Source organism: Microbacterium sp. Soil_C_42, assembly GCF_057656735.1.
In genome coordinates this window covers 1-42,308 of the sequence record NZ_JBDGJU010000033.1, presented here as the reverse complement: position 1 = coordinate 42,308, position 42,308 = coordinate 1, and the positions used below count along the sequence as shown (strand labels likewise).

Here is a 42,308-nt window from a genome sequence, read left to right as displayed (position 1 = left end):
CGCGGGCGCGGGAGGCGTGAGGCCCACACCCGGTGCCGCCGGGATCCCGGTCGGCGGCGTCCATCCGCCCGGTGCCGCCGGCGGCGGAGTCTGCCGCGCGTCACCGGCGACCGCCCCGGCGACGTCGCGGGCCATCGCGCGCCAATCCCGGCCTCCGGAGCGCGACTGCTGGGGCGAGCCGGAGGAGTCGAGGGCCTTGGCGGCGAGATCGAAGAGGCGGTTGAGCGAGCCCATGGGGTTCCTTCCCTGTCAGAGACGTGGCGAGACGAAGATCGCCAAGGTCTCCTCCGCCCTGATGGGGCCGGCAACCCGGGATCCGACGCTGGATCCGTAGTGACGAGGTGCCGCGGACGGGAGTACTCCCCTTGTGCCTCCAGCCTATGGGCGCGGGGTGGGTCGATCGCCCGCTCCGGCGGCCTCACCGCGTTCTCTCAGCGGATTGATCGGAACGGATGCCGCGGCCTCCGGCATCGCGTTCCCCCTCGGTCAGCGGCGCACCCGGTCGCCGCTCACGTCGTAGGCGCGCAGCCGGCCGCACATGCCGAATTCCCTCTCACCCACGAGCGCCGGCGCCTGGGAGAGCGCAGCCTCCGAGAGGTGCCCCGCCTCACCGGCAGCGAGCGCGCGGGTGATGTCGAGGCTGTGCGCGGCCTGCGCGGCGGGCCCTCGCTCCACGATCCCGGTCCAGTCCACGGCCCGTCCCCGCACCAGCCGGGCGGCGGCCGCGTGGAATTCCTGCAGGGGCCGGAGGTCGCCGGCCCGTGCGGCGTCGCGGAGGACGAGGAAGCCCTCCACCGCGAGATCGCGCCGTCGCGCCGCCGCCTCGGCTCGTGCCTCCACCGGCTCAGCCGGGAGCGCCGCGGCTGCGGCGTACCGCGCGGGGTCGGCGACGATGTCGGCCGGGAAGGTCATCACGGCGTCGCCCGCCTCCGGAAGCCCCGCGTTGCCCATGACCACGAGCACCTCGAGCCCGCCGTGGTTCACCGCGCGGTGGATCGTGCCGGGAGTGAACCACACGACCGAGCCCTTGCGCAGTTCGGTCTCGCGCAGTCCGCCGGCATCGAGCGTGTGCAGCTCGCCGTGCCCGCCGATCACCACGTAGCACTCGGTCGAGGCGAGATGCATGTGCGGGCTGCCGCCGCGCAGGCCGTCGGGGGCGAGGTCGTCGTAGACGTCGAGCAGGGTCACGGAGGTGGCGCCGGGGAACGTAGGCGTGGTGTCTGTCACGAGAAGCTCCTCTCCCTCCCGACTCACACTAGGACCGGCTGGAGGATGCCTCGCAGCACGTCTGCGAGAGGCTCCGCGGCATCCGCTCCCCCATCGGCGATGCCGACGGCGTACCGGAACCGCACGGTCTCGCCGGGAGCGACGACGACCTCTTCGCTGAAGAAGGGCGCCGGGTTCAGCGCCGCGAACTCCTCGGAGCGCGCGAACCACTGCGGCGGGTGGTGCGGGTTGGCCGCGTCGTCGAGCATGAGCACGAGAGAGGTGGCGTCGACGTCGTCGTGGCGTCCGACGAAGCCCATCCACTCGAAGCGCGCTCCCCGCACGTCGTCGCCCGCGCCGGAGGCTCCCGGCGCGACGAGCGTGCCATCGGTGAACGAGCGGGGTCCACGCCAGAACAGCCCACCGTAGCCGGCGTTCTCGCGCCCCTTGGTCGTCGGGGAGCCGATGGCGATCGGTGCGCCCGACACGTTGGTCAGCTGCGTGTCGAAGGTGAGGGCCCAGGCGTCGTCCGACACGATCTCGGCGGTCAGCGCGCGCTCCTCGGCGAACAGCACGTCTCCTGACTCGGTGATCCACCGCAGCCCGTGCGCGACCGTGGCACGCTCGCCCGCCTCGAGCTCGACTGCTCCGTCGTGCTGCTGCACGCCGTTGTTCGGCAGCTGCACGTAGAACTGCCCGTGGACGTACGTGGGGCCGCCCCAGAAGTTCTCGTCGTTCACGACCGGCAGCGCCCAGGCGATGCCCTTGTGCCACACGTGGTCGTGCGGCCGGAAGAGGCTGACGACGTCGCCGCGGCGCGTGCGGATGGGGTGCAGGTAGGGCTTGGGCGACTCCACAGGCACCGTCGCGGGCTGATACACGTAGGTGAACAGGTCGACGTCACCGTCGCGGACCGTGACCGCGGAGCCGATGTCGTGCGTGATGCGCAGCGCGCTCATGCGAGCACCTCCTTCACGGGGGCCCAGGGCACGATCCCGCCGCTCATGGAGCGGACGAAGGGATCCTCGCCTCGGAGCTCCCCCGCCTGGACCACAGCCCCGCGGAACGCGGAGGCGTAGGTGGCCGCGGCGAACTCGAGCGTGTGCCGCGCTTCGGCGAGGTCGACGCCGGGCGCCTCGCCCGCCTCGAAGGCGTCGAGGATCGCGCGGATCTGGTCGCGGTGGCCGCTGGTCGCTCCGCTGTCCAGGCCCTCGGCCCAGCGGGTCGCGAGATGCTCGTGGCCCGGCGCCGGGGTGAAGGTCCAGTCCTCGCTGGTGTATCCGTACAGGTGGCGCACCTCGACGGACGCGAATTCGAAGTCGAACCGCAGCCGCGAGGTCTCGTGCGGCGAGACGAGCGAGTTGACGACGGTCGCGAGGGCATCGTTCTCGAAACGCACCAGCACCATCGAGACGTCCTCGGTGTCGGTCGGGCGCAGCTGCCGCGCCGCGAAGGCGCTCACCTGAGACCAGCGGCCGAAGATCGCCAGCAGCAGATCGAACTGATGGATGCCGTGGCCCATCGTCGGACCGCCGCCCTCGACATCCCATCGCCCGCGCCACGGCACGTCGAAGTACTCGTCGGGCCGGTACCACAGGGTCTCGCAGGTGGCGACGAGGGGTCGGCCGAGCTCGCCCCCGGCGACAAGGGCGCCGAGGTGGCGGGCGGCGGCGCCGAACCGGTGCTGGAACACCGTGAGCACCGGCACGCCGGTCTCTGCCTGCACCGCCTCGAGCTCGTCGACCTCGCCGAGGGTGAGCGCGGTGGGCTTCTCGACGAGCGACGCGACGCCCGCCCGCATCGCCTGGATCGCGATCGGCGTGTGCGTCTGCGGCGGCGTGCACACGTGCACGAGATCGAGCTCCTCGCTCGCGAAGAGATCGGCCGCGTCCGCGTAGACCCGGTCGACGCCGAAGGTCTCGGCGAAGGCGACGGCACGCGCACGGTCGAGGTCTACCACGCCGGCGATCTCGACGCGGGGCGAGAGTGCGTTCAGGGCGTCGGCGTGGGCGTGGGCGATGCCGCCGGTGCCGATGATGCCGACGCGGAAGGGTGGGCGGGGTGAGGACATGACCTGTGGTTCCTTCTGGGGGGGAGGTGGGGTGAGGCGTGTCGGCGGGCGCGGCGCGGGACTTCTCGCACCGCGCCCGTCGACAGGCGCGCTACTGATTGACGATGACGTCGATTTCGGCGAAGAGCTGATCGACCGCCTCGTCCACCGTGATCGTGCCGAACCCGAGCTCCTGGCCGAGGGCCTTGAACTTCGCTTCGACCGAGCCGTAGCCCACGATCGGAACCGGCGGCGCGTCGCCGATGCGGTCGGCGATCGACTCCTCGTAGTCGATGATCTGCTGGGCGGTCTCGTCGAGCTCCACGCCCTCGAGCTGGGTCTCGGATGCCGGCATCCCACGGTTCGTCCCGAAGATGGCGCCGACCTCGGGACTGTTCACCAGGAAGTCGGTGAACAGGGCCGCGGCCTCGGGGTGCTCCGTACTGGCCGCAGCGGAGATCAGCATGCCGGCCTTCTTGTACAGGTCCTTGGCGCCTTCTTCGGTGACCGGAGGCGCCACGAGGTTCAGGTCGGGATACGCGTCGCCGAGGTTCGCCTTGTAGGGAGCGCCGAAGTTGTCCCACACGATCTCGGTGAGCGCCTGAGCGGAGTCGAAGGCGCCCTTGGGAGTGACCTCCTGGATCCGCTGCTGCGGGGTGACGACGCCGTCTTCGCGCAACTCGGCGCCACGGTTCCAGAAGTCGGCGAGGTCCTCCTCGGTGAAGCCGACCTCGCCCTCTTCGGTGAAGACCGACTTGCCCTCGGATCGAAGGACGAGCTCGAACGGCTGGATGAAGCCGGTGGGGTCCGCGCCGCCCCAGACCTCGAGCCCGGCGGCCTCGGCGGCATCCCGGGCCTCGTGCAGCCACTCGTCGTATGCCTCCCAGTCGCCGCCCTCGAACGGCTCGACGCCGACTTGCTCGGTCAGGACCACGTTCTCGAACATCCCGATCGCGTTCGTCGAGACCGGCATGCCCGCGATCGTGTCGTTGATCGTGGCGATGTCGAGCACGCTCTCGTCGAAGCCGTCGGTGGCGATCATGTCGCCGACGTAGGGCGTGAGATCCAGGAGCAGGCCGTTGTCGGAGTACTGGCGGACGTACGTCATGTCCATCTGGAACACGTCGGGGAGGTTCTTGCCGGCAGCCTCGGTCTGGCGCTTCTCCCAGTACTCGTCCCAGGAGAGGAACGTGGAGTTCACCGTGATGTTCGGGTACTCCTCGTTGAACGCGGCGATGGCCTCGTTGTACATCTCGGCTCGAACGTCGTTCCCCCAGAACGCGAAGTCGAGGCTCACCTTCTCGTCCGGATCATAGGTGGCCGCCGGGGAGTCGGCGGGAGCGGCGCCGGCGCAGCCTGCCAGGGCTGCAGCGAAGCCGACGACTGCCACGGCGCCGACGGCGCCCGTTCTTCTGCGTGTGAACATCTTTGTCCTTTCGGAACGCTGGTCGCGTGAGGGAAACCTGGGGTGAACCTTCACTTAGTGATCGATCACTCGGTTGAGAAGTGAGAATAGTGAAGGTTCACAATCTGTGTCAACATGGATGTCGAAGGAGGCGCTCGTGACCGACACCGCACCGCACCGCCGACCGACGATCATGGAGGTCGCCCGCCTCGCCGATGTCTCGCATCAGACCGTCTCACGCTTCTTCCGCGCTCCCGATGGGCTGAAGCCCACCACCAAGGCGCGCGTTCAGGCCGCGGTCGACCAGTTGAACTACCGGCCGAACCTCGTCGCCCGCTCGATGCGCACGCGCCGCACCGGCCGGCTCGCGGTGGTCGTGCCGACGCTCGCCTACAGTCCGGCGCGCATGCTCGCCGGAGCGGGCGCGGCCGCGCACGCGGCCGGCTACGCGGTCGAGGTGCTGGCCCTCGAGGGGGGCGCCGACGAGCGAACGCAGCGCGTGGCCGAGCTGGCCGATTCCGGTCAGGTCGACGGCATCGTCTCGTTCGCCCCCGTGCTCGCCTCGCTCGAGCTGCAGGCCTCCAGCGGGACGCCCATCGTCGCATCGGCCGACTTCGACGACGAGATGCGCGGCATCGGCGAGCTGGCGGATGCCTCAGCCCTCGTCGACCTGATCCGCGGCCTGGCCGAACGCGGCCACCGCCGGTTCCTCCACATCACCGGAGACCTCCAGTTCGCGTCGGCGCGCGCCCGGCGCGACACCTATCTCGAGACGGTCGCATCGCTCGGGCTGGAGTCGACCGGCGTGATCGAGGGCGATTGGTCGGCCGAATCGGGGATGGCCGCGGTGCGCGGACTTCCCGAACACGACAGGGCCACCGCCGTGCTGGCGGCGAATGACCTCGTGGCCGCCGGCGCGATCCGCGCGGCGATGGATCGCGGGTGGCGCGTGCCCGACGACCTCAGCGTCACCGGATGGGACGACCAGCAGCTCGGTCGCCTGATGAGCCCCGCGCTGACAAGCGTGGAGGTCGACCTCGAGGGTCTGGGCTCACGCGCGATGACCAGGCTCATCACGACGCTCCGCGGCGAGCGCGCGCCGACCGAGCCCCAGCAGATTCACCGTGTCATCTGGCGCGAGTCCACCGGACCGGCACCCGACTGAGCCGGACGGATGCCGCTGCCCGCGGCATCCCATCAGTCCGCGCTGCGGGAGTCGAGCTCGGCGCGCGCCGCGGCGATCGCGTCGTCGGTGGCGGAGTACCCGTGCTCGGGCCCGGGGAAGACGCCGCCGCGCACCTCGCGCGCGTACGCTGCGACGCCGGCGACCATGTCGGGCCCGATGGCGCCGTAGCGCTTGACGAAGGCCGCGGTCTTGCCCTCGGTGATGCCCAGCAGGTCGTGCAGCACGAGCACCTGGCCGTCGGCCGGCCCAGCGCCGATGCCGATGACGGGGATCTCGAGCGCCGGCAGCACGACCGCCGCGACGTCGGCGGGCACGGCCTCGATCACGAGCACGCTCGCGCCGGCGTCCTGCACGGCGAGGGCCTCCCGCACCAGGCGCGCGGCGGACTCGGCGGTGCGACCCTGGGCGCGCAGGCCTCCCAGCGCCACGGCGGTCTGCGGAGTGAGGCCCACATGCGCGACGACCGGGATGCCGGCGTCGGCGATCGCCCGGATGCGGCTGAGCCGCGCCTCGCCGCCGCCCTCGAGCTTGACGGCGTCGGCTGCGGCCTCCTTCACGAACCGCACGGCGGTGGTGACGGCCTGCTCGTCCGACACCTCGGTCGATCCGAACGGCAGGTCGCAGACCATGAATGCCGATCGGATCCCGCGACGGACCGCGCCCGCGAGCACGAGCATCTCCTCGACCGTGACCGCCACCGTGGAGTCGTGCCCGAGCACGACCTGCGCGCCGGAGTCGCCCACGAGCACCATGTCGACTTCGGCCTGCTCGGCCGTCCGCGCGCTCGGGTAGTCGTAGGCCGTGACCATGACGATCGGCTCGCGGCGGGCCTTCATCTCGGCGAGGCGCTGCAGTGTCACCTGTGCGCGCATCATGCACCTCCGGTGGTGGGGGGAACGGGCGGGATCACCGCGTTGTCGATCAGGCGCGTCGCGCCGACGCGCGCGGCGATCGCGACGAGCGTCGGGCGGTCCACGGACGAGACCGGGGCGAAGGTCTCGGGGTCGACGAACGCGACGTATTCGAGCGGGATGAGGGCCTCGGCGAGGGCGTCCAGCGCCCGCTCGCGCAGCGCATCGGATTCACGGATGCCGCCGGCCGCGGCATCCGTGACCGCGGTGAGCGCTCGCGGGATCGCCAGCGCCCGCGCGCGCTCTTCGGGCGACAGGCGGGTATTGCGACTGGAGCGGGCGAGGCCGTCGGCGTCGCGGGAGGTCGGGCACACGACGAGCGTGACGGGGATGCCGAGATCCGCGACGAGGCGACGGATGACGGCGACCTGCTGCGCGTCCTTCGCACCGAAGTAGGCGGTGTCGGGGAGCGCGGCGAGCAGCAGCTTCGTCACGACGGTGGCGACGCCGTCGAAGTGCGCGCGGCCGCGCTCGGCGCCCTCGAGGGTCTCGGCGATCGGCCCCGACACGCTCACGGTGGTCGCGAAGCCGTCCGGGTAGACCTCGGAGGCGTCGGGGGCGAAGACGATGTCGACCGCCTCGGCCTCGGCGAGAGCGAGGTCGGCCTCCTCGGTGCGGGGATAGGCGGCGAGGTCCGACTGCTCGTTGAACTGCGCGGGATTCACGAAGATCGTCATGACGACCGTGTCGTTGTCGGCACGGGCCGCGCGCAGCAGCGTCGCGTGGCCCTCGTGCAGCGCGCCCATGGTGGGGACGAGGCCGATGCTGCCGCCGCGGCGTTCGCGCAGCACCTCGCGCAGGTCGGCGACGGTGCGGACGACGATCACGAGGCGGCCTCCTGACGCGGTCGCAGATCGCGCGTCGCCGCGACCAGGGCGTCGAAGAGTCCGGCACGTTCGGGCAGCCGCTCGGCCACGGCGTCACGCTGGCGCGCGACGGTCGCCTCGTCGCCACGGGCGATCGGACCGGTGAGGGCCGCGGAGCCGTGCGCCTCCCAGTTCGCGACGGTCGCTCGCACGAGCGGGGCCAGCGCGTCTCGCGGAACCCCCGCGGTCGCGGCGAGATCCTCCGCGAAGGACTCGAGCGTCACGAGGAAGTTCGACGCGATCGACGCGGCCGCGTGATACGCGGGGCGATCTTCATCGGCGATGTCGAACGGCGCCATGCCGAGCGCCTCGGCGAGCGCGTGCGCGGTGGCGAGGGCCTGCGGCGTCGAGCCGGCGAGCGCCGCGGGGACGCCCGCGAACAAGGTGTCGCCGGTCACGGTCGTGAGGGGATGGATGCTGAGCGCCTCGTGCGGTGCGAGCGGCTCGAGCGTTGTCGCGCCCGAGAAGTGCCCCACCAGGCGCGCCGGCGCGACGAGCGCGGCGGCGCGCCCGATCTCGGCATCCGGCACCGCGAGCAGCACGAGGTCGGCGTCGTCGCCGGTCGCCCCGCGGCCGAGAGGTCCTTGCACATCGACACCCGCCTGCCGGAGGGCCGCGGCGATCGCACGACCGACGCGGCCGTCGCCGACGATCGCGACGCGGGCAAGCGCGTGCGCGGGGTGCGAGTCCGGCATCGTCGTCGTCTCCCGTCACGGCGCATGGATCCGGTCCAGGACGGCTGAACCAGGTTCAAAAATACCCGGCGCGACGCGGGGCGGCGACCGCGCGTCCCATGACGCCGCGCTCGCGCGGTCGAATCCGGTAAACGCTGCTGCTCCCGACGGGCGCGAACGCCGATTCGGACAGCGCGAACCAACCCGCCACGGTGGGACGGGCGCGAACGCCGATTCGGACAGCGCGGACCAGCCCGCCACGGTGGCTCCTGAGCCCTCCGCACTGCGACTTCAGGCCCCGTGGGCAGGCAGACTGGAAGCCGTGACCCGCGCCCAGTCCGTCGCCGACCGCATCGTGCGCGAGGCCGAAGCCTCGGGGTTCCGGGCCCATGGACTGCATGTCCTCGTCGGTGATGACCTCGCCGGGCACCGCTGGACCGCTGATGTGCGCGAAGACATCCACTCCGCCGCGAAAGGCGTCTGCGTGCTCGCCGCGGGCATCGCTGCAGACGAGGGACTGGTCTCGCTCGACGTGCCCGTGGCGACGTACCTGCCTGGCGTCGAGCTCGGCGAGGGCGTCGATGAGGTCACCTTCCGCCACCTGCTGTCGATGACGAGCGGCATCGACCTGCCCTGGTCCGAGACGATGATGACCGACTGGCCCGACCTGGCCACCGAGTTCCTCCGGCGCCCGTCACGCGGGAGGGTGTTCCAGTACTCGAACGCCAGCACCTACACCGCGATGCGCGTGCTCGCCGAGCGAGTGGGCGACGTCGCCGACTATCTCGGTCCGCGCCTGTTCGCGCCGCTCGGCATCGACGACGTCGAGTGGGAGCGCTGCCCGAACGGCCACATCGTCGCGGGCGGTGGCCTCCCCCTCCGCACCAGCGAACTGGCCCGCATCGGGCGGCTCATCCGAGATCGCGGCAGGTGGGAGGGACGGCAGCTCGTGTCACCGGAGTGGATCGACGCGATGCACTCCGGGTGGGTGGTCGCCGGCGAGAACCCTGGTTACGACGGCTACGCCCTCGCCGGCTGGCGGGGCCCCGGCGACGCCTGGCGCCTCCACGGCGCCTACGGCCAGCTGCTCATCTTCGCGGGCGGCGCGGTCGTGACGATCACCGCCGACGATCACTTCGGCGCGGACCGCATGGCGGCCTTCGTCGTCGAGACCCTTCGCGACTGACTCGCCGCGAGCAACCAGCGCCGGAGGCGTCGGCCGGCAGTTCAGCCGCGCTGCACGTAGTGGCGCACGGTGTCGTCCCTCTCGACGAGGAACCGGTCGTCCTCCGGGTAGAACACGGCCCTGTCGACGTCGTCGCCCGCGAATCCTCGGATGCTGTCCAGGCTGTCCCACCGCGAGACCGTCAGGATCTCGGTCAGACCGCCGGCGAGGTCGCGCGTCAGCGTCCAGGCGTCCTTGTTCCCAGGAAGTGCGCGGTACTCCTCGATCCCCGTCCGCTCGACATAGTCGACGTACTCGTCGCGGTCCTGCGTGCGGATCACTCCCCGCCACACCCGCACGATGCTTCGATGATGACTGTGGTCCGCGACGTCCGGCTCCGCCCGGGCGACATCGGCCACTTCTTCCTCCGGACGCGGCGGGATCGTCTCGTCGAATTCGAGCTCGGGGATGCTCGACTCACCCGGTTCCGGCACGTGGGCGTGAGGCGAGTGCTCGTCGTACGTCGACACGGCGACTCCTTCCTTCAGACAGTCACAGCGTAGATCCACGCAGGTGCGTCAGGCCGAGGCATCCCACCAATCCAGCACCCGCGTGCCGACCAGGGTGAGCCACTTCGACGGCTCGCCCTCGGCGACGTCGACGTCGAACCAGGCGCGGCCGGGAAGCGGGGTGGTCTGCAGCCACGTGCCGTCGGGCTGCCGGGCGGCGCGCACGACCTCGACGGCGTCGGCGAGACGAGGGTCGGGCGGCGTGCCTTCGAGCAGTCCGGCGTCGCGGAAATGGTCCAGGGCGACCAGCGCGCTGTAGCGGTGCCGGTCGGGGTACACGAACCGCGTCACGAACGGGCCCACGACCTCACCGGTCGTCGCGCGGTTCATCAGGTGGCGCGAGAGGAGGTACTCCTCGCCGCCGTGGCGGGCGTCGCGCATGCTCGTGTCGCCCGTGATGCGCTCGTAGGCGAGGATGCCGCGCGCCGCGTTGAGCGTCGAGTGGAAGGACGAGCGCACCGAGTCGCCCTCCTCGGCCTCGCAGTTCCAGCCGCCGTCGGCCAGGCGATGCTCGGGGAACCAGGCGACCAGCCGCGAGACGTCGGCCCCGAGCCACGCGCCGCTCGCCAGCGTGTACGAGTTGATGCAGACGTCGACCTCGCCGCCCCAGTAGGGCAGGTCGTCGTACTCCCACCGGCTGTTCGCGGCGATCTTCTCCGCGGTGCCGTCGAGCGCCGTCGCGTCGACGCCCCACTCGCGGAGGTCTTTCAGCACCCAGGTCGTCGCCACCCAGGGCTGACCGGGCTCGTCCTGCTCGGCACTGCCGAAGAAGCCCGCGGGGAAGAACGCCCCTCCGGCCCACTGGCCGTCGGCGTCCTGCTCGGCGAGCAGTCGCGCTCCGAAACCCTCGGTCGCCACACGCGCGCGCGTCGCCTGCCAGACCTCGGCCGGAGCCCCGGCGAGATCGCGCTCGACCTGCCAGCGCAGCGCCGGGTCGGAGTCGAGCAGCCAGTCGAGCAGATCCTGATCGATGGTCATGCGGGCAGGTTAGTCGCACCTGCCGACAGTCCGCGGCGTCCACCTGGCGCATAGCTTCGTCACCAGAACCGTCCAGGCCCGCTTCCTACGCTCGACCGCATGCCCGAATCCCGAAGACGGGCGAGCGGATTCCTCGGCGGTCTCGCCGGGCTGCTCGGCCTCAGCGCCCTGGCCGGAGTCCTCGTGGCCGCCACCGTCACCCCGGCGGTCGCCCTCACGGGCGCCGCCGCATCGCAGGCGATCACGCTCTTCGACAACCTGCCGAGCACGCTGCAGATCGACCAGCTCATGGTGCCGAGCAACTTCTACGCCACCGACCCCGAGACGGGCGAAGAGGTGCTGATGGCGCAGTTCCTCGAGCAGGACCGCACGCCGGTCACCTACGACCATGTCTCGTCGGCGATGTACGACGCGATCCTGTCGAGCGAGGACCCGCGCTACTACGACCACGGCGGCGTCGACATCGTCGGCACCACCCGGGCCGTGCTGTCGAACCTCGAAGGCGGCGGCGAGACACAGGGCGGGTCGACCATCAGCCAGCAGTACGTCAAGAACGTCCTCGTGCAGCAGTGCGAGGCGACCGCGAACACGCCGCAGGCCAAGTACGACTGCTGGTCCGAGGCCACCACGTCCTCCGGCACGGCCGGCGTCGAACGCAAGCTGCAGGAGATGCGCTACGCGATCGCGCTCGAGCAGGAGTACTCCAAGGACGAGATCCTGCTCGGCTATCTCAACATCGCCAACTTCGGGGGCACCACGTACGGCGTCGAGGCGGCCGCGCGCTACTACTTCGGCACGACCGCCGCGAACCTGACCGTCGCGCAGGCGGCGACCCTCGCCGGCATGGTGCAGAACCCCAACAGCTACCGGATCGATCGCCCCGCCGGCTCGATCACGACATCGGACGGCACGACCCTCAACAAGGCGCCGGACGGCGTCATCGAGGACGGCGCGAAGCTCGGGGCGCTCGACGCGCTGGTGACGTCGGGCGAGATCACCGAAGAGCAGAAGCTCGCCGCGGCCGATGGGTACACCTCGACGAAGGTGCGCCAGCTCTACGTGCTGAACCGCATGCTCGACGACGGCAAGATCACGCGCGACGGGTATGTCGCCGCCGCGATCGAGCCGATCACCCCGGCCATCACGCCGACGGTCACGGGGTGCGCCGCGGCGGGCGGGGCGGCCTACTTCTGCGAGTACGTGAAAGACGTGATTCTGAGCGACCCCACGTTCGGCGAGACCGCGACCGACCGGCTGCAGACCCTCCAGCGCGGCGGCCTGAACGTCTACACGACCCTCGACGCGCGTGTGCAGACCGCCGCCGAGGCCGCGATGACGCAGTACGCGCCCGCCTCGGCCACCATGCCGACGTCCCCTGGTGCGTCGACAGGACGCTTCGGCTCCACGACCGTGAGCATCGAGGCATCCACCGGTCGCATCCTGGCGATCGCGCAGAACACCAAGTACGGCGAGGACGCCGCGGCCGACGACGATCCCGATTACTCCTCGCTCGTCTTCGCCGGGGATCCCGCGGTGGGCGGATCCACGGGCTTCAGCGCCGGCTCGACCTTCAAGCTGTTCACCCTCCTCGACTGGCTCGAGCAGGGGCACTCGGTCAATGAGACCCTCGACGGGCGGCTGCGGGTCTTCACGCACCTCACCAACTCGTGCGGCGGCGATTGGGACAACACGTCGAACACCCTCGTCAACAACTTCGGCAAGGCTGCGGGCCGCATCGGCACGCCCCTGCAGTTCACCGCGTCCTCTCTGAACACCGGCTACTTCGCGATGGCCGAGAAGCTCGACCTCTGCGACATCCAGAACGTGGCGGCGAAGCTCGGCGTCACGCAGAGCGACGGCACGCCGATCTCGATGGACAGCCTCAACTCCATCATCGGCACGGCCCAGGTCTCGCCGATCGCGATGGCCGCCGCCTACGCCACCGTCGCCAACGGCGGCACCTACTGCCAGCCGCAGGCCATCGATCGGGTGACGGATGCTGCGGGCACCGAGATCGCGAAGCCCGCACGCTCGTGCGTCCAGGCCCTGGACCCGAGCATCGCGGCGACCGCGGCCTACGCACTGCAGGGCGTGATGGCATCCGGAGGAACAGGAGCCGTCGGCAACCCCGGCGACGGCACCCCGCTCCTCGGCAAGACCGGCACCCACGAGGCATGGCAGACCTGGATGATCGAGTCGAGCACCACGGTGACGACGGCGACGTGGGCGGGCAACGTGGAGGGCGGCGGAGACGTCTTCAACACCTGGCACGACGGCACGCGGCTGTCGGACATCCGCTATCGCATCGGCCGGGCGGTGCAGGCCGCCGCGAACGACGCCTACGGCGGGGACGCCTTCCCGAGCCCCGCCCCGCAGCTGACCAAGACCTCGCAGGCCACGGTCCCCGACGTCACGGGGCTGAGCATCGGAGATGCCCGGAGCCGGCTCGAGGCGGCGGGGTTCGTCGTGCAGGTCGGCGACACCGTCGAGTCGGAGGTCACGGCCGGGCTCGTCGCGAGCCAGGACCCCGGCGCGGGCCGGGCCACCGCCGGCGCGACCGTCACGATCCATCCGAGCGCCGGCCCGGCCGCCTCCGACCCGGGCGACGGCGAGAGCAACGGCGACGGCGGGACAGGCAACAGCGGGACGGGCAACGGCGGGACCGGCGACGGCGGGACGGGAAACGGGAACGGGAACAGCGGAGGTGGCAACGGCGACGGCGGCTGACGCCCGTCTCCTGACAACGGACGACGGATGCCGGGGCGCAGCATCCACTCGTCACGGAATCGTGAGGATCGTTGCCCACCGGGCCACGTGCCGAGGAGAATCGTCTGATGCCCATCGTCGACAACGGCGTGTACGTCGCCGGTAAGCGGATCGAGAATCCGTCGAGCCTTGCCGAGACCTTCGAGTACACCCGCTCCCAGCACGGGATGGCGTGGATCGGGCTGTTCCGCCCGACCCCGGAGGAGATCGCGCAGGTCGCCGACGAGTTCGCCCTGCACCCCCTCGCGGTCGAGGACGCGCTCACCGGCCATCAGCGCGCGAAGCTGGAGCGCTACGGCGACATCCTGTTCGTGGTGCTGCGGCCCGCACGCTAGATCGACGAGACCGAGACGGTCGACTTCGGCGAGCTGCACGTGTTCGTCGGCCCCGACTTCATCGTGACGATCCGGCATGCGGAGTCCCCCGATCACAGCCGCGTCCGCCGGCGGATGGAGCAGGAGCCCGAGCTGCTCGCGCTGGGGCCGGAGGCCGTGCTCTACGCGATCCTCGACGAGGTGGTCGACGAGTACACGCCGGTCATCGAGGGCGTCGAGAACGACATCGACGAGATCGAGGACGCGCTGTTCGAGCACGGGGGCGTGTCGCTCTCCAAGCGCATCTACGACCTGTCCCGCGAGGTGATCATGCTCCAGCGTGCGGTCACTCCGCTCGCCGACATGCTCGAGTCGCTGCAGCGCGGTGCACCGAAGTACGAGGTCGACCTCGAGCTTCAGCGGTCGCTCCGCGATGTGCACGACCACGCGCTGCGCATCATCGACAAGGCCTCGGCGTTCCGCTCGATCCTCGACAACGCCCTCACGGTCAACGCGACGATCGTGACGCAGCGGCAGACCGATACGGCGCTCGCCCAGAACGAGCAGGTCAAGAAGATCTCCGGCTGGGCCGCGATCCTGTTCGGCCCGACCCTGGTCGGCACGATCTACGGCATGAACTTCGAATACATGCCCGAACTGGCATGGCCGCTCGGCTACCCCATGGCGCTCGGCTTGATGGCCGCGACGAGCCTCACCCTCTACGGGGTGTTCCGCAAGCGCCACTGGCTCTGACGCAGAGCTCGGCGGCCGGAGATCGGCACGACGCCGCTCGGCGGGGTGATCCGGTCGGCCTGCGACGGGCGCACCACCAGTCACGCTTCCTGCGCACCGGGTCAAGACACCGGTGCCCGCGAGCGGAAGAGTGGGGGCGGATATGAAGGAGGCCCCATGCCTGCGCACACGCACGACGCGCCCACCCAGCCCCACGACAACCCGGACCTCATTCCGGTGACTGCCGTGAGGAAGGCCGAGCCGCGGCATCCGCTCGATCCGCTCACCGCCGACGAGATCGAGGCGGCCCGCGGGATCCTCGTGTCGGCGGGCCTCCTCGGCGACACGGTGCGGGTGCCGATGCTGCTGCCCGACGAGCCGACCAAGGACGAGCTCGCCGCCTGGTCGCCCGGCGAGCCCTTCGACCGTCGCGTGGACGTGACGCTGATGGATGCTGCGACAGGCGCGCTCGTCGAGGCGATCGTGTCCATCTCGCGCGAGGCGGTGGTCGCGAAACGCGAGCTCGACCCGTCGCGGGCACCGTACGGCCAGCCGCAGTACCTGTTCGAGGAGTACGACCGCGCGGCGGAGATCGTGAAGGCCTCGCCGGAGTGGTGCGCCGCGATGACGCGCCGCGGCCTCGCGGACCGCATCGACCTCGCGTTCTGCTCGCCGCTGGCGCCCGGGTTCGTGGGGCGTGAGAACGAGGTCGGGCGCCGCGTCATCCGCTCGCTCACATTCCTGCGCGACAGTGAGGACGACATCCCCTGGGCGCACCCGGTCGAGGGCCTCATCGTCCACGTCGACCTCGTGTCGAACGCGGTCATCGGCATCGAGGACGAAGGGGACGTGCCCGTCCCCTCGGGAAGCGGGAAGTACACCCCGGATGCCGTGGGTCCTGCCCGCACCAGCCTCAAGCCGATCGAGATCACTCAGCCCGAGGGGCCGAGCTTCGCCGTGACCGGGTCCCGCGTGGAGTGGGAGAACTGGTCGATGCGCGTCGACTTCAACGCCCGCGAGGGACTCGTGCTGCACGACGTGCGGTTCGACGACCGTCCGGTGCTGACGCGCGCGAGCGTGCCCGAGATGGTCGTGCCCTACGGCGACACGTCGAACACGCGCTTCTGGATCAGCTACTTCGACGCCGGTGAGTACCTGCTCGGCAAGAACGCCAACCACCTGGAGCTCGGCTGCGACTGCCTCGGCGTCATCCGGTACTTCGACGGCCACGTCGCCGACGACCACGGACATGCCGTGCGGATCCCGAACGTGGTGTGCATGCACGAGGAGGATTACGGCATCCTCTGGAAGCACACCGAACAGGGTCCCGTCGGCTCACACGTGCGCCGGTCACGGCGCCTGGTCGTGTCGTACTTCTCGACGATCGGCAACTACGACTACGGCTTCTACTGGTACTTCTACCTCGACGGCTCGATCCAGCTCGAGGCGAAGGCGACGGGCATCGTGTTCGTGGGCGGCGGTGTGCCGGGATCGACGAACCCGCATGCCCCCGAGATCGCGCCCGGCGTGTTCGCGCCGGTGCACCAGCACCTGTTCTCGGCGCGGCTCGACGTCGCGATCGACGGCGAGGACAACCGGCTCGTCGAGATCGACGCCGCCCGCATCCCGATGGGCGACGCGAACCCGTTCGGCAACGCGTTCACCTGGACCGAGACCCCGCTGCGCACCGAGGCCGAGGCCCAGCGCATCGCCGACACGTCGGTCGCCCGGGTGTGGGAGGTGCGCAGCGCCTCGAAGACGAACCACCTGGGCAAGCCGACGGCGTACCACCTGCTCCCCCAGCCGACCGCGCTGCTCATGGCGGACCCTGCCTCGTCGGTGGCGGCGCGCGCCGCGTTCGCGACGAAGCACCTGTGGGGCACCGCGTACGACCACGACGAGCGCTGGCCCGCCGGCCGCTACCCGAACGCCCACCAGGGCGGTGCGGGGCTTCCGGCCTACACGGCCGACGACCGCTCGATCGACGGCGAGGACCTCGTGCTGTGGCACACGTTCGGCCTCACCCACATCCCGCGTCCCGAGGACTGGCCCATCATGCCGGTCGACTACGCCGGCTTCTGGTTCAAGCCGTACGGCTTCCTCGATGTGAACCCCGCGATGGATGTCCCCGAGTCGAGCCAGGCGCACGGGGTCGGTCATGGGGCTGCGGGCGCGGCGGGTCCCCGGGCCGCCAGAGCCGCGGTCGACGGCGGCTGCGGCATGGGTGAGGGGTGCACCTGCGGCCACTGACCCGACGCCAGGCGGACGTGACGCCGGGGCGGGGGGACGGATGGATGCTGCGGGACCCGTCCCCGCTCGCTCGCGTGGGGGCCGGTATGCCGATGTCGTCGAGGGCATGCTGGTGTCGCGTCGCGTGGGGGTCACGGTGCCGCCGCAGTTCATTTCTCTTGCGAGATTCGAATATTTGTTCTAGAGTGGAGTCATGTCCGAGATGTCTCCTCCGCCCGAGCGCGAGGACGGCGCGTGGGCGTTGAGGGCTGACGGAGAGTTCGTGCCGCCAGTGCCGGATGCGGTGGATCTGGTCGTGGAGACCGCAACGATGATGTCGGTGTTCGCGGCGCAGCGGGTGACGCGGATCGACTCGATGCGGCGCGAACTGCTTCGCGAGGCGAGTGGCCGCGGCGACGGAGTCCGGGACATCGTCGAGCGGTCGATCCGGCTCGAACTGGCAGCAGCTATGCGGGTCACGGAGTACGCTGCCGGCCGGCTGATCACTCTGGCCGAGGCGCTGGTGCGCCGGTATCCCGCGGCGCTCGACGCCCTGAGTTCGGGACGGATCACCGAGAAGCACGCCGAGATCATCGCCGACCTGCTCGACGAGGCGCCGCCGGAGCTTCGCGACAGACTGCTGGAGCGAGCGATGCCGTCGGCAGAGTCGGAGCCGGTGGGCACCTTCCGTCGGGCGCTGCGCGCCCTGATCGACAGCGCCCAGGCCGCCACCCTGGAAGACCGTCACCAGCATGCGGTCACGCAACGGCGCATCGCCGTCGAACGTGGAGAGGACGGAATGTCCGGGCTGTGGATCTTCGCGCCCGACGTGGAGATCCACGCGATCCACGGCCGGCTCACACAGATGGCGAAATCGAGCCGACCGATGCATGGGCCCCGGCTGTTCGATGCCCGCTTCCCGGTGCGAGATCGATCACCAGATCCGCTGGGTCGACGAGGGCGAGACGTGCCTCGACAACACCCTTCCGTTCTGCAAGGGGCACCACCTGGTGAAAGACAACACCGACTGGCAGGTCCGGCAGATCGAGGGGTCAGGCGGAGCTGTGGCGTGGACCTCTCCGACTGGACGTCGATACGTCGTGCAACCCGAGCGCAAAGTCCCCACCTTCACGGTGCGCCCCTCTCCCCGGCCCCACATCGACGACGGGCTGGGCACAGAAGCACCCTTCTGAACGACGGCAGACGGCCCCACCGGGATGCCGCACGCCCGAACAGGAAGGGCGACGGATGCTGCAGCATCCGTCGCCCTTCTTCTCGGCGTCAGCGGGTCACACGCCGACCGGCTCGCTGCCCAGGTGGGGCGCCTCCGCCTCTTCGGCTCCGTGGCCGATCTGGCGGTACACGTCGGGCTTGGCCTTGCGGAGCCAGTAGGCCCACAGCACCGCGGCGATCGAGGGCACGAGGAGGATCGCCGGAAGGATGAACGTGGTCGGCGTCGACTGGGGCTGGCCGAGGAGCACGTCCCAGTTCACGAGGATGAGGATCCACACGATCCCGAGCGCGACGAGGGCGACGATCGGCGCCACCAACCGGCTCCCGGCACCGACGTCACGGGCATTCCGCCGGAAGAAGCCGATGACGGCCGCCGAGACCAGCACCATGAGCAGCACGAGGCCGAACGCGCCGAGGTTCGTGAGCCACGTGAAGAGGGTGAGCACAGGGTACGGGCCGTTCTCGGGGTTCCAGCCACCCTCGGCGATCGCGAACCCGATGATGACGACGAGCGCCAGCACGGACTGCGCGAGCGAACCCGCCCACGGCGCGCCGCTCGAGGTGCGCACGGTGCCGAGCTGGCGGGGCAGCACGCCCTCGCGGCCCAGCGAGAAGGCGTAGCGCGAGACCGCGTTGTGGAAGCTGACCAAGGCCGCGAAGAGGCTCGTGATGAAGAGGATCGACATGAGGTCGACCCACAGCACCCCGAGGTGCTCGGCGACGAAGTTGAAGAAGAGCGGCGGGCCGGCCTCCTCCGGCGTGATGCCGGTCGGGTCGGTGATCTTCGCCGGGCCGACGGCGAGCGCGAGCGCCCACGACGAGATCGCGTAGAACACACCGATGACGGCGACCGCGAGGAACGTCGCGCGCGGGATCGTGCGCTGGGGGTCCTTCGACTCCTCGCCGTAGATCGCGGCGGACTCGAAGCCCATGAAAGCGGCGATGCCGAACGCGAGCACGGCGCCGACGCCCGGAACGAAGAGCGCGGACGGGGTCATCGGCGCGACGGTGAAGCCCTCGGCGGGGTTCACGAAGGCCACGACGTCGAAGACGATGACCGCGAGGAACTCCAGCGCCACGAGCACACCGAGCACCTTCGCCGAGAGATCGACGCGGTTCACGCCGAGGATGCCGACGACGACGATCCCGAGGATCACCCAGACCCACCACGGGCTCGCCCACCCGGTCTTGGATTCGATGAACGACGAGATCTGGAAGCCGAACATGCCCCAGATGCCGATCTGCATCGCGTTGTAGGCGATGAGCGCGAGCACCGATGCCCCGACGCCGGCGGGCCGGCCGATCCCCTGCGAGACGTACGAGTAGAACGCGCCGGCGTTCGTGATGAAGCGACTCATCGCGGCGTAGCCGATCGCGAAGATCGCGAGCGCGGCGGCCAGCACGATGTAGCCGAACGGGATGCCGTCGACATGCGTGACCGAGTAGGCGCTGGTCACCCCGCCGGCGACGACGGTCAACGGCGCCGAGGCGGCGATGATCATGAATGCGACGGCGAGGACCCCGAGACGGCGATGCGCTGCCGTGCGGGTCGTCGAGGTCGTGGGGCCGGAGGTGGCCATGTGCAGCTCCTTCGATGCTCAGGTCGGGTCGGGATCATCGTCCCGGGGCCGGACCACCCGGGATTGACGCCGCGGGCAGAGTCCTTGCCTGTAGGGGCACATCGGGCCTCCGCGTGGTAAACTCGCGAATCGTATACGATTCGGCCACAGTGAGGTGAGCCCATGTCAGAAGAACCCCTGTCGTTCACGGCGTACCGCCACGCCGTGTCGCACGCGGTCGTCGCACTCGACGTGCATGCCGAGCACGACGAGAGCTTCCGCGGCGCGCTCGACGCCGCCGTGGCGGGCGACATCAACGTCTTCGGCATCGCCGCCGACGGGCACAGCGTCCACCGCACCCCCGGCCTGATCGCGCGCGCGCCGCAGCAGTACTTCAAGTTCTCGCTCATCGAGCGGGGCAGCGGGCTCATCGTCCAGGACGGCCGCGAGACCTCGCTGCGCGCCGGCGACATGGCGATCTACGACACCGACCGCCCGTACTCGCTCCTCTTCGACGAGACGATGCGGATGTCGGTCGTGATGTTCCCGAAGGTCATGCTCGACATCCCCGCTGAGACGATCGGCCGCCTCACCGCGACGCGCCTCGACGGAGCCGGCGGCGTGGGCGCCATGATCGCGCCTTACGTCGCCTCGCTCGCCCGCGGTGCCGGCGAGCTCGACGCGCACCTCGCGCGCCGCATGTTCCGCACCGCCGTCGACATGGTGGGCACGCTGCTCGAGGCGAACCTCGGCCGCGACGCGACCAGCACCGATGCGCACGGCACGCTCATGCGGCGGGTGCTCGACCACATCGACGAGCACCTCTCCGACAGCGAGCTCTCCCCCAGCCAGATCGCGGCGGCGCACTTCATCTCGGTGCGTCACCTGCACGCCCTGTTCAACGAGCAGGGCACGACCGTCTCCACGGTGATCCGCACCCGTCGCCTCGAGCGCTGCTACGACGTCCTCGTCGACCCGCAGCAGGCGCACCGCTCGATCACCGACGTCGCCCTCGCGAACGGCTTCGTCGACGCCGCCCACTTCAGCCGCACCTTCCGCGCGCACTTCGGCGTGCCGCCGAGCGGCGTGCGCCTGGCGTAGCGCGGGCGGTCAAGCAGCCTGCGCGGGCGGTCAACCACGGCGCGCAGCATCCTCCGACAATCGAGTCAGACCTGATCGAGGAGGATCCCATGACCGTCGCAACGTCGATTCTGGACGCCATCACCGTTTCCGAGGCGGACGGGAGGGCGATTCCGGATGCTGCCACCCGCGAGACGATCGGCTACGCGCCCGTGCACACCGTGGCCGACCTCGACACCGCCGTCGCCGCCGCGCGCCAGGCCCAGCCGGCGTGGAACGCGCTCGGCCACGCCGAGCGCTCCCGCATCCTGAACGCCGTCGCCGACGACCTCGAGGCGAACGCCGAGGAGCTGGCGCAGCTGCTGTCGCGCGAGCAGGGCAAGCCGCTCGACGGCCCCAACGCGCGGTTCGAGGTGGGCGCCTGCGCGGTGTGGACCCGCACCGCAGCCGACACCCCGCTCGAGCCCGAGGTGGTCTTCGAGGCCGGCGAATCGCGCGCCGAAGTGCACTACGACGCGCTCGGCGTCGTGGGCGCGATCGGCCCGTGGAACTGGCCGATGATGATCACGGTGTGGCAGATCGCGCCGTCGCTGCGCATGGGCAACACCGTGGTGGTCAAGCCCAGCGAGTTCACCCCGCTGTCTGTGCTGGCTCTCGCAGAGGTCTTCAACCGGCACCTGCCCGAAGGCGTGCTGACCGTCGTCTCCGGCGATCGCGAGGTGGGCGCGGCGATCGCCGGCCACCCCGGCATCGACAAGATCATGTTCACTGGCTCGACCGCGACCGGCCGTCGCATCGTCGAGTCTTCCGCGGGCAATCTGGCGCGGCTCACGCTCGAGCTCGGCGGCAACGACGCCGGCATCGTGCTGCCGGGCACCGACCCCGCCGCGATCGCCGAGAACCTGTTCTGGGGCTGCTTCATCAACACCGGCCAGACCTGCGCGGCCCTCAAGCGCCTGTACGTCCATGACTCGGTGTACGACGAGGTGGTCGACACGCTCGCCGGCCTCGCGCAGACGATGCCGATGGGGCGTGGTCTCGACGAGGGCAACGTGCTCGGGCCGCTGCAGAACGAGAAGCAGTTCGACATCGTGCGCGACCTCGTCGACGACGCGCGAGAGCGCGGTGCGCGGGTCGTCGTGGGCGGCGAGGCCGCGCCCGAACTCGGCCCGCTGTTCTACCGCACCACGGTCGTCGCCGATATCGAGGACGGCGCGCGTCTGGTCGACGAGGAGCAGTTCGGTCCCGCTATCCCGGTGATCCGCTACTCCGACGTCGACGACGCGATCCGCCGCGCGAACGCCTCGGAGCAGGGACTGGGCGCCTCCGTGTGGTCGGCAGACGTCGACGCCGCCGTCGCGGTCGCCCAGCGCCTGCAGGCGGGCACCGTCTGGATCAACCAGCACGGCGCGCTGAACCCGGTGGTGCCGTTCGGCGGCACCAAGGCCTCGGGCTACGGTCAGGAGTTCGGCGTCGCCGGCCTCAAAGCCGTCGCCGCGCCGAAGGTCATCAGCCGCTGACCTCCACGGCCCGCATCGCCTGCGCCAACGGGGGGTTGTGCGCGGCGATGTGGGCCGTGATGTTCTCACGCACCACCGCGGGCTTGTTCTGGCTGAGTTTCGCGCGCGCGTCGAAGCGTGTGACCCATCAACCAGGCCGTCTCCGCCGGTGCCGTCGTCGGGTACGTGGTCGTCGGCCTCATCTACTGGATCGCCACGATCGCCGCCTACTGGAGGACGTTCACGAAGGCCGGCTACCCGGGATGGCTCGCGATCATCCCGATCGTGAACCTGTTCGTGCTCGTCAAGGTCGCGGGGTACTCGGCCTCGCTCGGACTGCTGTGGTTCGTGCCGATCGCCAACATCGTGCTCGCGATCATCGTCGCCTTCCGCAACGGCCGGGCTTTCGGCCACGGCGGCGCGTTCTCGTTCTTCCTGCTGTTCCTGCTCAACCCGATCGGCTACTTCATCACCGGCTTCAGCAACGACACCTACACCAAGCCCGTCTGAGCCACTCCCGCTGACAGAGCGAACGCCCCCGTTCCGCGGCCGGGGGCGTTCGCGTCTGCGGTCACGGCGCGACGTGGAACTTCGGGCCCGGCCCCGCACCCGCCGGCCGCTCGCCGGCGAGGATCGCGGGCAGCTCCTCGAGGGCGACCGTCGCGGCGATGAGAGGTCGCGGATCGACGACGCCTGAGGCGTAGGCGTCGATGGTGCCCGCGAGGCCGGGCGAGGCGCTGAGCACGCCGACGGCCGTCACGTCCTTCAGCGCCAGGTCGCGGGTGTCGATGAGGCTCGGCGTGCCGGCGAGGCCGATGTAGACGACCCGCCCGGCCGGCTCGACGAGCTCGAGCGCCTTCGCCGGAAGCTGCGGAGCGTTGGATGCCTCGATCACAGCGTCCCACGGCAGTCGCGGCATCCGTTCCTGCGTCCAGATGTGGTCGAAGCCGAGCGACCGCGCGAACGCGAGGGCGCGGTCGTCGCGGGCGAGCAGGTGCACCTCGGCGCCGGCGGCGCGGGCGAACATCGCGCTCAGCAGGCCGATCGTGCCGGGGCCGAGCACGAGACAGCGATCGCCCGGGCGCAGATCCGCACCCCGCACGGCACGAAAGGCGTTCCCGCCGGGCTCGACCATGGCGGCCATCGCATCGTCGACGCCATCGGGCAGTCGATGCAGCGATGCGACGGGGGTCGCGACCTTCTCGGCGAGGGCACCGGCCTTCCCGCCGCGGATGCCGAGCTCGAGCCGGTTCTCGCACACGTGCCGGCGACCGTGCTCGCAGCGGCGGCACGCGCCGCAGCCCAGCATCGTGTCGCCGGTGACCCGTCGCCCGATCCACGCGGGGTCGACGCCGGCGCCGACCTCCGAGACGATGCCCGTCCACTCGTGGCCGATCCGCATCGGGTAGGCGGCGTGGCCGGTGTGCAGATACGCCATCTCCCCGGTGAAGAACTCGATGTCGGTGCCGCAGATCCCCGCGCGCCGCACGTCGACGACGACCTCGCCCGCTGACGGCTCGGGTTCGGGCACCTCCTGGATCTCGGCGCGGTGCGGCGCCGTGATGACGAGCGCCCTCATCGCCCCGCCCACACGCGGGGACGGATGCCGCGGCCCCCCGGCCGGAGGTCGGGACCCGCGCCCCTCGGCTCAATGGGACTCACGCGTCACCTCCGAACCCGACGCTCCGACCAGGAAGTCGAGGTCGGCGCCGCGGTCGGCCTGCATCACGTGGTCGACGTAGAGCCGCTCCCACCCGCGCCGCGGGTTCGCGTAGCCGTCGACGGTGGCCTGGTTCGGCATCCGGCTCGCCAGTTCGTCGGCCGGCACGTCGAGGTCGAGGCGGCGGTCGCGCACGTCGAGTTCGATCCAGTCGCCGGTCCTCACGAGGGCGAGCGGTCCCCCGGCGGCGGCCTCGGGGGTGACGTGCAGCACGACCGTGCCGTACGCGGTGCCCGACATGCGGCCGTCGCAGATGCGGACGATGTCACGGATGCCGCGCTCGAGGAGCTTGGTCGGTAGCGGCATGTTCGACACCTCGGGCATGCCGGGGTAGCCCCTCGGTCCGCAGCCGCGCAGCACCATCACCGAGTTCTCGTCGATGTCGAGGTCGGGGTCGTCGACGCGGGCGTGGAAGTCCTCGATGGAGTCGAACACCACCGCCCGGCCCCGGTGCTTCAGCAGGTGCGGCGATGCCGCCGCAGGCTTGATCAGCGCACCGCCCGGAGCGAGCGAGCCGCGCAGCACCGAGATGCCGGCGTGCGGCTGCAGCGGGGTGTCGCGCGGGGTGATCACGTCCGCGTCCCAGATGCGCGCGTCGTCGAGGTACTCCACGAATGGGCGACCCGTGATGGTGAGCGCGGACGGGTCGAGCAGGTCGCGCACCTCGCGCATCACCGCGAGGAACCCGCCCGCGCGGAAGAGGTCGTCCATCAGGTACTGACCTGCGGGCTGCAGGTTGACCAGCAGCGGCACCTCGGCGCCGATGCGGTCGAAGTCGTCGATCGTGAGGTCGATGCCCAGGCGCCCGGCGATCGCGAGCAGGTGCACGACCGCATTGGTCGACCCGCCGATCGCGGCGAGCGCGACGATCGCGTTGTGGAAGTTCGCCTTCGTGAGGAACGTCGACGGTCGGCGGTCCTCCGCGACCAGCGCCACGGCGAGAGCGCCGGTGAGATGCGCGGCCTCGAGCAGGCGGGCGTCCGGTGCGGGTGTGCCCGCGACTCCCGGCACCACGACGCCGAGGGCCTCGGCGACGAGCGCCATGGTCGATGCGGTGCCCATCGTGTTGCAGTGACCCTTCGAGCGGATCATCGACGACTCGCTTCCCCGGAACCTCGCCTCGCTCAGTGTCCCCGCGCGCACCTCTTCGGACAGCCGCCACACGTCGGTGCCGCAGCCGAGCGCCTCGCCCCGGAAGTGGCCGGTGAGCATCGGGCCTCCGGGGACGACGACGGCGGGAAGATCGACGGATGCCGCGGCCATCAGCAGCGACGGGATCGTCTTGTCGCAGCCGCCCAGCAGCACGACACCGTCGATCGGGTTGGCGCGCAGCATCTCCTCGGTCGCCATCGCGGCCATGTTGCGCCACAGCATCGCGGTCGGGCGGACGTTCGTCTCGCCCAGAGACACCACCGGAAGCTCCAGCGGGATGCCGCCGGCCTCGTAGATGCCGTTCTTCACCGACTGCGCGACCTCGTCGAGGTGCGCGTTGCACGGAGTCAGATCCGAGGCGGTGTTCGCGATCGCGATCTGCGGACGCCCCGTGAAGGCCGAATCCGGAACACCGCGACGCATCCACGCCCGATGGATGTAGGCGTTCCGATCGTCGCCTGAATACCAGTGGGAGCTGCGCAGCGTCACCGTCGACCCTCATCCTCGCCCACAGCGATCGCGGGCGCTTTCCGCCATCCTGCCGGAAAAGAGGCAGGCCGTCCTGGCCGCACTCGGCGTGCTCCCAGGGAGAGCCGGGGAACGCTCCGTATGCTCGCAAGCCCAAGGGGAGTACTCCACCACGATCGGCTCGTCACTACGGATGCATGGTGCATCCCGGGCCATCGGTCCTCGATCACGAGGATGGAGAAGACCTTGGCGTCGATCAGTCACGCCACGGTCTGGAGCCTCCTTGAACATCACTCCGCTCGTCTGGGTCATCACCATCGCGATCACCATCGCGTTCTTCGTCTACGAGTTCTTCGCGCACGTCCGCAAGCCCCACGAGCCGACGATCGGCGAGTCGGCACGCTGGTCCGCGTTCTACATCGGTCTGGCCCTGCTGTTCGGCATCGGGGTCGGCGTCGTCTCCGGCTGGACCTACGGGGGCGAGTACTTCGCGGGCTACCTCACCGAGAAGGCGCTGTCGATCGACAACCTCTTCGTCTTCCTCATCGTGATGACGGGATTCGCCGTTCCGAAGATCTACCAGCAGAAGGTGCTGATGATCGGCATCGTGATCGCGCTGGTGCTCCGGGGCGTCTTCATCGCGGTCGGCGCCACGCTGATCGAGAACTTCTCGTGGATCTTCTACCTCTTCGGAGCGCTGCTGCTCTTCCTCGCCTATCGGCAGGCCTTCACGCACGGAGAGGCGGATCCCTCGCAGGGCCGATTCATGGGATTCGTCCGCCGCCGCCTGCCCGTCAGCGACGACTACAACGGTGACCGTCTCACCGTCGTGAAGGCGGGTCGTCGCTTCGTGACGCCGATGCTCCTGGTGATCGTCGCGATCGGCTTCGTGGATCTGATCTTCGCCGTCGACTCCATCCCGGCGATCTACGGGCTGACCGAAGAGGCGTACATCGTTTTCACCGCGAACGCGTTCGCGCTCATGGGCCTGCGGCAGCTGTACTTCCTCATCGGCGGTCTGCTCGAGCGCCTGGTCTACCTGGCGCAGGGCCTCGCCGTGATCCTCGCCTTCATCGGCGTGAAGCTCGTCCTTCACGCGATGCACGTGAACGAGCTGCCTTTCATCAACGGCGGCGAGCCGATGCTGTGGGCGCCCGAGATCCCCATCTGGTTCTCACTGCTGTTCATCGCCGCGACGATCGCTGTCGCGACGACGGCGAGCCTCATCAAGACCCGCGGCGGCCGCGCCGCGACGTCGTACCCGACCATCCCCGCCGCAGGCCAGCCGTCCGATGCCCCCACGGAGAAGGAACTCTCCTGACCTGGTCATCCCCGCCGGTGCAGAGCGGCGTCCGGCCTCCGCCACGAGGCAGAGGCCGGACGCTGCTGCGGCGCCGTGCCGCCGGGCCCGCTACTTCGAGACCGTCACCTTGAGCGGTGCGCTCACCGTCGTGCCGGCGGCGTTCGTGAACTCCACCGTGTAGGTGTACGTCCCCTTGGCCTTGCCGGCGACCGGCAGGGTCGCGCGCTGCGCGCCCGGGGTGGCCGCCTTCAGGTCGCCCGCGCCGACCTCGACGCCGTTCTCGAGGAACCGGTACGAGGTGGCGTTGGTGCCCCACCACAGGTCGGCGGTGACGGTGTACGCGCCCGCGCCGTTCTTGACGTCACTCGACAGGACGGGCTTTCCGGGCGAGGCATCCGTCACCTTCACCGTGAGCGGCTGCGTCGCGGTCGTGCCCTTCGAGTTGACCAGCTCGCCGGTGAACACGTAGCTGCCGTTCACCAGGCCCGTGATGTCGACGACCGCGCTCTGCGCGCCGGGCGTCATCATCGTGAGCGGCACCTTCGCGACGAGCTCGCCGTCGCGGTAGAGCTTGAACAGCGAGCCGTTCTCGCCCCACCACAGGTTCATCGTCAGCTGGAACGTGCCGTCCTTGAGGCCGGTGTCCCATCCGTCGTTCGACGAGAGCACGCCCTTGGCCGGTGCCGTCTTCGCACCGTCGTCGGAGGCGACCTCCGGGAGGATGACGGATGCCGTCGCCGCCGACCGCCCGCCCTCTCCGAGTGCGTTCACGCCCGCGACCTCGTAGGCGTGGGTCGTGCCGAGCTCGAGCGCCTTGACGGTGCAGCTGGTGCTGCTCGTCTCGCACACCGGGTCGGTGCCGCCCGCCTCGTACACGCGGTACCCCGTGAATCCTGGACCGATGAGAGTCGGCGCATCCCACGCGACCGTGATCGAGGTGTCGCCCGCGAGGGCGGCGGTCACGTTCTGCGGCGCGCCGGGGAGCGTCTCATCGGCCACCGCGAGCCATGAGATGACGGGCTTCTCGGCGCCGGCGCCCTCATTGGTGACGAGGTAGTCGACGGTGGCAGGAGCCGTCAGCGTGAAGGTGAGCGGCGCGGCGATCGGCCCGCTCGAGCCCGACAGCGGGACCGTGCCCTTGGCGAGCTCGGTACCGCCCACCGACACCGTCTGGTACATCGCGCGGTTGAGACCCCACCATTCGGTGAACCCACCCGTGAGCGTGTACGTGCCCGCGTCGAGGGGCAGACGGTAGACGAGCTTCGTCGTGTCCTGGTACAGACCCGTCGAGTACTTGTCACCCACGTCGGTGGCGCCCTTCGTCTTCATGCCGTCGGCGACGTAGCCCCACTGGTCGGCGGCCGCGGAGACCTGATCGACCCTGTCATTGCGCAGCGCGACCGTGCCCGCGACCGCGGTGTACTGCGGCGAGGCCGCCCCACTCGTTCCCGAGTCGATGTAGTACACCAGCGCCGGCGGGACGATCTCGTAGCCCGCGACGACGGCCTGATCGGTGTCGGTCAGGCGGCCCGTGACCGTGAGCTTGCCGTACACCGTGCGCGCCTGCGCGGCGGAAGCGGCATCCCATTCGACGGCCTTCTCGGAGCCTGCGACCGTCACCGTCTCGGGAAGGTCCTCGTCGAGGGTCAGCGCGCCCTGCACCCCGACGTCGCGCGGAAGGCTCTGCACGTAGACGAGCGCGAGGCGGGCGTTGTAGCCGCTCGTGCCGTTGGTGCCGAACTCCACGTCGACCACGGCGTCCGCGTCGAGCGTCAGCCTCTGCGCGACCGGCGTCGCCGATCCTGTCGACACCGCGGTCTTCGTGGTCTCGGCGCCCGCGACCTTCACCTTGGAATAGACGTTGGTCGTGAGCCCTGCACGCGGCGCCTGGACCGCGACGATGTTGTACGAGCCCGCGGGCAGCGTCAGGTGGTAGGTGATCGGCTTGTTGTAGTCGGCGCCGACGTACGACGAGGCCCAGTCCGCCGGCGAGCCCGCCGCGATCGTGGTCGCCGTGGTCGAGTAGCCCCACGTCGTTCCCGCCGTGGTGCCGTCCCACTTCTGGTCGCTGGTGTCGTTGACGAGCCCCGGAGTGGATGCCTTGACCGCCGCATACACGGATCCGGCCGAGGCCCCCGTCGCGCCCGAGTCGATGAAGTAGTCGAGATCGGCCGGGGTGACGAGCACCGTGGCGCTGAAGCGCTGGTACAGGCCCGTCGACAGCTTCTCGGTCGAGCGGCCGGACGCTGCGAACGTGCCCAGCTCGGCGACGCTCTTCGCACTCGTCGTCGATGCGAGGCTCCACGTCACCTTCGCGTTCGTGCCGGCGAGGTCGAGCTTCGCGGGCAGCGTGCGGTCGGTCGACGTGATGGTCACGACGCCCAGGTCGAGCACGTCGGGGCTGACGTCCTTCGGCACGAGGCCGTCCGCGGCCGCCGTCAGACGGGCCGCGAGCGCCGCGGAACCCTCGGTGTCGAGGCCGTAGGCTGCCGGGTCGCCGAGCGCGGCGGTCGCGTTCGCCTTCACGGCCGCGAACACCGCCCAGGTCTCGGCGCTGTACTCGGCTTCGTCCAGGCCCGTCACCGCGTCCGCCGCCGCGGCGAGCGCCGTGGTGTCGGCCTTCGCCGAGTCGGCGGTCGCGGTGACCACGCCGACGGCGTCGACGTTGATCGAGGCGTCGTTCGCCGTCTTGATGACGACCGTGTGCGGGCCGTTCGACAGGCCGCGGAGGATGAACGTGGTGCGCTCGCTGCCGGCGGCGAACGTCGGCGCCGCCGTGGCGACCTGCACGCCGTCGACGATCACGTCGAGGGTCGTGGTGCCGGCGTTGGTGCCGATGATGTCGAGGCCGGTGCCGGTGAAGGAGTACGTCATCGACGCTCCCTTCGCCGTGCTCTTGGAGGCCGTGCGCTGCCACTCGAACATGCCCTGGCCGTTCGCGTGGCTCCAGCTCTTGTCGAACTGCAGCACGGGCGCCGAGCGGTCCGCCCAGCTGGTCTGGTGCATCCCGTCGATCATCGCGTCGTAGTACGGCGTGAAGCCGGGGACCGTCTCGATCTTCAGGTTGTCGAACTGCACGAAGTTGAAGCTCGAACCCAGCTGGATGCGACCGGTCGCCTGGGGCGCAGCATCCGTGTACGTCGCGACCTCCGCGCCGTTGACGAAAGCCGTGTACACCGAGCCGGCCACCTTCACCGCGATGTTGTTCCACACGCCGGCGCCGGTCTGGAACGCCGCGGCGGCGTTGCCCGCCACGGTGCCCGTCGCGAGCGTCGCGCCGAAGCGCATGAACGTCCACGCGCCGGTCGGGTCGATCTTCAGCTCAGCGGCCGAGACGCTCTGGCCGTTGGCCGTGCCGCCCTGCTCGCGCGCGCCGATGGTCGCGTACGGGGATCCGGATGCCTCGAACAGCACGTCCGACGAGACCGTGTAGTTCGCCCAGCGGGCGTCGCCGATCGTCGTCTTCGGGTCACCGCCGTTCCAGGCACCGCCGGCCATGCCCGGGCCCACCTGCTGGCGGAGCACACGGTCGTGCGCGGCGTCCGGGGTCGCGACCGACTCGAACGCGCCGTTCGTGTCGTTCGTGTACCGCGGGGTGGCGCCGTTGTCCTCGCTCTGCACGGCCGGCGTGCCGGCGGGCTTCGCCTGGTTGCCACGGCTGTCGAGGTACGAGATCCTGCCGTCCGCGAGCTCGCCGCTCTCGGGGTCGTACTCCTTGATCGCGCCCTGCTCGGTGTAGTCGAAGTCGTCGGCGTAGAGGAACGCGTCGTCGGTCACGCCGTTGACGGTGCCGCTCGCATCGGTGTCGAGCACGTCGCGGCCGCCGTCGGCGTCGGTGTACTCCTTCGACGTCGGCAGCGCGCTGCCGTAGCCGTCCTTCGCCGTGAGCGTGCCGCCCGCACCGGCGGTCGCGTGGTCGAGCGTCGTGAACGTGACGGCCGACCACGGCTTGACCGTGACGGTGTACGTGCCGTCGGCGGCGGGGGTGACCTCGCCGACCGGCTGCAGGTAGTTCGCGTCGTACGCCTGGCCGCCGTCGGCCGCGCGCGTCTCCCACACCTCACCGGTCTGGTCGGCGCCGAGGTTCAGGTCCTTGGCGACGATCCGGTAGGTCTTCGTGAACTTCGAGTCGTTGATGATGACGGTCGAGAAGTCCGAGGCGTCCGGCGCCGCGAGCGTCGTGTACGACGCTCCGCCGGCGCGCGCGCCGCCGGGCGGGTTGCCCGTGCCGAGCTCGCTGCCCGACGCCTTCGGGATCGCGCGCCAGATGCCGGCGGTGTTGTCGGCATTCTCCCAACCCAGCTTCGCGAACTGGGTGAAGTGCTCGATCACGGTGAGGCCGCCGTCGTAGTACATCCAGCCCGACCACGGGTCACGGGCGTTCACGAGCTCCTTCGACGAGTACTGGAATCCGTCGTAGAACGAGCCGATCGCCGGCTGGAAGATGTTCATGGTGCGCCGCGACGCGTGGAAGCCGGTCGTGACCCAGTTGCCCATCTCGAGGGCGCTGTTGGTACCGCCGAACTGGGTGCCGAACCCGCCCTGCTCGTCGCTCGCGTTGTTGTTCGGGCGGTCGGCCGAGTTCGAGAAAGTCGACTGGCCCTCCGAGTTCCAGACCTCCTTGTCGAGCTGCTCGGCGATCTTCTTCATGTTGCCCGCGCTGTCGTCGGCGCTCGAGTAGTGGAAGCCGACGACGTCGACCGCGTCGCGCAGCGACGCGTCGGTGGCCGAGGTCATGGCGTTGCCGAACGAGACAGGCGGCGTGCCGACGGTGTCGGCCGCGATGGTCTGGATGGCGCGGTAGAGGTTCTTCTCCTCCTCCGACGCGAAGCCGTTGTTCGGGTCGTCCGCGGTCGCACCCTCGTAGCCCTTCTCGTCGCCGCGCACCCAGCCCGAGAACGTCTTGTACAGCGCGATGTTGGGGCTCGAGGTCTCGTTCGTGTCGGGGTTGATCGAGTCGACCATGACCCCGAACCCGCGGTAGGCGGCGAGCACGGTGTTCTTGAACCAGATGTACTGGTCGGCGTCGTTCGCGACCCACGCCGGGCGGTTCCAGCGGAGCAGGCTCAGGTGGATGTCGCCGTGGGCGACGAGCTGCGCGTCGGCGGCGAGCTGGAAGCCGGGCTCGCGGAGGACGTTGGGGTACTCGTCGCGCGTGCGCATCGTCGATGCGTTCGGGCCGGTCGAGGTGTTGCGGTCGTTGCCCATCTCGATCTTGACCGTGTTCATGATCGGGTGGTCCCCGCCGAACAGCGTCTCGATGAGCTCCCAGTACGCGTCCGGGTGCTGCGACTTGTAGTCCAGCAGCAGCGCGCTCGTCGAGTTCGCCGACAGCACGCCGAAGCCCTTGAACGTGAGGCCGTTCTTGTTCTGCGCGGCCGCCGCGATGTCGGCGCCCGCGACGTTCACGGTGACGGGATCAGCGCCCGCCGCCTGAGCCATCGTCGGCACGGCGAGCGGCGCCGCGACCACCGCAGCGGTCACCACCGCCGCCAGCGTCGTGCGCACGCGTCGTGGTCTCCGTCCGTCCTTCGGACGAGGCATCCATCCCTGCGACATCGCAGTCTCCGTTTCCCGTGGGGCGTCTCCCGTGCGCTCGCGGATCCGGACCGGCCTCGACGCACGAATGGGGCACGACCGCGTGCCCGCAGCGAGATCCTCTCGTGAGAGCAAGGGATGCCGAAACCAAAACGAACACAATCGTTCAGTCTTGAAGCGAATCGAACACACTTGTACGCTGAGGCGATCATGGAGCAGCCCACCGACCCGCCCGCCTTCGGCCTCTCCCGCCGCGAGCACATCCTCGACGAACTGCGCCGCTCGGGCTCGGTGCGGGTGGCCGACCTCGCGCGCGAGCTCGGGGTCTCGGAGCTGACCATCCGCCGCGACATCGGCCTGCTCGCCGACCGCGGCCTCGTCACCCGCGTGCACGGAGGGGCGACGCTGCGCAGCAGGCTCGACACGACCGTTCCCGCGTCGTCGGGCGCCGCCATCCGGTTCCGGGTCGGGATGGTCGTGCCGTCGCTCAGCTACTACTGGCCCCACATCATGATCGGCGCGCGGGCCGCGGCGACCGAACTCGGCGTCCAGCTGATCCTCCGGGGTGCGACCTACTCCGTCGACGACCAGCGCCGGCAGATCGCCTCCCTCGTCGAATCCGGGAGCCTGCACGGTCTCATCGTGGCGCCCGAGACCCTCGGCGCCGACGGGCGCGCGCTGCTGCACTGGCTCGAGGCACTGCCGATCCCGGTGGTGCTCGCCGAGCGGCGCGTGCCGTCGGCGCTCGCGCTCACGAGCCTCGAGTGGGTCACCACCGACCACGTCTTCGGCGGCTCGCTCGCGGCCGACCACCTCGCCTCGCTCGGCCACCGGCGCGTCGGCATCCTGACATCGGCCGGCTCGCCCACGTCGTGGCAGCTGCGCCGTGGGTGGGACCGCGCCGTCGAGGGGCTCGGTCTCGAGTGCCTGGTCGACGTCGACGCGACGCTCGACGCCCTGGACGGGGTCGCGCGCGAGGCGCTCATCGCCGACGTGCTCGAGCGATGCCGCGAGACGCGCACCACCGCTCTCCTCATTCACAACGACCCGCAGGCGGTGCTGCTGCAGCAGCAGGCGCGCGACCACGGCTGGGCGATCCCCGACGACCTCGCGATCGTCGCATACGACGACGAGGTCGCCGAGAGCGCGGAGCCCGCCATCACGGCGCTGCGTCCGCCCAAGCAGCAGGTCGGCCGTCTCGCGGTCGAGACGATGGTCGCGCGGCTCAGCGAGGGAGCGCGGCGCCCGGTGCAGCGCGTGTACCTCCTGCCGCAACTGCTGGCGCGCGATTCGACGGTGGCCGCGCTGCGCTGAAGACCCCCGTGAGAAGCTCGCCGATTTGCACGATGCCTCATAGAGTGCAAAACTGCATGATGTGACAGATAGTGCAGATGGACTTCGCGAGCGCCGGCGCGCCGAGACCACGCGCACCCTGATCCGCGCCGCACGACGGTTCACCGCCGAGCACGGCCTGGCCGGCTTCACCGTCGAGGAGCTGTGCAGCGAGGCAGCGGTATCGCGACGCACCTTCTTCAACTACTTCGCATCGAAGGATGACGCCGTCCTCGGCGTCCCTCTCGAGCGATCGGATGCTGCCGCCATCGCCCGCTTCCTCGCCGGCGCGTCCGACGACCCGGGCATCTCACCGAACCTGCTCACCGAGCTCGCTCTGCTCGCCGAGGAGCGCTGGCGCGCGCTCGACATCGCTCCCGACACGGTGCAGGACCTGTTCCGCGCGGTCGAGAAGGAGCCGCGGCTGCTCGCGCGCATGATCGAGCTGGGGTTCGAGGGCGAGCAGTTCGACGCCCGCCTGATCGAACAGCGCGAGAACCTCCTGCCGGGCGATCTCCGCGCGCAGGTCGCCGCCCAGGTCATCGGCGCCCTCGTCCGGTCGGCCACCGGCGAGTTCCTGAAGCCCGGCAACGCCGAATCGTTCACCCGGATCTTCGAGCGACGCATCGGCGCGGCGCGCGACCTCTTCGCCACGCAGACCGCAGTGATGGGAACCCCCGAATGACCACCGCCACCGTCCCGACCGCCAAGCCCGGCCCCGACGCGCCGTTCCTGCTCACGCAGCGGCGCATCTGGATCATCTTCTCCGCGCTCATCGCGGGCATGCTCCTGTCGAGCCTCGACCAGACCATCGTCTCGACCGCCATGCCGACGATCGTCGGCGAGCTCGGCGGCGTCTCGCACCAGGTCTGGATCACGACCGCCTACATCCTCGCGACCACGATCGTCATGCCGATCTACGGCAAGTTCGGCGACGTGCTGGGCCGGCGGCGACTGTTCATGGCGGCGATCGCGATCTTCACACTCGCGTCGGTCGGCTGCGCATTCGCCACCGACTTCTGGATGTTCGTCGTCTTCCGCGCGATCCAGGGTCTCGGCGGCGGCGGCCTCATGATCCTGTCTCAGGCGATCATCGCCGACATCGTGCCGGCCGACCAGCGCGGCAAGTACCTCGGCCCGATCGGCGGCGTCTTCGGCCTCGCGGCCGTCGCCGGCCCCCTCCTCGGCGGATTCTTCGTCGACCACCTGACCTGGCAGTGGGCGTTCTACATCAACATCCCGGTCGGCATCGCGGCGTTCTTCATCGCCGTGTTCGCGCTCAAGCTGCCGAACAAGAAGGCCGAGAAGCCGATCGACTGGCTGGGTGTGCTGTTCCTGTCGGCCGCGACAACCTGCCTCATCTTCTTCACCGACTTCGGCGGCTCGGCGGACCATGGCTGGGACTCCGGGGCGACCTGGGCCTGGGGTGCGGGCCTCGTCGCCTCGGCCGGCCTGTTCATCTTCACCGAGTCGCGGGCGGCAGACCCGATCATGCCGCTGTCGATGTTCCGCAACCCGATCTTCATCAACGCCACGGCCATCGGCATGGCGATCGGAATCGGCATGTTCGCGGCTCTCGGCTTCGTGCCGACGTTCCTCCAGATGTCGTCGGGCACGTCGGCGGCAGCATCCGGTCTCCTCATGCTCCCGATGATGGTCGGCGTCATGGGCATGTCGATCGCGGCGGGCCTGCTCATCACCAAGACCGGCAAGTACAAGCTGTTCCCGATCATCGGCACGTTCATCGTCGGCGTCGCCTTGGTCATGATGACGACCCTCACGGCGTCGACGCCGATCTGGCTGATCTGCACGTACCTGTTCCTGTTCGGCGTCGGCCTCGGCTGCATCATGCAGGTCGTCGTGCTGGTCGTGCAGAACGCGGTGCCCGCGTCAGATCTCGGAACCGCGACCTCGACGAACAACTACTTCCGCGAGGTCGGTGCGGCGCTCGGCACCGCCGTGTTCGGCACGCTCTTCACGACGCGCCTCACCGAGAACCTGACGAAGGTCTTCACGGATGCCGGAGCCAGCCCCGAGCAGGCGGGCGAGGCGACATCGAGCATCGACCCCTCGGTGCTGAACTCGCTGCCCGACACGGTCAAGACGGGAGTCGTGGACGCGTATGCCGACGCGCTCGCGCCCGTGTTCTGGTACCTCGTGCCGTTCATCGCGATCGCCTTCGTGCTGGCGCTCTTCCTCAAGCAGATCCCGCTGTCGGATGTCGCCGGGCTCGTCGCGCGCGGCGAGGCGATCGGCGGCGAGGAGGCCGAGCGGCTCGAAGCCGAACGGCTGACGGCTGAGCAGCACAGCGCTGCTCCCGCCGGACGTGCACGCCGCCGAACGCGCGAGAGGGACCGCGCCACGCGGTAGTCAGGCTCCGCCGCGGGCGTTCAGCCGTCCGAACTCGAGGGGGACGGCGTCGGCGCGGTCGCCGCCTCCTGCAGATCGGAGATCGCCTTCTCGAACGCGGCGATGGTCGCAGCATCCACCGTTCCCGTCGGCTCGACGCCCAACTCGGTCTGGAACGCCTGTAGTGCGGCTGTCAGCTCGGGCGTCCATACGCCGTCGACGGGGCCGTCCCAGAATCCGACGAGCATGAGCGTCTGCTGGATCGCGGCCGTCGTCGCGACCGACTCCTGGGCAGCAGCCCCGCCCAGCTCGGCCAGCTTCGCCTGCAGCGCCTCGGCGGTCGCCTGGTCGACGGTGCCGGTGACCGGGAGCCCTGCGGCCTCCTGCAGGTCCTCGACGGCCTGCACCGTCAGGGGCCCGTAGACGCCGTCGACGGTGCCCGTGTAATACCCCGCGGCAAGCAGATCCTGCTGCAGCGCCGAGGTGTACGCGTGGACCGCGGCTTCGGCCTGCACCGCCTGCTCGTCGGTGAGGCAGCCGGCATCCGCGAACAGCGCGAGCCACGCCATCTCGAGCGCGACCGCGGCGCTGTTGAACTGCTCGGCCGCGTCCGCCAGGGGCGTGTCATCGGTGACGGATGCCTCGGCCGACGCGAGCTCGGATTCCGCCTGCGTCACCCGCTCGACCGACGCGGCCGGTGCGAGCGGCGTGCTCGACGGCGCCGCGGGCGCGGGTTCGCTCGGTGTGCCCGTCGGACCGGCCTCCGCCTCGGCGAGCGCGACCTGCGCGTCGACGAGCTCCTGCTGCGCGTCGTGCAGCGCCTGGTTCGCGGTCACGGCCGCCTCGGCGCTGTCGACCACGTCCTGCCGCGGCGCGGCGAGGTCGGCGCCCGCGTCGCGGACGTCGCCGACGGTCGGAGCGGTGTCGTTGAGCACATCGCCGTAGCGGTCGAGCGCCTCGATGTAGTCCTTGCTGGCGCTGCAGAACGCGCCCGACGCCGCGGTGAGCTCGGTCTGCGCCTCGGCGACCGCCTTCTCCTTCGCCGACACCTGGGCTTTCGCCCGCTCGACCGGGTCGGCCTCGGCGGCGCATCCGGCGAGGACCACGGCCGCGACGGTGCCCGCGACGACGATGGCGCCCAGCCGCGCCGAGACCCTGGTGCGAAGCGTCTCCATGTCGCGCCCCCTTATGAACCGAAGCATGTGAGCCACATCATGGCACCGCGAACCGCCTCGGCGCGTCATGCGGGTCGCATGAGTTCCCGTGTGTCGACGCGGAGGTAGTCTGCGACGAGTCGGCGATCCGGAGGAGAAAGCCATGACGACGATCGACCCCGAGCGCGACCTCACCCTCGATCACGTGATCCGCGCTCCTCGCGAGGCCGTCTGGGACGCCTGGACCACACCGAGCCTGCTCGCGCGATGGTGGGTGCCGGCGCCCACCGTCGCCCGCGTGGACCGCCTCGATGTCAGCCCCGGCGGCGCCTTCGTCACGAGCATGAGCGACAACGGCGCACCGTTCGTCCCCCACACGGACTCCGTGTTCCTCGTGGTCGAGCCCCATCGCCGCCTCGTCTTCACCAACGCCGTCGACAGCGACTGGCACCCGGCGAAGCCGGAGCCGGTCGCGATGACCGCCGAGATCACGCTCGAGGACCACACCGACGGCACCGTCTACCGCGTGGTGGTGCGCCACGGCGATGCCGCCACCCGCGCACACCACGAAGCCCTCGGGTTCTCCGAGGGCTGGGGCGCGGTCACGGCAGCGCTCGCCACCCTGGCCGAGGGTGGCGTGCGGCCGTAGTCACGCCTCCTGCAGGAGCCCGCTGCTGCCCATCAGCCGCGACGGCGTGACGATGATCGTGACCCGGAGGGGGTTCACCCGGGGTTGGCGGTACCGCTCGGCGTAGAGCGCGACCGCGAGTGCGACCTCGTCGGGATCGTCGTGCACCATGGCGGTGCCCTGGAACGAGAGCCAGCGTGCGCCCTCCACCTGGCTGATCGTGGCGGTGCCGTCGCGTCGCACGTTCCGGACCTTCTGCGAGTCGCGCGACGTGATGATGCGCAGCAGCCCGTCGTGCAGCGTGAAGCCGACCGCGACCGCGTGGATGCCGCCCCACGGCGCCAGCGTCGAGAGTGTGGCGATGTGCCGTTCGCGCACGAACTCGATGCCCGCCTCCGTCAACTTCCGCACGCTCCCACGCTACCCGCCGATGCGCCCGGCACGCGCGGGCAAGGGGCTCCCGATCGCGGCGCGGAGAACCTACAGTTCGATGAGGGACGCGCAGCGGCGCCTCCAGTCCCCGGAGGAGGCGGCGCACAATGGCGACCAGCATCCCGCTCTCGAGCGGAACACGGATGCCGCAGCTCGGCCTGGGCGTCTACCTCGTCACCGACGTGGCGGTGTGCGAGTCGAGTGTGAAGTCCGCTCTCGACTCGGGGTACCGGCTCATCGACACCGCGGCCATCTATCGCAACGAACGGGCGGTGGGGCGCGGCATCCGTTCGTCCGGGGTCCCCCGCGACGAGATCTTCCTCACGACGAAGCTGTGGCCCTCGGACTACGGCTACGACAAGGCGCGCGCCGCGATCGGCGGCGCGCTCGAACGGCTCGACTGCGGCGCTCTCGACCTGCTGCTCCTGCACCAGCCCGTCGGCGATGTGAAGGGCGCATGGCGGGCGATGGAGGATGCCGTCGACCAGGGCGTCGTGCGCGCGATCGGAGTGAGCAACTTCACGGTGCCGGATCTCGAGCGCCTGCTTCCGGCGGCGCGCATCCCACCCGCGGTGGACCAGGTCGAGCTGCACCCGCTCTGGCAGCAGCCGGACCTGCTCCCCTACCTGGCCCAGCACGCGATCGTCCCCGAGGCGTGGTACCCGCTCGGTCACGGGTCGACGAAGCTCCTCGCAGAGCCCTCGCTTCTGGCAGCTGCAGCCGCTCACGGCAAGTCGGCGGTGCAGGTCATCCTGCGCTGGCACGTGCAGCGCGGGTTCGTGGCCATCCCGAAATCGACCAACCCCGCGCACATCGCGGCGAACATCGACGTCTTCGACTTCGCGCTCAGTCCTGCCGAGATGGCCGGCATCGACGCGCTCGGCAAGGACCGCCCGATGTTCCGCCTCCCGCGCTGGATGATGGCGGCCAGCATGCCGCTGGCGCGCCCTCGCCCCCTCCCGTGAGGAGCGGGTCGGCATCACCGCGGTCGGGGCCACCAGCTCTGGAACGCCATCCACGGCGACGCGCTGCTCCGCAGCGGGCAGCTTCGTCGGCGCCGCAAGCACGCCGCTGTCGTCTCCCGTGGCGATCTCACCCTTCGGCCGTGTCAACGGAGAACGGTACGAAGACGCTGCGGCGGCATCCGTCCGCCCCTCGATGACCGATGCCCTTCGGGTCTATCGTTCTCGCATGACGACGACTCCGCCCGGATGGTACGACGACGGCCACGGCGCGAACCGCTGGTGGGACGGCGCCCGCTGGACGGAGCATGTGGCGGGGACGGATGCCGCGCCCACGGCGCCTCCGGCGGTGCCCGGCGCACCTCCGCCGGCGGCCGATGGTGTCCGGCACGAGGGGATGGTCACCGCGGTCGCAGCGCCGCCGGAGCCGAAGCCGAAGTCGAGCCGGTGGATCGTGTGGGTCGTGATCGGCGCGGTCGTGCTCGCTGCCCTGATCGGCGCGGCGGTGGCGATTCCTCTGCTGACGTTCGCTGCCTCGAGAGTCGGTGGGCTCGCCGCGGAGGGCACGCCGGCCGACGCCGACCAGAAGGCGGCCGTCGCCGTCGTCGAGCTGTACGACGACGCCTGGCAGGACGCGGACTGCCAGGCCTTCATGGCATCGACCACCGAGGCCTTCCGGGCGCAGGCGGGGCTCGCCGACTGCTCCGCATTCGAGACCGAGGCCGAGGGGTTCGGTCTCGCCGTCGCGGACTACGAGGTGGAGCTCACCGGCGTGCGACGCAGTGACGAGGCAATCGTGGTCAGCACCACCGAGACGTACAGCCGGCTGGTCGGCGAGGACGGAAACCCGCTCGACGAGCCGGTCGACGAGTCCATCGACTGGGAGTACACGGTGGTCGCCGACGGAGACGATTGGGTCATCGACCGCCTCGAGTGAGCGAGGGTAGTGCCCCGGCGCGGGCAGCGGACTATGATCCGGCCATGGGGAGCTCTGGGGGCTCGCGCACGGGGGGCCTGGGAACCCGCTCGCGCCTGCGGGCGGGAACACTGATCGTGATCGTCACGCTGGTCGCGGCGGGTCTGACCGCGTCGCCTGCGTCGGCTGTGACCGGCCCGCCGGGGGGATCGGCGGGACGCGCTCTCGAGGCGCCGTCGCCTTCACCGGCGGCCGGCAACGAAGCGGACGCGATGGCCGCCGTCGCGCAGTACGAAGAGGCGTTCGCGGAAGTGGACTGCGACCTCTTCGAACAGGTCACGACGCAGAGATTCCGCGACAGGAGCGGCCTCGCCGACTGCGACTCGTTCACGCGGAACGCGGAGGGTCGCGCGCAGGCGCTGGACTCGGTCGTGGTGGACCCCGTGTCCGCCGAGGGCAGGGGTCGCGCCAAGATCGCGGCGCTCGTGCACACCACGATCACGAGCAGCCGAGAGGACGGGGAATCCGCGGAGGATCCCGAGACATCGGAATACGACTTCCGCTATCACCTCGTCCACTACGAGGGCGGGTGGAAGATCGATGTCGTCCACCTCCTCCCTGATGGGCGCAACGAGGGCGAGGTCACGGACGAGGAGCAGGAGGCGGTGACACGGATGCTGGTCGACTGGCGTGCGGCATACGCGGTCGGCGACTGCGAGGCCCTGCTGGCGTCGACGACGGCGGGCTATCGGGAGGAGATGGGGTGGACCGACTGCCCCTCCTTCCAGCAGTACATCGCCGACCAGAACGCGTACTGTCCGATGGACGTGCACCAGGAGGACATCCGGTCACATACCGCGGTCGACGACCACGTCGGAGAGATCATGCTCGACGTGGTCGAGGTCTGCACCCTCGACACGGATGAGTTCGGAGAGCCGATCGACCCGCCCTACGAGGCGGGCGCGCCCTACCGCTACCATCTCGTGAACCAAGACGGCGAGTGGCGCATCGCCGAGGGAGACAACGGCGCGGCCGCCGAGGACGAACCGTCGAACGAGAACGAGCGCGCCGCCGTGGAGGCCATCCGCGGCTACAACCAGGCGTGGGTCGATGCGGACTGCGATGCGTACATGGCAACCACGACGGAATCGTTTCGGATCGACCTAGACGTGAACGGTTGCGCAGGCTTCGCTCCGGCAGCGCGCTCCTATTCGGAAGGCGTCGCGAACTTCGAGAACACTCCGACCGACATCGAGCGCCCCTCCATGCAGTCCATGGAGATCAAGGTGCACGAGACCTACGACTCCCTGACCGATGTCGACGGCCAGCCGCTCGCGGAGCCGTTCCTCGTCGACGAGTACTGGGTGTACACGCTTCTCCTCGTCGACGGCGCGTGGGTCATCAGCGAGGTCGTGATGCTCGTCTGATCCGGGTCAGCCGGTGCGGGTGCCGACGATGGTCGACGGCGGGAAGGGCCCTGCCTGCGCCGTGCCCGTCAGCCGGTTGCCGACGACGTGCAGCCTGACGGCGAGAGACATCGGCAGAGGAGCCACGAGATCGAGCGTGAACTCTGCAGTGTCGCCGGAAGCCGTGCCGCCGCGGATCGCGATCGGGCCGGTGGGTCCGATCGCGGTGCCGCTGAGCGCGGTGCCGACCGTCGTCAGGGTGACGTCGAAGTGGTGCGAACCCGCCAACGACGCGACCTCGAGCGCCCATTCTCCATCGATCTCAGCCACGTCGCCTGCCTTCCGCCCGCTTCGGCAGCCGTGTGCCGCCGAGGCTATTCTGCTCGCGGGTAGGGTCTTCGCGCACACTCCGACGTGTTTCCGCGCGAATATGGGGGTTAACGCGGAACGGCCACCCTGTTGTGGGTGGCCATTCCGTGAATGGGTGTCCGGCGGTGTCCTACTCTCCCACAGGGTCCCCCCTGCA

32 protein-coding genes and 3 pseudogenes are annotated in these 42,308 nt (G+C 70.2%); 18 read left to right on the top strand and 17 right to left on the bottom strand.

The genetic code is table 11. The features are described from left to right. The 5 genes and pseudogenes from AC3A46_RS15950 to AC3A46_RS15930 all read right to left on the bottom strand — a co-directional run. Positions 1-234: pseudogene (locus tag AC3A46_RS15950) on the bottom strand (hypothetical protein); the annotation flags it as partial. 252 nt (positions 235-486) lie between these two features. Continuing rightward, positions 487-1,227 carry a cupin domain-containing protein gene (locus tag AC3A46_RS15945; RefSeq protein ID WP_487666083.1) on the bottom strand — a complete coding sequence of 247 codons (741 nt, stop codon included), beginning with the start codon at positions 1,225-1,227 and terminating at the stop codon, positions 487-489. Positions 1,228-1,250: 23 nt separating this feature from the next. Then, positions 1,251-2,165, bottom strand: a complete 915-nt coding sequence (locus AC3A46_RS15940; protein ID WP_487666082.1) for a DUF6807 domain-containing protein — start codon at positions 2,163-2,165, stop codon at positions 1,251-1,253. Beyond that, positions 2,162-3,277 carry a Gfo/Idh/MocA family protein gene (locus tag AC3A46_RS15935; protein ID WP_487666081.1) on the bottom strand — a complete coding sequence of 372 codons (1,116 nt, stop codon included), beginning with the start codon at positions 3,275-3,277 and terminating at the stop codon, positions 2,162-2,164. Before AC3A46_RS15935 ends, AC3A46_RS15940 begins: the two co-directional genes overlap by 4 nt. Before the next feature lie 91 nt (positions 3,278-3,368). After that, on the bottom strand, positions 3,369-4,682 hold the full coding sequence (locus AC3A46_RS15930; protein WP_487666080.1) for an ABC transporter substrate-binding protein: 1,314 nt from the start codon (positions 4,680-4,682) through the stop codon (positions 3,369-3,371). A gap of 136 nt (positions 4,683-4,818) precedes the next feature. Between AC3A46_RS15930 and AC3A46_RS15925 the strand changes: the two genes are divergently transcribed. Further along, positions 4,819-5,826 carry a LacI family DNA-binding transcriptional regulator gene (locus tag AC3A46_RS15925; protein ID WP_487666079.1) on the top strand — a complete coding sequence of 336 codons (1,008 nt, stop codon included), beginning with the start codon at positions 4,819-4,821 and terminating at the stop codon, positions 5,824-5,826. A 32-nt stretch (positions 5,827-5,858) separates the two neighbouring features. Here the strand turns inward: AC3A46_RS15925 and panB are convergent, their stop codons facing one another. The 3 genes from panB to AC3A46_RS15910 are packed head-to-tail and all read right to left on the bottom strand — an operon-like array spanning position 5,859 to position 8,319. Next, positions 5,859-6,722: a 3-methyl-2-oxobutanoate hydroxymethyltransferase gene (gene panB / locus AC3A46_RS15920; RefSeq protein WP_487666078.1), complete on the bottom strand. Its 864-nt coding sequence runs from the start codon at positions 6,720-6,722 to the stop codon at positions 5,859-5,861. Beyond that, positions 6,719-7,585 (bottom strand): pantoate--beta-alanine ligase, encoded by an 867-nt coding sequence (panC, locus tag AC3A46_RS15915; protein WP_487666077.1) that lies wholly within the window; start codon positions 7,583-7,585, stop codon positions 6,719-6,721. The genes panB and panC overlap by 4 nt, the downstream gene beginning before the upstream one ends. Further along, complete coding sequence (locus tag AC3A46_RS15910; RefSeq protein ID WP_487666076.1) at positions 7,582-8,319, bottom strand: DUF2520 domain-containing protein; 738 nt, start codon at positions 8,317-8,319, stop codon at positions 7,582-7,584. The genes panC and AC3A46_RS15910 overlap by 4 nt, the downstream gene beginning before the upstream one ends. Positions 8,320-8,620: 301 nt before the next feature. Between AC3A46_RS15910 and AC3A46_RS15905 the strand changes: the two genes are divergently transcribed. Then, on the top strand, positions 8,621-9,484 hold the full coding sequence (locus AC3A46_RS15905; protein ID WP_487666075.1) for a serine hydrolase domain-containing protein: 864 nt from the start codon (positions 8,621-8,623) through the stop codon (positions 9,482-9,484). Positions 9,485-9,525: 41 nt separating this feature from the next. Here AC3A46_RS15905 and AC3A46_RS15900 read toward each other — a convergent pair whose 3' ends face one another. Then, entirely contained in the window at positions 9,526-9,993 is a 468-nt protein-coding gene (locus tag AC3A46_RS15900) for a hypothetical protein (RefSeq protein WP_487666074.1), read from the bottom strand. A gap of 48 nt (positions 9,994-10,041) precedes the next feature. Then, positions 10,042-11,010 (bottom strand): squalene cyclase, encoded by a 969-nt coding sequence (locus tag AC3A46_RS15895; RefSeq protein WP_487666073.1) that lies wholly within the window; start codon positions 11,008-11,010, stop codon positions 10,042-10,044. A gap of 99 nt (positions 11,011-11,109) precedes the next feature. Here AC3A46_RS15895 and AC3A46_RS15890 point away from each other — a divergent pair, with 99 nt between their 5' ends. The 5 genes and pseudogenes from AC3A46_RS15890 (at position 11,110) to AC3A46_RS15870 (ending at position 18,244) form a co-directional block, all read left to right on the top strand. Then, on the top strand, positions 11,110-13,737 hold the full coding sequence (locus tag AC3A46_RS15890; RefSeq protein WP_487666072.1) for a transglycosylase domain-containing protein: 2,628 nt from the start codon (positions 11,110-11,112) through the stop codon (positions 13,735-13,737). A gap of 107 nt (positions 13,738-13,844) precedes the next feature. Further along, a pseudogene (gene corA, locus AC3A46_RS15885) lies at positions 13,845-14,843 on the top strand (magnesium/cobalt transporter CorA). A 156-nt stretch (positions 14,844-14,999) separates the two neighbouring features. Further along, on the top strand, positions 15,000-17,072 hold the full coding sequence (locus tag AC3A46_RS15880) for a primary-amine oxidase (protein ID WP_487666071.1): 2,073 nt from the start codon (positions 15,000-15,002) through the stop codon (positions 17,070-17,072). A gap of 193 nt (positions 17,073-17,265) precedes the next feature. Next, positions 17,266-17,877 (top strand): annotated as a pseudogene (locus AC3A46_RS15875) (DUF222 domain-containing protein); the annotation flags it as partial. A gap of 82 nt (positions 17,878-17,959) precedes the next feature. Beyond that, positions 17,960-18,244 (top strand): hypothetical protein, encoded by a 285-nt coding sequence (locus tag AC3A46_RS15870; protein WP_487666084.1) that lies wholly within the window; start codon positions 17,960-17,962, stop codon positions 18,242-18,244. A gap of 96 nt (positions 18,245-18,340) precedes the next feature. Here the strand turns inward: AC3A46_RS15870 and AC3A46_RS15865 are convergent, their stop codons facing one another. After that, entirely contained in the window at positions 18,341-19,864 is a 1,524-nt protein-coding gene (locus AC3A46_RS15865) for an APC family permease (protein WP_487666070.1), read from the bottom strand. 162 nt (positions 19,865-20,026) lie between these two features. Between AC3A46_RS15865 and AC3A46_RS15860 the strand changes: the two genes are divergently transcribed. The 3 genes from AC3A46_RS15860 to AC3A46_RS15850 all read left to right on the top strand — a co-directional run bounded on the left by AC3A46_RS15860 (position 20,027) and on the right by AC3A46_RS15850 (position 22,932). Beyond that, positions 20,027-20,944, top strand: coding sequence for an AraC-like ligand-binding domain-containing protein (locus tag AC3A46_RS15860; RefSeq protein WP_487666069.1), 918 nt, complete (start codon positions 20,027-20,029; stop codon positions 20,942-20,944). A gap of 89 nt (positions 20,945-21,033) precedes the next feature. Further along, positions 21,034-22,443, top strand: coding sequence for an aldehyde dehydrogenase family protein (locus AC3A46_RS15855; RefSeq protein WP_487666068.1), 1,410 nt, complete (start codon positions 21,034-21,036; stop codon positions 22,441-22,443). A 165-nt stretch (positions 22,444-22,608) separates the two neighbouring features. Beyond that, a complete protein-coding gene (locus AC3A46_RS15850; RefSeq protein WP_487666067.1) occupies positions 22,609-22,932 on the top strand; it encodes a DUF5684 domain-containing protein in 324 nt (107 codons plus the stop codon). Positions 22,933-22,993: 61 nt separating this feature from the next. Here AC3A46_RS15850 and AC3A46_RS15845 read toward each other — a convergent pair whose 3' ends face one another. Next, on the bottom strand, positions 22,994-24,001 hold the full coding sequence (locus tag AC3A46_RS15845) for a zinc-dependent alcohol dehydrogenase (RefSeq protein ID WP_487666066.1): 1,008 nt from the start codon (positions 23,999-24,001) through the stop codon (positions 22,994-22,996). Positions 24,002-24,070: 69 nt separating this feature from the next. Next, the gene (locus tag AC3A46_RS15840) at positions 24,071-25,783 is read right to left on the bottom strand and encodes an IlvD/Edd family dehydratase (protein WP_487666065.1); all 1,713 of its coding nucleotides are present in this window, start codon (positions 25,781-25,783) and stop codon (positions 24,071-24,073) included. A gap of 262 nt (positions 25,784-26,045) precedes the next feature. Here AC3A46_RS15840 and AC3A46_RS15835 point away from each other — a divergent pair, with 262 nt between their 5' ends. Continuing rightward, a complete protein-coding gene (locus AC3A46_RS15835) occupies positions 26,046-27,083 on the top strand; it encodes a TerC/Alx family metal homeostasis membrane protein (RefSeq protein WP_487666064.1) in 1,038 nt (345 codons plus the stop codon). A 90-nt stretch (positions 27,084-27,173) separates the two neighbouring features. On the opposite strand, the gene AC3A46_RS15830 is transcribed toward AC3A46_RS15835, so the two are convergent. Beyond that, on the bottom strand, positions 27,174-32,573 hold the full coding sequence (locus AC3A46_RS15830; RefSeq protein ID WP_487666063.1) for a fibronectin type III domain-containing protein: 5,400 nt from the start codon (positions 32,571-32,573) through the stop codon (positions 27,174-27,176). 240 nt (positions 32,574-32,813) lie between these two features. Between AC3A46_RS15830 and AC3A46_RS15825 the strand changes: the two genes are divergently transcribed. The 3 genes from AC3A46_RS15825 (at position 32,814) to AC3A46_RS15815 (ending at position 36,305) form a co-directional block, all read left to right on the top strand. Further along, on the top strand, positions 32,814-33,917 hold the full coding sequence (locus AC3A46_RS15825; protein ID WP_487666062.1) for a substrate-binding domain-containing protein: 1,104 nt from the start codon (positions 32,814-32,816) through the stop codon (positions 33,915-33,917). A gap of 61 nt (positions 33,918-33,978) precedes the next feature. Next, positions 33,979-34,620 (top strand): TetR/AcrR family transcriptional regulator, encoded by a 642-nt coding sequence (locus AC3A46_RS15820; protein WP_487666061.1) that lies wholly within the window; start codon positions 33,979-33,981, stop codon positions 34,618-34,620. Further along, the gene (locus AC3A46_RS15815; RefSeq protein ID WP_487666060.1) at positions 34,617-36,305 is read left to right on the top strand and encodes an MDR family MFS transporter; all 1,689 of its coding nucleotides are present in this window, start codon (positions 34,617-34,619) and stop codon (positions 36,303-36,305) included. Before AC3A46_RS15820 ends, AC3A46_RS15815 begins: the two co-directional genes overlap by 4 nt. Positions 36,306-36,325: 20 nt before the next feature. Here AC3A46_RS15815 and AC3A46_RS15810 read toward each other — a convergent pair whose 3' ends face one another. Then, positions 36,326-37,459 (bottom strand): peptidoglycan-binding domain-containing protein, encoded by a 1,134-nt coding sequence (locus tag AC3A46_RS15810; protein ID WP_487666059.1) that lies wholly within the window; start codon positions 37,457-37,459, stop codon positions 36,326-36,328. 142 nt (positions 37,460-37,601) lie between these two features. Here AC3A46_RS15810 and AC3A46_RS15805 point away from each other — a divergent pair, with 142 nt between their 5' ends. Next, positions 37,602-38,087 (top strand): SRPBCC domain-containing protein, encoded by a 486-nt coding sequence (locus AC3A46_RS15805; RefSeq protein WP_487666058.1) that lies wholly within the window; start codon positions 37,602-37,604, stop codon positions 38,085-38,087. On the opposite strand, the gene AC3A46_RS15800 is transcribed toward AC3A46_RS15805, so the two are convergent. Further along, a complete protein-coding gene (locus tag AC3A46_RS15800; RefSeq protein WP_487666057.1) occupies positions 38,088-38,477 on the bottom strand; it encodes a PPOX class F420-dependent oxidoreductase in 390 nt (129 codons plus the stop codon). It abuts the gene before it with no gap. 128 nt (positions 38,478-38,605) lie between these two features. On the opposite strand from AC3A46_RS15800, the gene AC3A46_RS15795 reads away from it, so the two are divergent. The 3 genes from AC3A46_RS15795 to AC3A46_RS15785 all read left to right on the top strand — a co-directional run bounded on the left by AC3A46_RS15795 (position 38,606) and on the right by AC3A46_RS15785 (position 41,803). Beyond that, positions 38,606-39,463, top strand: coding sequence for an aldo/keto reductase (locus tag AC3A46_RS15795; protein WP_487666056.1), 858 nt, complete (start codon positions 38,606-38,608; stop codon positions 39,461-39,463). A gap of 226 nt (positions 39,464-39,689) precedes the next feature. Then, the gene (locus AC3A46_RS15790; protein ID WP_487666055.1) at positions 39,690-40,397 is read left to right on the top strand and encodes a DUF2510 domain-containing protein; all 708 of its coding nucleotides are present in this window, start codon (positions 39,690-39,692) and stop codon (positions 40,395-40,397) included. Between the two features lie 44 nt (positions 40,398-40,441). Continuing rightward, positions 40,442-41,803: a hypothetical protein gene (locus AC3A46_RS15785; protein WP_487666054.1), complete on the top strand. Its 1,362-nt coding sequence runs from the start codon at positions 40,442-40,444 to the stop codon at positions 41,801-41,803. 6 nt (positions 41,804-41,809) lie between these two features. Here the strand turns inward: AC3A46_RS15785 and AC3A46_RS15780 are convergent, their stop codons facing one another. Then, a complete protein-coding gene (locus AC3A46_RS15780; RefSeq protein ID WP_487666053.1) occupies positions 41,810-42,112 on the bottom strand; it encodes a hypothetical protein in 303 nt (100 codons plus the stop codon). Positions 42,113-42,308 lie beyond the last annotated feature (196 nt).

What these genes read in the sequence shown, in the direction of transcription:
- AC3A46_RS15805 (WP_487666058.1), top strand. Translation starts at nt 37,602, where the DNA reads ATGACGACGATCGACCCCGAGCGCGACCTCACCCTCGATCACGTGATC.
- AC3A46_RS15935 (WP_487666081.1), bottom strand. Translation starts at nt 3,277, where the DNA reads ATGTCCTCACCCCGCCCACCCTTCCGCGTCGGCATCATCGGCACCGGC.
- AC3A46_RS15910 (WP_487666076.1), bottom strand. Translation starts at nt 8,319, where the DNA reads ATGCCGGACTCGCACCCCGCGCACGCGCTTGCCCGCGTCGCGATCGTC.
- AC3A46_RS15930 (WP_487666080.1), bottom strand. Translation starts at nt 4,682, where the DNA reads ATGTTCACACGCAGAAGAACGGGCGCCGTCGGCGCCGTGGCAGTCGTC.
- AC3A46_RS15865 (WP_487666070.1), bottom strand. Translation starts at nt 19,864, where the DNA reads ATGGCCACCTCCGGCCCCACGACCTCGACGACCCGCACGGCAGCGCAT.
- AC3A46_RS15895 (WP_487666073.1), bottom strand. Translation starts at nt 11,010, where the DNA reads ATGACCATCGATCAGGATCTGCTCGACTGGCTGCTCGACTCCGACCCG.
- panB (WP_487666078.1), bottom strand. Translation starts at nt 6,722, where the DNA reads ATGATGCGCGCACAGGTGACACTGCAGCGCCTCGCCGAGATGAAGGCC.
- AC3A46_RS15855 (WP_487666068.1), top strand. Translation starts at nt 21,034, where the DNA reads ATGACCGTCGCAACGTCGATTCTGGACGCCATCACCGTTTCCGAGGCG.
- AC3A46_RS15825 (WP_487666062.1), top strand. Translation starts at nt 32,814, where the DNA reads ATGGAGCAGCCCACCGACCCGCCCGCCTTCGGCCTCTCCCGCCGCGAG.
- AC3A46_RS15810 (WP_487666059.1), bottom strand. Translation starts at nt 37,459, where the DNA reads ATGGAGACGCTTCGCACCAGGGTCTCGGCGCGGCTGGGCGCCATCGTC.
- AC3A46_RS15815 (WP_487666060.1), top strand. Translation starts at nt 34,617, where the DNA reads ATGACCACCGCCACCGTCCCGACCGCCAAGCCCGGCCCCGACGCGCCG.
- AC3A46_RS15890 (WP_487666072.1), top strand. Translation starts at nt 11,110, where the DNA reads ATGCCCGAATCCCGAAGACGGGCGAGCGGATTCCTCGGCGGTCTCGCC.
- AC3A46_RS15790 (WP_487666055.1), top strand. Translation starts at nt 39,690, where the DNA reads ATGACGACGACTCCGCCCGGATGGTACGACGACGGCCACGGCGCGAAC.
- AC3A46_RS15870 (WP_487666084.1), top strand. Translation starts at nt 17,960, where the DNA reads ATGCCCGCTTCCCGGTGCGAGATCGATCACCAGATCCGCTGGGTCGAC.
- AC3A46_RS15880 (WP_487666071.1), top strand. Translation starts at nt 15,000, where the DNA reads ATGCCTGCGCACACGCACGACGCGCCCACCCAGCCCCACGACAACCCG.
- AC3A46_RS15940 (WP_487666082.1), bottom strand. Translation starts at nt 2,165, where the DNA reads ATGAGCGCGCTGCGCATCACGCACGACATCGGCTCCGCGGTCACGGTC.
- AC3A46_RS15860 (WP_487666069.1), top strand. Translation starts at nt 20,027, where the DNA reads ATGTCAGAAGAACCCCTGTCGTTCACGGCGTACCGCCACGCCGTGTCG.
- AC3A46_RS15785 (WP_487666054.1), top strand. Translation starts at nt 40,442, where the DNA reads ATGGGGAGCTCTGGGGGCTCGCGCACGGGGGGCCTGGGAACCCGCTCG.
- AC3A46_RS15845 (WP_487666066.1), bottom strand. Translation starts at nt 24,001, where the DNA reads ATGAGGGCGCTCGTCATCACGGCGCCGCACCGCGCCGAGATCCAGGAG.
- AC3A46_RS15795 (WP_487666056.1), top strand. Translation starts at nt 38,606, where the DNA reads ATGGCGACCAGCATCCCGCTCTCGAGCGGAACACGGATGCCGCAGCTC.